The organism is Synechococcus sp. Lug-A, assembly GCF_024345655.1.
Classification (GTDB): Bacteria; Cyanobacteriota; Cyanobacteriia; order PCC-6307; family Cyanobiaceae; genus MW101C3.
In genome coordinates this window covers 54,741-112,411 of sequence record NZ_JAGQBN010000012.1, presented here as the reverse complement: position 1 = coordinate 112,411, position 57,671 = coordinate 54,741, and the positions used below count along the sequence as shown (strand labels likewise).

At 67.6% G+C, this 57,671-nt stretch carries 47 protein-coding genes and 1 pseudogene (2 of these 48 cut by a window edge); 32 read left to right on the top strand and 16 right to left on the bottom strand.

Going from position 1 to position 57,671, the window contains the following annotated elements:
* Positions 1–572 carry the final stretch of a radical SAM protein gene (locus KBY86_RS10510; protein WP_255141051.1) on the top strand. It extends 988 nt beyond the left edge of the window, so 572 of the gene's 1,560 nt are visible here — the last part of the coding sequence; its start codon lies off the left edge, out of view; it ends in the stop codon at positions 570–572.
* A 141-nt stretch (positions 573–713) separates the two neighbouring features.
* Positions 714–2,954 (top strand): S8 family serine peptidase, encoded by a 2,241-nt coding sequence (locus KBY86_RS10505; protein ID WP_255141046.1) that lies wholly within the window; start codon positions 714–716, stop codon positions 2,952–2,954.
* 66 nt (positions 2,955–3,020) lie between these two features.
* Here the strand turns inward: KBY86_RS10505 and KBY86_RS10500 are convergent, their stop codons facing one another.
* Positions 3,021–4,301 (bottom strand): O-antigen ligase, encoded by a 1,281-nt coding sequence (locus tag KBY86_RS10500; RefSeq protein ID WP_255141045.1) that lies wholly within the window; start codon positions 4,299–4,301, stop codon positions 3,021–3,023.
* A 2-nt stretch (positions 4,302–4,303) separates the two neighbouring features.
* Positions 4,304–5,158, bottom strand: a complete 855-nt coding sequence (gene purU / locus KBY86_RS10495; protein WP_094511547.1) for a formyltetrahydrofolate deformylase — start codon at positions 5,156–5,158, stop codon at positions 4,304–4,306.
* A gap of 133 nt (positions 5,159–5,291) precedes the next feature.
* Here purU and psbQ point away from each other — a divergent pair, with 133 nt between their 5' ends.
* The 3 genes from psbQ to pstS all read left to right on the top strand — a co-directional run bounded on the left by psbQ (position 5,292) and on the right by pstS (position 7,995).
* On the top strand, positions 5,292–5,774 hold the full coding sequence (gene psbQ, locus KBY86_RS10490) for a photosystem II protein PsbQ (protein WP_094511216.1): 483 nt from the start codon (positions 5,292–5,294) through the stop codon (positions 5,772–5,774).
* Between the two features lie 64 nt (positions 5,775–5,838).
* The gene (locus KBY86_RS10485) at positions 5,839–6,909 is read left to right on the top strand and encodes an FAD-binding oxidoreductase (protein WP_255141044.1); all 1,071 of its coding nucleotides are present in this window, start codon (positions 5,839–5,841) and stop codon (positions 6,907–6,909) included.
* A 60-nt stretch (positions 6,910–6,969) separates the two neighbouring features.
* Entirely contained in the window at positions 6,970–7,995 is a 1,026-nt protein-coding gene (gene pstS, locus KBY86_RS10480; protein WP_255141043.1) for a phosphate ABC transporter substrate-binding protein PstS, read from the top strand.
* Positions 7,996–8,173: 178 nt separating this feature from the next.
* Here the strand turns inward: pstS and dnaK are convergent, their stop codons facing one another.
* A complete protein-coding gene (gene dnaK, locus KBY86_RS10475) occupies positions 8,174–10,081 on the bottom strand; it encodes a molecular chaperone DnaK (protein ID WP_094511214.1) in 1,908 nt (635 codons plus the stop codon).
* Between the two features lie 243 nt (positions 10,082–10,324).
* Between dnaK and KBY86_RS10470 the strand changes: the two genes are divergently transcribed.
* The 4 genes from KBY86_RS10470 to KBY86_RS10455 all read left to right on the top strand — a co-directional run bounded on the left by KBY86_RS10470 (position 10,325) and on the right by KBY86_RS10455 (position 13,403).
* The gene (locus tag KBY86_RS10470; protein WP_255141042.1) at positions 10,325–11,317 is read left to right on the top strand and encodes a shikimate dehydrogenase; all 993 of its coding nucleotides are present in this window, start codon (positions 10,325–10,327) and stop codon (positions 11,315–11,317) included.
* Positions 11,317–11,781 (top strand): Tic20 family protein, encoded by a 465-nt coding sequence (locus KBY86_RS10465; RefSeq protein WP_094511541.1) that lies wholly within the window; start codon positions 11,317–11,319, stop codon positions 11,779–11,781. The genes KBY86_RS10470 and KBY86_RS10465 overlap by 1 nt, the downstream gene beginning before the upstream one ends.
* Positions 11,782–11,891: 110 nt before the next feature.
* Complete coding sequence (gene rpsF / locus KBY86_RS10460) at positions 11,892–12,260, top strand: 30S ribosomal protein S6 (protein ID WP_094511212.1); 369 nt, start codon at positions 11,892–11,894, stop codon at positions 12,258–12,260.
* 117 nt (positions 12,261–12,377) lie between these two features.
* Positions 12,378–13,403: a RodZ domain-containing protein gene (locus KBY86_RS10455; RefSeq protein WP_255100451.1), complete on the top strand. Its 1,026-nt coding sequence runs from the start codon at positions 12,378–12,380 to the stop codon at positions 13,401–13,403.
* Between the two features lies 1 nt (position 13,404).
* Here KBY86_RS10455 and KBY86_RS10450 read toward each other — a convergent pair whose 3' ends face one another.
* Positions 13,405–14,625, bottom strand: coding sequence for an argininosuccinate synthase (locus KBY86_RS10450; RefSeq protein WP_094511210.1), 1,221 nt, complete (start codon positions 14,623–14,625; stop codon positions 13,405–13,407).
* Positions 14,622–14,846, bottom strand: coding sequence for a hypothetical protein (locus tag KBY86_RS10445; protein WP_144036949.1), 225 nt, complete (start codon positions 14,844–14,846; stop codon positions 14,622–14,624). The genes KBY86_RS10450 and KBY86_RS10445 overlap by 4 nt, the downstream gene beginning before the upstream one ends.
* Positions 14,847–14,941: 95 nt before the next feature.
* Between KBY86_RS10445 and KBY86_RS10440 the strand changes: the two genes are divergently transcribed.
* The 3 genes from KBY86_RS10440 to KBY86_RS10430 all read left to right on the top strand — a co-directional run bounded on the left by KBY86_RS10440 (position 14,942) and on the right by KBY86_RS10430 (position 16,678).
* A complete protein-coding gene (locus KBY86_RS10440) occupies positions 14,942–15,193 on the top strand; it encodes a DUF3134 domain-containing protein (RefSeq protein WP_094511208.1) in 252 nt (83 codons plus the stop codon).
* Between the two features lie 65 nt (positions 15,194–15,258).
* Positions 15,259–16,344, top strand: coding sequence for a phospho-N-acetylmuramoyl-pentapeptide-transferase (gene mraY, locus KBY86_RS10435; RefSeq protein ID WP_255141041.1), 1,086 nt, complete (start codon positions 15,259–15,261; stop codon positions 16,342–16,344).
* Between the two features lie 91 nt (positions 16,345–16,435).
* Positions 16,436–16,678, top strand: a complete 243-nt coding sequence (locus KBY86_RS10430; RefSeq protein ID WP_094511206.1) for a hypothetical protein — start codon at positions 16,436–16,438, stop codon at positions 16,676–16,678.
* A 92-nt stretch (positions 16,679–16,770) separates the two neighbouring features.
* On the opposite strand, the gene KBY86_RS10425 is transcribed toward KBY86_RS10430, so the two are convergent.
* Entirely contained in the window at positions 16,771–16,941 is a 171-nt protein-coding gene (locus KBY86_RS10425) for a cytochrome B6 (RefSeq protein ID WP_255141040.1), read from the bottom strand.
* A gap of 77 nt (positions 16,942–17,018) precedes the next feature.
* Here KBY86_RS10425 and purT point away from each other — a divergent pair, with 77 nt between their 5' ends.
* Positions 17,019–18,215, top strand: coding sequence for a formate-dependent phosphoribosylglycinamide formyltransferase (purT, locus tag KBY86_RS10420; RefSeq protein WP_255141039.1), 1,197 nt, complete (start codon positions 17,019–17,021; stop codon positions 18,213–18,215).
* 50 nt (positions 18,216–18,265) lie between these two features.
* On the top strand, positions 18,266–19,294 hold the full coding sequence (locus tag KBY86_RS10415) for an LCP family protein (protein WP_255141038.1): 1,029 nt from the start codon (positions 18,266–18,268) through the stop codon (positions 19,292–19,294).
* 33 nt (positions 19,295–19,327) lie between these two features.
* Here KBY86_RS10415 and KBY86_RS10410 read toward each other — a convergent pair whose 3' ends face one another.
* The 3 genes from KBY86_RS10410 to recN all read right to left on the bottom strand — a co-directional run bounded on the left by KBY86_RS10410 (position 19,328) and on the right by recN (position 25,802).
* Complete coding sequence (locus KBY86_RS10410; protein ID WP_255141037.1) at positions 19,328–20,881, bottom strand: dienelactone hydrolase; 1,554 nt, start codon at positions 20,879–20,881, stop codon at positions 19,328–19,330.
* Between the two features lie 67 nt (positions 20,882–20,948).
* A complete protein-coding gene (gene uvrA, locus KBY86_RS10405; RefSeq protein WP_233132864.1) occupies positions 20,949–23,987 on the bottom strand; it encodes an excinuclease ABC subunit UvrA in 3,039 nt (1,012 codons plus the stop codon).
* A gap of 87 nt (positions 23,988–24,074) precedes the next feature.
* A complete protein-coding gene (gene recN, locus KBY86_RS10400; RefSeq protein WP_255141036.1) occupies positions 24,075–25,802 on the bottom strand; it encodes a DNA repair protein RecN in 1,728 nt (575 codons plus the stop codon).
* 75 nt (positions 25,803–25,877) lie between these two features.
* Between recN and KBY86_RS10395 the strand changes: the two genes are divergently transcribed.
* The 7 genes from KBY86_RS10395 (at position 25,878) to purF (ending at position 36,369) form a co-directional block, all read left to right on the top strand.
* Positions 25,878–27,806 (top strand): AarF/ABC1/UbiB kinase family protein, encoded by a 1,929-nt coding sequence (locus tag KBY86_RS10395; RefSeq protein WP_255141035.1) that lies wholly within the window; start codon positions 25,878–25,880, stop codon positions 27,804–27,806.
* Between the two features lie 27 nt (positions 27,807–27,833).
* Positions 27,834–28,484, top strand: coding sequence for an alpha/beta hydrolase (locus KBY86_RS10390; RefSeq protein ID WP_255100460.1), 651 nt, complete (start codon positions 27,834–27,836; stop codon positions 28,482–28,484).
* A gap of 97 nt (positions 28,485–28,581) precedes the next feature.
* Positions 28,582–29,685 carry a threonine synthase gene (gene thrC, locus KBY86_RS10385; RefSeq protein WP_255141034.1) on the top strand — a complete coding sequence of 368 codons (1,104 nt, stop codon included), beginning with the start codon at positions 28,582–28,584 and terminating at the stop codon, positions 29,683–29,685.
* A gap of 525 nt (positions 29,686–30,210) precedes the next feature.
* Entirely contained in the window at positions 30,211–31,386 is a 1,176-nt protein-coding gene (gene dnaN, locus KBY86_RS10380; RefSeq protein ID WP_094511200.1) for a DNA polymerase III subunit beta, read from the top strand.
* Positions 31,387–31,390: 4 nt separating this feature from the next.
* Positions 31,391–32,290 carry an RNA methyltransferase gene (locus KBY86_RS10375; RefSeq protein WP_094511199.1) on the top strand — a complete coding sequence of 300 codons (900 nt, stop codon included), beginning with the start codon at positions 31,391–31,393 and terminating at the stop codon, positions 32,288–32,290.
* A 70-nt stretch (positions 32,291–32,360) separates the two neighbouring features.
* A complete protein-coding gene (gene purL / locus KBY86_RS10370; RefSeq protein WP_399221402.1) occupies positions 32,361–34,730 on the top strand; it encodes a phosphoribosylformylglycinamidine synthase subunit PurL in 2,370 nt (789 codons plus the stop codon).
* A 139-nt stretch (positions 34,731–34,869) separates the two neighbouring features.
* On the top strand, positions 34,870–36,369 hold the full coding sequence (purF, locus tag KBY86_RS10365; protein WP_094511198.1) for an amidophosphoribosyltransferase: 1,500 nt from the start codon (positions 34,870–34,872) through the stop codon (positions 36,367–36,369).
* Between the two features lie 51 nt (positions 36,370–36,420).
* Here purF and KBY86_RS10360 read toward each other — a convergent pair whose 3' ends face one another.
* From KBY86_RS10360 to queG, 3 genes are all read right to left on the bottom strand, one after another.
* Positions 36,421–38,880, bottom strand: a complete 2,460-nt coding sequence (locus KBY86_RS10360; RefSeq protein WP_255141033.1) for a DNA topoisomerase (ATP-hydrolyzing) subunit A — start codon at positions 38,878–38,880, stop codon at positions 36,421–36,423.
* A 75-nt stretch (positions 38,881–38,955) separates the two neighbouring features.
* Positions 38,956–39,858: a tetratricopeptide repeat protein gene (locus tag KBY86_RS10355; protein WP_094511196.1), complete on the bottom strand. Its 903-nt coding sequence runs from the start codon at positions 39,856–39,858 to the stop codon at positions 38,956–38,958.
* Between the two features lie 86 nt (positions 39,859–39,944).
* A complete protein-coding gene (gene queG, locus KBY86_RS10350) occupies positions 39,945–40,925 on the bottom strand; it encodes a tRNA epoxyqueuosine(34) reductase QueG (protein ID WP_255141032.1) in 981 nt (326 codons plus the stop codon).
* A gap of 31 nt (positions 40,926–40,956) precedes the next feature.
* Here queG and KBY86_RS10345 point away from each other — a divergent pair, with 31 nt between their 5' ends.
* From KBY86_RS10345 to KBY86_RS10315, 7 genes and pseudogenes are all read left to right on the top strand, one after another.
* A complete protein-coding gene (locus KBY86_RS10345; RefSeq protein WP_255141031.1) occupies positions 40,957–41,607 on the top strand; it encodes an HpsJ family protein in 651 nt (216 codons plus the stop codon).
* Positions 41,608–41,686: 79 nt separating this feature from the next.
* Positions 41,687–42,463 carry a DUF502 domain-containing protein gene (locus KBY86_RS10340; RefSeq protein WP_233132862.1) on the top strand — a complete coding sequence of 259 codons (777 nt, stop codon included), beginning with the start codon at positions 41,687–41,689 and terminating at the stop codon, positions 42,461–42,463.
* Positions 42,464–42,489: 26 nt separating this feature from the next.
* Positions 42,490–43,104, top strand: a complete 615-nt coding sequence (gene nusB, locus KBY86_RS10335) for a transcription antitermination factor NusB (RefSeq protein WP_094511194.1) — start codon at positions 42,490–42,492, stop codon at positions 43,102–43,104.
* Between the two features lie 7 nt (positions 43,105–43,111).
* Positions 43,112–44,845 carry a signal recognition particle-docking protein FtsY gene (gene ftsY / locus KBY86_RS10330; RefSeq protein ID WP_255141030.1) on the top strand — a complete coding sequence of 578 codons (1,734 nt, stop codon included), beginning with the start codon at positions 43,112–43,114 and terminating at the stop codon, positions 44,843–44,845.
* 145 nt (positions 44,846–44,990) lie between these two features.
* A complete protein-coding gene (locus KBY86_RS10325) occupies positions 44,991–46,394 on the top strand; it encodes a PP2C family protein-serine/threonine phosphatase (protein ID WP_255100470.1) in 1,404 nt (467 codons plus the stop codon).
* A gap of 52 nt (positions 46,395–46,446) precedes the next feature.
* Entirely contained in the window at positions 46,447–47,895 is a 1,449-nt protein-coding gene (gene argH, locus KBY86_RS10320) for an argininosuccinate lyase (protein ID WP_255141029.1), read from the top strand.
* Positions 47,896–48,010: 115 nt separating this feature from the next.
* Positions 48,011–48,436 (top strand): annotated as a pseudogene (locus KBY86_RS10315) (RNA recognition motif domain-containing protein); the annotation flags it as partial.
* Positions 48,437–48,554: 118 nt separating this feature from the next.
* Here KBY86_RS10315 and dusA read toward each other — a convergent pair.
* The gene (dusA, locus tag KBY86_RS10310) at positions 48,555–49,502 is read right to left on the bottom strand and encodes a tRNA dihydrouridine(20/20a) synthase DusA (protein WP_255141028.1); all 948 of its coding nucleotides are present in this window, start codon (positions 49,500–49,502) and stop codon (positions 48,555–48,557) included.
* 69 nt (positions 49,503–49,571) lie between these two features.
* Here dusA and KBY86_RS10305 point away from each other — a divergent pair, with 69 nt between their 5' ends.
* Positions 49,572–50,837, top strand: coding sequence for an NAD(P)/FAD-dependent oxidoreductase (locus KBY86_RS10305; protein ID WP_255141049.1), 1,266 nt, complete (start codon positions 49,572–49,574; stop codon positions 50,835–50,837).
* A gap of 118 nt (positions 50,838–50,955) precedes the next feature.
* Here KBY86_RS10305 and KBY86_RS10300 read toward each other — a convergent pair whose 3' ends face one another.
* The 3 genes from KBY86_RS10300 to KBY86_RS10290 all read right to left on the bottom strand — a co-directional run bounded on the left by KBY86_RS10300 (position 50,956) and on the right by KBY86_RS10290 (position 55,413).
* Positions 50,956–52,404, bottom strand: coding sequence for a type II secretion system F family protein (locus KBY86_RS10300; RefSeq protein ID WP_255141027.1), 1,449 nt, complete (start codon positions 52,402–52,404; stop codon positions 50,956–50,958).
* Between the two features lie 10 nt (positions 52,405–52,414).
* Positions 52,415–53,494 carry a type IV pilus twitching motility protein PilT gene (locus KBY86_RS10295; RefSeq protein ID WP_094511187.1) on the bottom strand — a complete coding sequence of 360 codons (1,080 nt, stop codon included), beginning with the start codon at positions 53,492–53,494 and terminating at the stop codon, positions 52,415–52,417.
* A gap of 71 nt (positions 53,495–53,565) precedes the next feature.
* The gene (locus tag KBY86_RS10290; protein ID WP_094511186.1) at positions 53,566–55,413 is read right to left on the bottom strand and encodes a GspE/PulE family protein; all 1,848 of its coding nucleotides are present in this window, start codon (positions 55,411–55,413) and stop codon (positions 53,566–53,568) included.
* Between the two features lie 217 nt (positions 55,414–55,630).
* Between KBY86_RS10290 and grpE the strand changes: the two genes are divergently transcribed.
* The 3 genes in view from grpE to KBY86_RS10275 are tightly spaced (at most 22 nt apart) and all read left to right on the top strand, a layout consistent with a single transcriptional unit that may run on beyond the window.
* Entirely contained in the window at positions 55,631–56,380 is a 750-nt protein-coding gene (gene grpE / locus KBY86_RS10285) for a nucleotide exchange factor GrpE (protein WP_255141026.1), read from the top strand.
* On the top strand, positions 56,380–57,492 hold the full coding sequence (gene dnaJ / locus KBY86_RS10280; RefSeq protein WP_094511184.1) for a molecular chaperone DnaJ: 1,113 nt from the start codon (positions 56,380–56,382) through the stop codon (positions 57,490–57,492). Before grpE ends, dnaJ begins: the two co-directional genes overlap by 1 nt.
* A gap of 22 nt (positions 57,493–57,514) precedes the next feature.
* Positions 57,515–57,671, top strand: partial view of a sulfurtransferase TusA family protein gene (locus KBY86_RS10275; RefSeq protein WP_255100476.1) — the 5' portion only. Its footprint extends 107 nt past the window's final position; only the first 157 of its 264 coding nucleotides appear in the window; the start codon lies at positions 57,515–57,517; its stop codon lies beyond the right edge, outside the window.

Below are 57,671 nucleotides of genomic sequence, written 5' to 3'. Positions count from 1 at the left end.
CCGCCCGCTACGCCAGAGAAGGCGGGCTCAGCGGCCTGAAGCTCTATGGCATGGCCGGCCTGCCCACGGAAGACGACGCCGACATCGAAGCCACCGCCGATCTGCTGCTCGCCATCAAGGCGGCCACGCCGGGCCTGCGGCTCAGCCTCGGCGTCAGCACCTTTGTGCCCAAGGCCCACACCCCCTTCCAGTGGGAAGGGGTGCGGCCGGAAGCGGAGAAGCGGCTCAAGCGGCTGGCCCGCCGCCTTCAGCCCAAGGGCATCGAGCTGCGGCCCGAGAGCTATGGCTGGAGCGTGATCCAGGCGTTGCTGTCCCGCAGCGACCGGCGCCTGGCGCCGGTGATCGCCGCCGTGCGCGGCCGTCATGGGCAACTGGGCGGCTGGAAGGCCGCCTATCGCGACGCGCTGGCCGCCGCACCCGCTGCGCTGCCGTCACCACCGCCCTGGCAGGAGGTGATCCACCAGCGCTGGCCCCATGAAAAGTTGTTGCCTTGGGAACATTTAGAGGGACCGCTCCCAAAGAGCCTCCTGCAGCGGCACCATGATGAAGCTCTTGAACCAGCCAAGGGCTGATCCCCCGGATTTCGAGCGATGGGCCACTCTCAAACGCCCTCTGGCCAAAGCAATCTGAGCCCATCCATCCCACGGGCGGCCTGGGATCTTGAGGCAGACACGACGACCCCGAGCGGACAAGCCGAAGGTCCGGACGGCCCGGTGCAACAACTGCTCGTCCAGTGGCGCCTCAACATCGACGCCGCCAGGCGCACGTCCATCCACCGGGAGCTGGGGGGAACAGTCCTGCGCTCCATCCATACCCTGCCCATGCAACAGGCCGGGGAGGGGGTTCTGGATGTGGTGCGGGCACCCGCGGATGCCCAGGCCAGGGAGCGACTGCTGCGGGGCTACGGCCAGCGATACGAAGTCTTGTTCGCTGAACAGGATGGGCGCGTTGGCATCCAGCAGGTCAGCAACGATCCCTCCCTCAGCACGCTCTGGGGCATGCAGAGCAGTGGCTTCGGCTCTGGCGCAGTCGGTGCCTGGGGGCGGGACATCACCGGGACCACCACCACGGTTGTGGGAATCGTCGACTCCGGCATCGATTACACCCACCCCGACCTCTACCTCAACATCTGGCTGAACCAGGGCGAGATCCAGGGCCTGAGCTTTTTCAGCTCACTGGTCGACACCGATGGCGACCAACTGATCAGTTTCCGCGACCTCAACAACGCCACCAACCGTTCCAATCCCGCCGCCGGGCTCACCGATTGGAATGGCAACGGCTACTTCGATGGCGGGGACATGCTTGACAGCCGCTCAGGCTGGGAAAACGGGGTAGACAACGACAGCAATGGCTACAGGGATGACCTGATCGGTTGGGACTTCGCCAACAACGACAACGACCCCTACGACGACAACAGCCACGGCACCCATGTGGCTGGAACCGTCGGGGCCATGGGCGGCAACGGCCTGGGCGTGGCAGGCGTGAACTGGCAGGTGCAGATGGTGCCTCTGAAGTTCCTCGCCCGCTCAGGCAACGGCAGCCTCAGCGATGCCGTGTTGGCGCTCGACTATTTCACCACCGCCAAGATCCAAGCGGGCCAACGGGGGGAAACAGGCCAGTTCGTGGGCACCAACAACTCATGGGGCGGCGGTGGCTATTCCCGGGCCCTCGAAAACGCGATTGATCGGGCCACCCAACAGGATCTGCTGTTCATCGCGGCAGCCGGTAACGGCGGCCTCGACGGCATCGGCGACGACAACGACCTGAATCCCAGCTACCCCTCCAATTACTCCAGCAGCAACGTGATCGCCGTGGCTGCGATCACCAGCACAGGCGCCCTGGCGAGATACTCGAACTTCGGGTCGGTGTCGGTGGATCTCGGGGCGGCTGGTTCCTCCGTCTTCTCCACCGTGCCCGGGGGGGGCTACGGCAACAAGAGCGGCACCTCGATGGCCTCGCCCCACGTCGCAGGAGCAGCGGCGCTGCTCAAGTCGGCGTTTCCCAGCGCCACCGCCGCCCAGATCAAGCGGGCCTTGCTCGAATCCGCTGCCCCCACAGCCTCTCTGGCCAACAAGACCGTGACCGGCGGCCGGCTCAACATCCCCGCCGCCCTCGACCGGCTGGGCGCGCTGGTGGTGGACCCAACCCTGCCGATGGTGTCGGTGGCAGCCAGCGGTGCTGCAGCGGCGGAAGCAGGCCAAGCGCCCGGCTCTTTCACCCTCACCCGCAGTGGCGGGACCCTCGGCCAGTCCCTGACGGTGAACTTCAGCCTTGGCGGCACGGCCACCGCGGCCGACTACACGCCCAGCCTGGGCAGCACCATCACCTTTGCCAGCAACCAGACGTCCGTCGTCCTCACCATCACGCCAGTGGACGACACGCTGGTGGAGGGGCCTGAAACCCTGGTCCTCAATCTTGCGCCCGGCTCCGCCTACGCGATCGGCACGGGCTCGGCCACCGTCACCATTGCCGACAACGACGCTGCGCCACCGCCCCCAACCAACCAGATCCTCTGGGGCACCACTGGCAACAACACCGTCACCGGCGGCAATGGCGACGATCGGATCGCCGGGGTTCCCTCCAGCGGCACCTCGGCCGCAGCCTTGGGCCGCAACCAGATTGACAGCCTCACCGGCGGCGGCGGCCGGGACACCTTTCTCCTGGCCGACAGCCGCGGCACCTTCTACAACGATGGCTCCCGCCTCTCCCAAGGCACTGAGGACTATGCCCTGATCAAGGACTTCAATGCCGCCGACGACAAGCTGCAGCTGCGCAGCGATTCCCAGTACCTCTACCGCTTCTCGGGAGGATCCACCGAGATCTTTCTGGGCAACGGCGATAACCGCTTCAGCAATGCCGATGAACTGATCGGGAAACTGGAAGGGGTCAATCTCGTACCAGGGACGGGCGCCTACATCCTTGGAACCGGCAACAGCTGGACGACCTTCATCTGACCAGACCTTCATCTGACGATCGGCCTCAACCGGATCGGGCCCGGATCGGGCATGGCGCTGAGGTGATCAGCCCTTGGTCAACGTCTGAGGGTCGGGATGATGCCTTTCGACTGTCCGCAACCCCGCCAGGAGTATCCACCCGGCAATATTGATGCGGCTGTCATACATCGGAATATCGGTGGCGTGAAGGACCACCAGCACCAGGGTTGCCGCCCACCAGGCCCGCTCGAACACCGGCTCCCTGGCAATCCCAAGCCGTGCCGCACGGATCAGAAGCCACAGCACGATCGCCACCACGCCCACGGCAGCCGGCAGGCCGTGGCTGACCGCCAGGTCAATCACCACGTTGTGGGGGTGGCCATGCCACTGGCCCGTACGCAGCGGGTAGATCACGCTGAAGGCCGCCGCGCCCCAGCCTAGCCAAGGCCGCTCGGCGATCAGCATCAGCGCCACGCCCCACTGGCTGAGCCGGGTGCTGGCCAGATTTCGCTCACCGGCGAACTTGACGTCATTCAGGCGGGCCCAGATCGCCTCAGGCACCAACGCGCGGGCGGGGGCCTGCAGCAACGCCGGCACGCCAGGCAGGCTGGCCAGGATGACGGGCAGCAGCAGCAGCAGCAAAAGCGGCAGCAGCCATGGCCAGCTGATCGGCCCGGCCACGATTGGGGCCGCCAGCACCAGGGCCCCCCAGGCATTGCGTGAATCGGTGAGATAGAGGGACGTAGCCAAAAGGGCAGCCAGACCGAGCGCCGCAGCGCGCCACTGCCAGCTCTGGCCTGCCTGCAGCAGTGCCGCCAGCGCGAAGGGCCAGGCCAGCGCCAGCCAGGCACCGGCGATGTTGGCGTAGTCGAACAGGCCGGAAAAACGCCCGTCAGGCGTGCCCCCCTCGCCGATGTGCCAGATGATCGCTCCACCCAGGATCTGGAACGGCCCGGACCAGCCCCACCACAGCTGGCCCAGGCCCGTAACGATCACCGGCACCGTGCCGGCCAGCAGCCAGAGCCCCACGCGGCGGCGGGCAGCGGCGCTGGCCACATACGGCTGAAAGCCCCAGAACGCCCAGAAGAAGGGCAGCCAATTTCCCATCCCCACCCAGGCAAGCCAGCCGCTGGTGGCGCGGAAGCAACCGATCACCATCAAGGCAGCCACCACCAGCAGCACCCGGTTGACCTTGTCCTGAAGGAACCGTCCGCGGCGGCTGGCGGCCACAAGCGCGACCAGCAGCAGCAGGCCAGCGATCAGGGCGCTACTGGGCAGCACGAAGACCCCAAGCTGGAAGCAACGCCAACCCAGGGGTGGCGCCGTCTCGGGACGGCAGCTGTCGAGGCGGCGGATCGGCTCCCGCATGATCAGGAGAACACCGCTGTGCGGCCGCGGTAGACCATCACCTGGCCACGCAGGTGCAGGCGTAACGCCCGGGCCAGCGCCAGCCGTTCAGTGTCGCGGCCTTTACGGATCAGATCGTCCACGTCGTCGCGGTGACTGACGGTGATCGTGGCCTGCTCAATGATCGGGCCGCCATCGAGCTCCTCGGTCACGTAGTGGGCGGTGGCTCCGATCAACTTGACCCCCCGCTCCCAGGCGCGGTGGTAGGGCTGGGCCCCCTGAAAAGCGGGCAGAAACGAATGGTGGATGTTGATCACCGGCGGCGCCCCCAGCAGGAAGGCTGGGCTCAGCACCTGCATGTACTTGGCCAGCACCACCAGGTCGATGTCCAGCTCGCTCAGCAGTTGCCGCTGGGCCTGCTCCACCTGCTCGCGGCTGCCGGCGCTGATCGGCAGATGCACGAAGCGGGCACCGAAATCGGCGGCGAGCAGCTCAAGATCCGGATGGTTTGACACCACCAGCGGCACCTGCATCGGCAGCTCTCCGGCCCGCGTGCGCCAGAGCAGATCCACCAGGCAATGGTCCTGCCGCCCCACGAAGATCGCCACGCGCGGGTGGCCGTCGGAGAAGCGCAGCGTGCCTTCCCCCCCCAGCCGCTCGGCAAGAGCAAGCGCGGCCGGGCCGATCGCCTCCCGCGGCAGGCCGAAGCCCTCCACCTCCCACTCCAGACGGCTGAGGAACAGGCCGGCACCGGCATCGGTGTGGTGATCGGCATGGCGGATGTTGCCGCCATTGGCAGCCACCCAGCCCGAAAGGGTGCTCACCAGCCCAGGACGGTCGGGGCAGATCACCTGAAGGATCGCCGTTGGAAGGGTCATCACCGCCAGGATTGCCAGGGTCATTGTGCCGCCCGCCCTGGAGGGCCGGTCCCACAACCTGGGCGGGTGGTGTTGATCAGAGCCACAGCGCTGCATGAACGGACGTAAAGTCCGCTCGCCTGTTCCCGTCGTCATGGTCGCTCAGCTGGTTTTCGCGCTTCGTTCCGCCCTGAAGCGCTTCGCCGTGCTCAGCCTTTCCGTGGTGCTCTGCCTGGGGCTGGCCGCCTGCGACGGGAATCAGGCCCGCAAGCCTCCCTCGATCAGCCCGGCGGACATGGCCGTGATCCAGCGCCAGGCCGCAGGCTTCCAGGCCGCCAAAGACCGGCTGCCGGAACTGGCGGAGCTGATCAACGAACGCAACTGGGTGTTCACCCGCAACCTGATCCACGGTCCGATGCAGGAAGTGGGTCGCGAGATGCTCTACATCAACCAGCGGCTTCTTCCCGCCGATCGTCCAGCCGCCACCAAGCTCGCCAACCAGCTGAAGGCCGCCCTGGCCGAACTCGATGAAGCCGCCAAACTCCAGGACGGCGAGCGGCTGCGCAAGGGCTACATCAAGGTGGCCAGCGGTTTCGGCGCCTACAGCGACGTGATCCCCGCCGATCCGCTCGGCTGAGCAAACAGCCCCTCTGACGGCTCCTCCGCCCCATCTCCCGCCACCCTCCACGCCCGCGTCCCGGGTGGTGGTGATCGGCGCCGGCATCATCGGCCTGGCTGCCGCCTGGTGGCTCCAACGCCTCGGCCATGCGGTGGTGCTGGTGGATCCAGCCCCCCACGGCCCCCAGCCCGAAGGCAGCGGCAGCAGCGCCGCGCTCGGAGTGCTGATGGGGGAGGTGTTCCACCGCAGCAGCGGCCGGGCCTGGCGGTTGCGGCAGCAATCGTTGCGGCTGTGGGAGCAGTGGCGCGCCGAGCTGGCCCTGGCCGGTCAGCCGGTGCCCCACCGGCCGGGCCTGCTGCTGCTGGCCGCCGACGCTCAGGAGCTGGCGCGCCTCGAAGCCCTCGCCCTGAGCCGCCAGGCCCTGGGCCTGGCCATGGAGCTGTGGCAGCAGCCAGCCCTGGAAGCCCTTCGCCCCGCCCTCCCGCACGGTGCCCTGGCGGGGCTGTTCTCCCCCCGCGACGGGCAGCTCGATCCCCTTGCCGCCATGGCCGCCTTCCGTCACGACGGACAGACGCGTGGCCTGGAGCTGCGGGCGGATCGGGTGGAGGCCCTGGAGCGCCGCAACGACTGCTGGCATGTGTCGCTGCAGGGTGGCGCTGGGCTGGAGGCCCCCTGGGTGCTGGTCGCCGCCGGCCTGGCCAGCCCGGCGCTGCTGGCGCCGCTCGGCCATGAGCGGCCGCTGGAGCCGGTGCTGGGCCAGGCCGCCGAGCTGGAGATCGGCCCTGAGCTCGCCGCTGCCTGGCCGGCGAGCGTGGTGTGGCGGGGCATCAACCTGGTGCCACGCCCGCAGCGGCGGCTATGGCTGGGCGCCACCCTGGAGCCCGGCCTCAGCGCCGATCCAGCCCGCTGGAGCGCCCTGCGCCAGCTGGAAGGCGCAGCACCGGAGTGGCTGGCGCAAGCGCGCGTGCAGCGCCACTGGCAGGGTCTGCGGGCCCGGCCGGCCGGGCGGCCGGCACCGTTGCTCGAGCAGCTGGAGCCGGGGCTGCTGCTGCTGTCCGGTCACTACCGCAATGGCGTGCTGCTGGCGCCAGCCAGCGCCGCCTGGGCTGCTGACGTGATCGCTACCGGAAACGGGAGCCTTACCTGTCGTTAACGTTGGCAACCGTGCCCTTGGATAGCTTCCGGGGGAAGCATTCCGCTCGCCCGTCGTCCCATGGCCTCCCCCACCCGATTGCACCGCCGTCCGTTCGCCCGCCTGGCGCTGCCGCTCGGCCTGGGCGCGGCGATGGCGCTCACGGCCTGCGGCGGCGGTAGCGGGGGCGGCGGGGGCGGCCAGCTCACCGGCACCCTCAACGGCGCCGGCGCCTCCTTTCCCTCCTCCATCTATCAGAGCTGGTTCCAGCAGCTGGCCTCCACCGGCTTGAAGGTGAACTACCAGTCGGTGGGCTCCGGCGCCGGAGTGCGCCAGTTCATCGCCGGCACGGTGGATTTCGGCGCCAGCGATGCGCCGATGGACGCTGAGGACCTCGCCAAGGTGAGCCGCGGCACCGTGCAGGTGCCGATGACGGCCGGCGCCATCGCCGTGGCCTACAACCTGCCCGGCTGCGAGCTCAAGCTCACCCAGGCCCAGGTGGCGGATGTGTTCCTCGGCAAGATCAAGAACTTCAAGGAGCTGGGCTGCGCTGATCAGCAGATCAACGTGGTGTATCGCTCGGACGGCTCCGGCACCACCTACAACTTCACCAACAGCCTGGCCGCCTTCAGCGAGGCCTGGAAGAGCGGCCCTGGAGCTGGCAAAGCGGTGGCCTGGCCGGTGGGCGTCGGCGCCAAGGGCAACGAGGGCGTGGCCGCCAACCTGGGCCAGAACCGCGGCAGCATCGGCTACGTGGAAACCTCTTTTGTGAAGGGCGATCTGCAGGCGGCCGCCGTTCAGAACAAGAACGGCGACTTCGCCAAGCCCGACAGCGAAAACGCCAGCAAGGCGCTGGCCGCCATCGATCTCGGGCCCGACCTGATCGGCAGCGATCCCAACCCCTCTGCCGGCTACCCGATCGTCACCTTCACCTGGATCCTGCTCTACAAAACCGGCAACGACGAGAAGGCCGAGATGCTCAAGAAGGTCTTCAACACCACCTTGTCGGAAGAGTTCCAGAGCAAGGCCCCCACGCTGGGCTACGTGAGCCTGCCGGCTGAGGTGATCACCAAGGCCAAGGCCGCCGTCGACAGCATCGGCAAGTAATCCCCGGCACACCGTCCACGGCCAGCTTCAGGCCCCGGCCTGCGCCAACGGCTTCCCAGCCCGGATTCCTGCCATAACCGGATTCCGGCCCCTGAAGAGCAAAAAAAAGCCCTCCCTGCGGAGGGCTTTTCTGCTGAGACGTGAGGGCCGGCGGCAGGCCCGAAGGCCTGCCCGCCGCTCACTTGCTCTCGGTGAACTCGGCGTCGATCACGTCGTCGGCGGCAGCACCGGAGGCGGAGGCACCATTGCCGGCCGCTCCGTTGGCCGCCGCCGCTTCAGCGGCACCGGCCTGCTGATACACAGAGGCGCCCAGGGCATAGAGCTCCTGTTGCAGCTCTTCGAGCAGGCTCTTCATGGCGGTGAAGTCTTCCTTCTCGACCGCTTCCTTGAGCTGCACCCGCTTGGCTTCCACCTTGTCCTTGGCGTCGGCGGCCACCTTGTCGCCCAGTTCGCCGAGCTGCTTCTCGGCCTGATACACGAGGGTTTCGGCCTGGTTCTTCAGGTCGATGCGCTCGCGCTTCTCCTTGTCGGCCGTGGCATTCAGCTCGGCGTCCTTCACCATCTTCTCCACCTCGTTGTCGCTGAGGGTGGAGGCGCCGGTGATGGAGATGCTCTGCTCCTTGCCGCTGCCCTTGTCCTTGGCGGTCACGCTGAGGATGCCGTTGGCGTCGATGTCGAAGGTGACTTCGATCTGGGGCACGCCGCGGGGGGCCGGAGGAATGCCGTCGAGACGGAAGGTTCCCAGGCTCTTGTTGTCGGACGCGAGCTCGCGCTCACCCTGCAGCACGTGGATCTCCACGTTGGTCTGGCCATCCACCGCGGTGGAATACACCTCCGACTTCTTGGTGGGGATGGTGGTGTTGCGGGTGATCATCTTGGTCATCACGCCGCCCAGGGTTTCCACACCCAGCGACAGCGGGGTGACGTCGAGCAGAAGGATGTCCTTCACTTCACCGGCCAGCACGCCGCCCTGGATGGCGGCGCCCACGGCCACCACTTCGTCGGGGTTCACCGTCTGGTTGGGGTCCTTGCCGGTGACCCGCTTGACCAGTTCCAGCACCGCGGGGATGCGGGTGGAACCCCCCACCATCACCACCTCATCCAGCTCGCTGCTGGCGAGTTTGGCGTCCTTGAGGGCCTGCTCCACCGGCACCCGGCAGCGATCGATCAGCTTGCTGGCCAGCTCCTCGAACTTCGCCCGGGTGAGCGTGACATCCAGGTGCTTGGGGCCTTCCGGCGTGGCCGTGATGAACGGCAGGTTGATCTCGCTCTGGGTGGCGCTGGAGAGCTCGATCTTGGCCTTCTCGGCCGCTTCGGTGAGGCGCTGCAGGGCCTGCTTGTCCTGGCGCAGGTCGATGCCTTCGTTGGCCTTGAAGGAATCCGCCAGGAAGTCGACGATCACCTTGTCGAAGTCGTCGCCACCCAGGTGGGTGTCGCCACTGGTGGAGAGCACCTCAAACACGCCATCGCCCACTTCGAGCACGGACACGTCGAAGGTGCCGCCGCCGAGGTCGAACACCAGGATGCGCTCGTTGCTCTTGCGATCCAGGCCATAGGCCAAGGCCGCCGCGGTGGGCTCGTTGATGATGCGCAGCACTTCGAGGCCGGCGATCTTGCCGGCATCCTTGGTGGCCTGGCGTTGGGAGTCGTTGAAGTAGGCGGGCACCGTGATCACCGCCTGGGTGACGGTTTCACCGAGGTACTTGCCGGCGTCTTCCGCCAGCTTGCGCAGCACCTGGGCCGACACTTCCTCCGGGGCGAACTGCTTGTTCAGCACCGGGCACTTGACCTTCACATTGGCGCCCACCTTTTCGACGCCGTAGCTCACTTCCTTCGATTCTTCGTTCACTTCCTCGACCCGGCGGCCGATGAAGCGCTTGACCGAATAGAAGGTGTTTTCAGGGTTCATCACCGCCTGGCGCTTGGCGATCTGCCCCACCAGCTGGTCCTGGTTCTTCGTGTACGCCACCACCGAAGGCGTGGTGCGGAAGCCTTCAGCGTTGGCAATCACCGTGGGCTTGCCGCCCTCCATGACCGCCACGCAGCTGTTCGTCGTGCCCAGATCAATCCCAACAACCTTGCCCATGGTGTCCCACCTCCTCTGATCGGATCGTGTTCTTACCGCTGCATCCTCAGCAACAGGGGCCTGGCGAGGCGAGGGGTGGTTTCCGAACTGCAGCCGTACCACTGGCTCTTCTGTGGTGCAGCCGGGCCCGTGGGGAGGGCGCAGCTGATGGTGCTTCCCATGGCGCCGCCGCTGGGCCACCGATGATGCCGCAGAGGCCCCGGAGGCCTCCGCTGCCGCTGGTGGCACCGCCGCAAGCCCCCTATGACCCACACCATCACCGGCCAGACCGCCCTGCTGGGCGTGCTCGGCGATCCGGTGCGCCATTCGCTCTCGCCGGTGATGCACAACGCCGCCCTGCGGGCACTCGGCCTTGACTGGATCTATCTGGCCCTGCCGGTGGCTGCCGCCGACCTGGCCACGGTGGTGCGCGGCCTGGAAGCCGTCGACTGCCGCGGCCTCAACGTCACCCTGCCCCACAAGCAGGCCGTGGCCGCCCTGGCGGCGGAACTCAGCCCCCTGGCCCGCCGGGTCGGGGCCGTCAACACCCTGGTGCGCCGCGAGGCGGGCGGCTGGCTGGGCACGAACACCGATGTGGACGGCTTTCTGGCACCCCTGCGACAGGCGGCGGCGGGCGGCAGGGCCGGCGGCTGGAGCGGGCGGCGCGCCGTATTGCTGGGTTGCGGCGGCAGTGCCCGCGCCGTGGTGGCCGGTCTCACCGAGCTGGGTCTGGGGCGCATCACCGTGGCCGCCCGCGACCACGGGCGCCTGGCGGCCTTCCAGGCGAGCTGCGGTGACTGGGCGCCGGCCCTGGACAGCTGGCTCTGGAGCGCACCCGCTGGAGGTGGGGACGGCAACGCCGCCCCTGCTGGCCCCAGCCTGGCGCAACGCCTCAACGAGGCGGATCTGGTGGTGAACAGCACGCCGGTGGGCATGGGCGCGCCCGCCCGCGCTTCGGCAGCCATGGACGCCGCCCGTTCCCCCCTGACGGCAGCCGAGCTGGAAGCACTGCGCCCCGGCACGCTCATCTACGACCTCATCTACACGCCTCGCCCTACCCCGCTGCTGCAGGACGCCGCCGCCCGGGGCTGCCACACCCAAGACGGCCTGGAGATGCTCGTGCAGCAGGGGGCAGCCGCCCTGCTGCTCTGGCTCCAGGCGGCCGGCCAGGCGCTGCCGGTGCCCGTCGACGCCATGCGCGAAGCGGCCACAGCGTGGCTGGCGGCACCTACCGTGGGCGGACCCGGCCCCGGCTGATGGACATCCCCATCTGGCAACGTTTTCTGGCCGTTCTGGCCTACCTGCTGCCCTGGAGCGACGCCCTTCCCTTCGGCAGGGACCTGTTCGGCCTCTTTCCACTGCTGCAGTGGCTGGCCGTTCCGGCGCTGCCGCTGGCCACCCTCCAGCAACTCGTTCCCTTCGGCGGGTTCGTGATCTTCCTGGTGCTGTTTCTGGCGGTGGTGCGCAACCCGCGGGTTCCGTACTTCATCCGCTTCAACGTGCTGCAGGCGATCCTGATCGACATCGTGCTGATCCTGGTCTCGCTCACCTTCCAGATCCTGTTGAGCCCCCTGGCGGGCAGCTTCGCCGTGCGCACCCTCAGCAACACGGTCTTCCTCGGCACGTTGCTGCTGGTGCTGTTCTCCGTGATCCAGTGCGTCCGCGGCAAGGAACCCGACATCCCCACCGTGTCAGAGGCGGTGCGCATCCAGCTCTACTGAGGCGCCGCTGAAGCCCCGGTCAGCCCGGCGGGTAGGGTGGTAAGTCCGTCGCTGGTCGCCAAGAGGCTGCCGGCCTCATCCGAGCCCGTCACGGAGCTTTCACTCCCGCCATGTCGCAGAAGCCTTACTACGAAACGATGTACATCCTTCGTCCGGACATCCCGGAGGAAGAGGTGGAGACGCATGTCAACAAATACCGTGACATCGTCACCGAAGCCGGTGCCGAAGTGCTCGACACCCAGATGCGCGGCAAGCGGCGTCTGGCCTACACGATCGCCAAGCATCGCGAAGGCATCTACGTGCAGCTCAACCACAACGGCGATGGCCAGCAGGTGGCCCTGCTGGAGCGGGCGATGCGTCTCAGCGAAGACGTGATCCGTTACCTCACCGTCAAGCAGGACGGCCCGATGCCAGCCCCCCGCGCCGGTGGCGCAGCGGCGCCCGCCGAAGCCGAGGCTGCCATCGCTGTCGCCTCCTGACCCTGGGCCTTCACCGGCTGCTCCAGATCCGGGGACACAACACCGGGGTCGCAACGACTGCTGCAGTCGCGGCGGTCCCGGATAGCCTGAGTCCCATCTTGTCCCCCGTTCTGGACGTTGCCCGAACACGTCCCCTCCGACCGGTTCGGGTCTGACGACCCGACTGCCCCTCAGGCCAATGGCAGTGATCCGGAAACCCTTGAGGTTGATCTTCAAGCCACGCGGCTTGAGTTGCAGTCCAGCCAGATGCAGCTCCAGTCGGCCCACCTGCGTCTGAGCCGTACCCAGCAGGAGCTGGAGCAGGCGCGCCGTCACCAAGCGGAACTGGAATCTCTGGTTTCCGAGTTGCCTGAGATCTTCGAGCGCAAGTTCAAGGAACGCTGCGAGCCGATCCTGGAGCGCCAGAGGTTGCTGACGGAGGAGAACCAGTCGTTGCGGCAAACGCTCCAGCACGCGCTGCCTGGCCTCAACCCCCAGCAACGCATCTTGATGCCCGCTCCCGCGCCTGCCGCCGCACCGGGTCCGCCACCACCACCCACACCACCGTCCAGGGAGCGGCCCACCCAGCCGCGCACGCCGCTGCAGCCGCTGCACTGGTTGAAGAGCTCCCTGAGCGCCGCACCCCGTCTGCCGCAAACCCGGCACCAACTGCTGCTGATCGCCGGCGCGGTGGGCCTGCTCTCGCTCGGAGGCACCCTCGGATGGCATCAACTGCGGCAATCCCCCGCTTCCGCTCCCTCGGTGAACACCACTGCGTCAGTGGCGGAAGCGCAAGGGCAGGCCAAGAGCGGCAATGGCACCAGTGCCGCCACCCCCAATCCCGACGCTGTCGGGCCCAACGAAGTGGCCCTGCGCAGCAACGAGGACAACTGGGTGGAGGTGCGCAACGGCGCCGGTACCTACCTATTCGCGGGCTTGCTGAAAGGGGAGAAGCGATTTGCGCTCAGTGAGGGGCTGCAGGTGTTCGCCGGCCGTCCCGACCTGCTCACGATTCGACGCGCTGATGGCCCAGCCCGCCTGCTGGGGCGCATCAGTGACGTCGCCTGGGTCACCATCCAGCCTGGAGCCAGCGGCCGTGGCTCCGGGCCTGAAGCCGAAGCAACCCCCACCACGTCTCCGGCCATCGCGACTCCCAGCCCCTGAACTAACGCCGCCTCGCGGCGGCCCACAGGCGCGTGGGCAGGCCCCACATGTAGATGAACCCCTCAGCCGCCCGGTGATCGAAGCGATCGTCGGCACCGTAGGTGGCCATGTCGGGCATGTAGAGGCTTTCGCTGGAGGAGCGGCCGATCACGGTGGCATTCCCCTTGTGGAGCCGGATCCGCACCGTGCCGCTGACGGTCAGCTGGGTGCGGTCGAGGAAGCCGTCGAGCGCCTCCTTGAGCGGGCCGAACCAGAGGCCCTGGTACACAAGATCAGACCAGCTGGTTTCGATCTGGCGCTTGTAGCGCAGCACATCGGCGGCCAGGGTGAGGCTTTCGAGTTCCTGGTGGGCCTTGATCAGCAGCAGCAGGCCGGGGGTTTCATAGATCTCCCGCGACTTGATCCCCACCACCCGGTTCTCGATCATGTCGAGACGGCCGAAGCCATGGCTGCCGGCAAGGGCGTTGGCGCGGCGCACCAGCGCCACCGGATCAAGCCGTTCGCCGTTGATCGCCACCGGATTGCCCTGCTCGAAGCTGATCTCCACCACCTCGGGCTGCTCCGGCGCTGCGCTCACCGAGCAGGTCATGGCGTAAATCTCTTCGGGGGGCTCAACCCAGGGATCCTCCAGCGGGCCGGCCTCGATGCTGCGGCCCAGCAGGTTCAGGTCGATCGAAAAAGGTGAGGCCTTGCTCACCGGCACCGGGATGCCGCAACGCTCCCCATAGGCGATCGTTTCTTCGCGGCTCATGCCCCACTCGCGCGCCGGAGCGAGCACCTTGAGCTCGGGCGCCAGGGCCCCGATCGCCACGTCGAAACGCACCTGGTCGTTGCCCTTGCCAGTGCAGCCATGGGCCACGGCATCGGCGCCCACCTCACGGGCTACCTCCACCAGGCGACGGGCGATCAGCGGGCGGGCCAGGGCGGTGGAGAGGGGATAGCGGCCTTCGTAGAGGGCGTTGGCGCGGATGGCGGGAAAGGCGAAGTCGGTGATGAACGGCTCGATCAGATCACCCACGATCGACTGGCTGGCGCCGGAGTCGAGCGCCTTGCGGCGGATCGGCTCGAGCTCATCGCCCTGGCCGAGATCGGCCGCGAAGGTGATCACCTCCTCCACGCCGAATTCGTTCAGGAGATAAGGAATGCAGACGCTCGTATCCACCCCGCCGGAGTAGGCGAGCACCACCCGTTTCGCCCGGGACGTCCGTTCCTCCTGTGTCATTCGCTCAGTGCCTCGCTCGGATCCGGTTGCTGGATTCTCCCCCAGCGGCGGGCGATCCAGAACCCCATCAGCAGCGGGGGCAGCAGCAGCAGAGCCCAGACGATCGCCGGCGTGGGCGTCAGCGCCACCGGCCAGCGGCGGCCGGCGGCCACCAGCAGGCCACTGAGCAGCAGGGCAACGGCCCATACCCGCAGAATCCCGACCGCCTTGGATGCCGACAAGAAAACGGGGCAGAGGCCTGATCTATGGTGGTGGATCGGCGAACCGGGCGCAGCGTTGGCTTTCCCAGCCTGAACATCCCCGCTGATCAGCATTCATGAGCACCCTCGACAGCGTCAATCCCTCCCTCACCCGCTACGGGCGGGAAGAGCCGGCACCGGTGCTCCCCCTGCGGGACGAACCGGACCTGCTGAGCTGGCTGGAAACCAGCGGCCGGCTGGTGGTGGATGAGGAAACCGCCGCTCCTGATGTGAGCACGGTGGAAGAGGAGGAGCTTTCCGCCCTGATGGGCGAGAAAGAGGATTACAGCCCCGCCGACGAAGCGAGCGACGAAAGCTGGGAAGACTGACCCTTCCCCTCCCATCCGTCCGGTTACGAGGAACGGGCCTGAACGGCCGCCATCGCCCCTGATCCTTGGCCTCCACCTCCCCGCTCTCCGCTCCCGGCCGGCTGCGTTCTCCCGCCAGCGCCCTCACCCTGCTGCTCGTGGCGGCGGCCTTGGGCTGCGATCTCTGGTTCCGGGTGTCCCAGCTCACGCTGCCGCTGCTGCTGGCGGCGCTGGTGAGCTGGGCGCTGTGTGTGTGGGGGGTGCCGCGGCTGCGGGCCCTGAAAGTCGGCCAGGTGATCCGGGAAGACGGCCCCCAAGGCCACCTCAGCAAGGCCGGCACCCCCACGATGGGCGGTCTGCTGGTGGTGCCGGTGGGGGTGATCGTGGGCGGGCTGATCGCTCCGACCGATGAGCGCCTGCTGGCGGTGGCCGCCATCACCCTCGCCTTCCTGGCGATCGGCGGCTTCGACGACTGGCGCAGCCTCACCCGCCGCACCAACACCGGCCTGACCCCGAAGGGGAAGCTGGTGCTGCAGGCGCTGGCGGCGCTGCTGTTCCTGGCCTGGGGCAGCTGGCGTGGCTGGTTCGGCGGCGATGTGGGCCTGCCGTTCGGCTGGGTGCTGCCGCTGGGCCTGCTGCTGCTGCCGCTGGGTCTGTTCGTGTTCCTGGCCGAAAGCAACGCCACCAACCTCACCGATGGCCTCGACGGCCTGGCGGCAGGCTGCGGCGCCGTGGTGTTCACCGGCTTCGCCCTGGAGCTGATGCTGCGTGGCCACAGCGGCGACCCCGCCATGGCCGGATTCTGCGCGGCGATGGCGGGCGCCTGGCTGGGCTTCCTGGGCCACAACCGCCACCCCGCCCGGGTGTTCATGGGCGACACCGGCTCACTGGCGATGGGGGCGGCGCTCACGGCGGTGGCCCTGCTCACCGACAGCCTCTGGCCCCTGCTGGTGATGGGCGGGGTGTTCGTGGCCGAGTCCCTGTCGGTGATCCTGCAGGTGTGGGTGTTCAAAGCCACCAAGGGGCCTGATGGGCAGGGCAGGCGGCTGTTCCGCATGGCGCCGCTGCACCACCATTTCGAGCTGGCGGGCAACCCGGAACAGCGGGTCGTGGTGGGGTTCTGGCTCGCGAGCGTGGCCTTGGTGCTGCTCGGCCTGCTGCTGCTGCCCTGAGCCTCGAGCGCTGCGGCGCAGGGCGGAGCTGAGCAGAATCGAGAGGGTGGCTCCCACCCCCGCGTCCATTTCCCGCACTGCGAGCGTCGCCTTGGCTTACTTCACCTGGAAGGAAACGGGCCTGACGGCCGATTGCGCCAGCCTCGAGGCGATGGCAGCCCGCTTTGAGGAGGCCGCCGGCCTGATGCGGCGCATGGCGCAGGAGGGCTTCCAACTGGAGCGCCACAGCGACGGCCAGCACATCACCCACGCCGATGCACAGGTGTTCGAGGCCTATGGCTTCGTGAGCGAGGAGCCTCCGGTGCGCCAGCTCGACCTGATCGCCGATTCCTGACCGGGCCGGGCTGATGGCGGCGTTTTGATCGGGGCGCTCCGTCGGGGGCCTGCTGGCTGAAGCAGTGGGTCGCGGCGGGGAGGTCGCGGCGCTCAGGAGCGCCGCAGGAAGCCCACCAGCCACACGATCACGAACGCCAGCGAAGAGAGGCCGAGATAGATCAGCACACCGTTCTGCAGGCCGTCGATGGTCCATCCGAACGGCAGCCCATCGACGCCGTCACCGGTGGACGCGAAGGCCAGAACGGCGGACGAAACGATCAAGGCAGGCGGGGCCGACACACTGCTCTTCTAGCAGGGCCAAGCGGGGGAGCAGGATCAAGGGCACCTGCCCCCCCGTGATGACGGCGCCCACCTTCCCTCGCACCCTGATGCTGCTGGGCAGCGGCGAGCTGGGCAAAGAAGTGGCCATCGCCGCCCAGCGCCTCGGTTGCCGCGTGATCGCCGTCGACCGCTATGCCGGTGCGCCCGCCATGCAGGTGGCCGATGCGGCGGAGGTGATCCCGATGACCGATGCGGCGGCGCTGCTGGCCGTGGTGCGGCGCCACCGGCCGGATCTGGTGATCCCGGAGATCGAGGCCCTGGCCGTGGATGCCCTGGCTGAACTGGAGGCGGAAGGCGTCACCGTGATTCCCACGGCACAGGCCACAGCCGTGACCATGAACCGTGATCGCATCCGGGATCTGGCCTCCGGCACCCTGGGCCTGCGCACCGCCCGCTTCGCCTATGCCAGCAGCGCCGAGGAACTGGCCGCCGCCGCCGCGCCGCTCGGTTGGCCCGTGGTGGTGAAGCCGGTGATGAGCTCCTCGGGCAAGGGGCAGAGCGTGGTACAGGGCCCCGAAGGCATCGCAGCGGCCTGGGATGCGGCGCTGGCGGGCGCGCGCGGGGCCGGCGCGCGGGTGATCGTGGAGGAGTTCCTGCAGTTCGAGCAGGAGATCACCCTGCTCACAGTGCGGCAGTGGAACGGCCCCACGCTGTTCTGCCCGCCGATCGGCCACGTGCAGGAACGGGGCGACTACCAATGCAGCTGGCAGCCCGCCTGCCTCGCACCGACTCAGCTGGAGGCAGCCCAGGCCATGGCCTTGAAGGTCACCGATCACCTGGGCGGTGCCGGACTGTTCGGCGTGGAGTTCTTCCTCACCGGTGCTGCCGGCTCCACGGACCCCGGTGCGGTGGTGTTCTCGGAACTCTCGCCCCGGCCGCACGACACGGGCCTGGTGACGCTGGCCGGCCAGAACCTCAGCGAGTTCGAGCTGCACCTGCGCGCCGTGCTGGGGCTGCCGATCCCCGCCATCCAATCCACCGGTCCCGCTGCCAGCCGGGTGATCCTGGCCGGCCAGCAGCTCAACAGCGTGGCCTACACCGGCGTGGCGGCAGCCCTGGCCGAACCCGACACCACCGTGCTGCTGTTCGGCAAGCCGGAGGCACGGCCCCACCGGCGCATGGGTGTGGCCCTGGCGCGCGGCACCGATCTGGCTGAGGCAAGGGAGCGGGCCGATCGCGCCGCCGCCCGGGTGGAGGTGGTGGCAGGTCCCTGACCTGGCCAGCCAGGGGAATGGGTTTTATGGTGCGGCCATCGGAAACCTCAATGCCCAAGGCCCAGTCGCGTCGTAGCCCTCTCTCCGTCACGGCCCGGGTGCAAGACCTTGGGTCGACGGCTGACCCTGGCGCTGGCCTTCAAGATGGCGCGCCGGCGGAAGGTGCACAGCGCCGGGGCAATGGTGGCAAGAGCCCCCGTCGCCGTCTGCATCGCCCCTCTGCGCTGCTGGGTCTGGCCTGTGGAGTGGGCCTGAGCCTGCTCGTCACCGGGCCCCTTCCCCAGCTGCTGAGCTCCTTGATGGCCGGGCTGATGAGAGCGGCCCCCTCGGTGAGCAGCCTGGTGGCGCCCCTCGGCCTCGACCAGCACCGCATCGTGGTGCTGGGCACCGATCACGTGGCCGCCAATACCGATGTGATGTTCACCGTGGAGGTGCAGGACGGCATCACCCGGCTGACCCAGGTGCCGCGGGACACCTTCATCGAATCCGACCAGCACGGCGTGCTGAAGGCCAATGCCCTCTATGCCATGGGTGGTGTGGAGGAAGTGAAGGCACAGCTCACCAGCTTGCTTGGCACTCCGGTGGACCGGTACGTGCTGGTCAACCTCGATGCCGTGCAGAAGCTGGCCGATGCCCTGGGCGGTGTGGAGGTGGATGTGCCCAAGCGGATGTACTACACCGACAGCCGCCAGGACCTTTACATCGACCTCTACCCGGGCGTGCAGCTGCTCAAGGGTGAAGCCCTTGAAGGCTTCCTGCGCTACCGCAACGATGAACTGGGCGATCTCGGCCGCATGGAGCGTCAGCAGATGGTGCTGCGGGAAGTGTTCAGCAAGCTGGCCCAGCCCGGCACGGTGGCCCAGTATCCGGCGCTGATCAAGCTGGCCGGCGAGAACGTAAAAACCGATCTCACGCCGATGGAGCTGGGCGCCCTGCTCTCCACCATGGGCTCCACCAAGCTCAGCACCAACCGCCTGCCGGGGCGGCTCTTCTGGCAGGACGACCTGAGTTACTGGATGCCGGACGCCAACACCAACCATCCGGCCAGCAGCGACAGCGAAGAACCGCCGGCTTTCTGAGCGCACCGGCTGCCGGCCCGCTCCAGTTCAGCCTCAGGGGGTGCGCTCACGCAGGGCGCCGGTCACGTCCACCAGGGGAATGGTGGTGTCGCCCCAACCATTGGCTGGCAGCAGTTGCGGGACACCCGAGCGCGGGGCGACCGCAGGCCCGGCCGCATAGGCAGCGTTGGTCCAGGCCAGGAGCAAGCCGCGCAGCACCCCACCACCCACCTCGTAGGTGGAACCGAGATTGAAGTGATCGCCGCCTTTGGCCAGCACGAGGCTGTGCCCACCGCCGGCATTGCGCGCCTCCAGGGACATGGGCGTGATCGCCTCAGGCCCGGCGGGCACCACCCAGTCACGGCTGCCGCTCACCAGCAGCACGCGGCTGGAGATGGACTGGGCCGCACCGGAGGCGAACAGCAGCGACATGGGCGGACTGACCGCGACCACCGCCTTGATGCGGGGATCCGCCAGCGCGGCGGTGTTGGCGGAGGTGAGGAAGCTGCACTGCAGGATCCAGCTGAGATTTCTGGAGGGATCGAAGGGGTCGTTGCAGAACTCGGTCAGGCGGGTGTCGCTGGGCCTGGCACCGGCCAGCTGCAGCACGGTTGTGGCGCCCCACGACTGGCCCATGGCCACCACGGAGTCGGTGCGGATGCCGGGCGGCAGGCCCAGGCCACCGGCGGCGACGGCATCGATCACGGCGCTCACATCCAGGGGCCGCATCCGCAGCTCCTCCGGGCCCGGAGGCGGCACCTTGCCGGAGAGCATGGCGCTCTGCTGCTGCCGGTCGCTGCCGGGGTGGCGGGGCAGGAGCACGGTGTAGCCATGGCTGGCGAGATGGCGCCCCCAGCCCTCAAAGCTTTCCGGGCTGTCCCACAGACCGTGGGAGATCACCACCAGACGGTTGTTGGCGCCTGTGGTCGGGCGGACCACCACCACGGACAATGGCTGGGGCCGGTAGGCCACGGGGATCGTCAGCTCAGCGCGTTGCGTGGCCAGTGGACCCGCTGAGCGCAGGGCCGGATCTTCCGCCGCCGCCGGCTGCGCGGCCAGCAGGGTATCGGCCGGCTGCTGCTGCCGCGCCAGCCGCTGCACGGCGAACAGGGCGCGGCTCAGATCGAGCGTGGCCGTTTTCCCGGGCAGGGCCCGCAGCACGGTGAGCATGGTGAGCGGACCCTTGGCCGCCGCCTGGTCGAGCACCCTGGAGAGGTCTTCGCCGGTGAACGGCTCCGGCAGCCCGTCGATGCCGCCGAGCGCTGACACCAGCAGCAGGGCCTGGTTCAGCAGGGGCGAGGTCGCGGAGGTATCGACCACAGCCGTCACCTGCAGCGGCAGCGGGGCATTGAAGAGGTCAACGAACTTGCGGCCCACCGCTCCATCGGTGGCCCGGTCCAGCTCGGCCAGGTCGCTGTTGCCGGCCAACAGGCTGGCAGGGCTGCTGAGCTCGCTGAGCTCCACCGTGAAGTCGGTTTCCAGCAGCGGCAGCCGCATCTGCACCCGCTCCAGCGCCTGGGCGCGGGAAGGCGCCAGGGCGAGGCCCCCCACCAGCCCGGCAACGGTCAGCAGGGCGGTTGCCGCCGGCTTGAATCGACGCTGGGCCACGACGTTGGAGCGGTGATGCCTCCATGATCCCCTCCCGCTGGCCGTGGCTCGGTTGGTGGTGATGGCTTCAGGCCGAAAGGGCCTCCGGTGGATGCTGAGCCAGCACCTGCTGGAGGTAGCGACCCGTGTGGCTGGTGGGATGCTCCGCCACCTGCTCCGGCGTGCCGGCCACCACGATCTGCCCCCCCTTGTTGCCGCCTTCGGGGCCCAGATCCACCAGCCAGTCGGCACAACGGATCACATCGAGGTTGTGTTCGATCACCACGATCGAGTTGCCCTTGTCCACCAGCCGCTGCATCACATCCATCAGCTTGTGGACGTCGTAGAAGCTCAGGCCGGTGGTCGGTTCATCGATCAGGTAGAGGGTTTTGCCGGTGGCCCGCTTGGAGAGTTCGGTGGCCAGCTTCACCCGTTGGGCTTCACCGCCGGAGAGGGTGGGAGCGGGTTGTCCCAGCTTGATGTAGCCCAGCCCCACATCCACCAGGGTGCGCAGCCGGTCGGCCGCCTGGGGAATGGCGCTGAACACGTCGGCTGCCTGTTCCACCGTCATCTGCAGAACGTCGGCGATCGTGTGGCCTTTGTAGGTCACCTGAAGCGTTTCACGGTTGTAACGCGCCCCCTTGCAGACATCGCACTGCACATACACATCGGGCAGGAAATTCATCTCGATCACATTCACGCCCTGGCCACTGCAGGCCTCGCAGCGCCCACCTTTCACGTTGAAGCTGAACTGGCCCACCTGATAGCCGCGGGCCTTGGCCTCCACCGTGGCGGCGAACACCTGGCGGATCGGATCGAAGGCACCCGTGTAGGTGGCGGGGTTGGAACGGGGCGTGCGGCCGATCGGGCTCTGGTCGATCACGATCACCTTGTCGATCGACTGAATGCCTCGCAATTCATCGAGACCGGACGGGAACGGCACCTTCAGGCCCAGCTTGTGCTCGAGCGCCGGGTGGAGGAGTTCGTTGATCAAGGTGCTCTTGCCGCTGCCGCTCACCCCGGTGATCGCCACCAGGCGGCCGAGCGGGATGTCGACATCGAGCCCCTGCAGGTTGTTGCGAGAGCAATTGAGCAGCGAGAGCTTGCGGCTGCTGCTGGTGCGCCGCTCGGGCGGGGTCGGAATCGAGCGCCGCCCACTCAGGTAGGCCCCCGTGAGTGAGTCCTCCTCCGCCAGCAGGTTCTCGAGCGTGCCCTCGGCCACGATGCGGCCGCCGTGCACGCCCGCGCCCGGGCCGATGTCCACCAGGTGGTCGGCAGCGCGGATCGTGTCCTCGTCGTGTTCCACCACGATCAAGGTGTTGCCCAGGTCGCGGAGCCGGAAGAGGGTGTTGAGCAGGCGGTCGTTGTCGCGCTGGTGCAGGCCAATGCTGGGTTCATCCAGCACGTAGAGCACGCCGGTGAGCCCGGCGCCGATCTGGGTGGCGAGGCGGATGCGCTGGGCCTCTCCGCCGGAGAGGGTCATGGCCGGGCGGTCGAGGCTGAGGTAATCGAGGCCCACATCCAGCAGGAAGCGCAGGCGCATGCGGATCTCACGCAGCACCAGATCACCGATCTGGATCTGGCGGGGATTGAGCAGGGGGTCCGCCCCTTCCGCCTCCCCGACCCCCATCAATGACTCGATCCGCTGCAGCGTGTCGGCGACGCTCACATTGGTGAGATCGGTGATCGCATACGGCCCCACCTTCACCGCCAGCGCCTCAGGACGGAGCCGCAGGCCATGGCAGGTGCCGCAGGGAACCAGATCCAGATACTTCTCCAGCTTCTGGCGGATCGCCTCGCCGCTGGCGTCGCGCAGCTGCCGCTCCAGGATCGGCAGGATGCCTTCGAACGGGCGCAGGTAGCCCTGGCTCTTGGTGTAGCGGCTGTCGGTCTTGATGGCGATCGGCTCAGGGCTGCCGTGCAGCAGCAGTTGCTGCTGGTCTTTGGTGAGTTGGTTCCAGGGCTGCTTGATCTCGAAACCGAAGGCTTCCCCCACGCTGAACAGCAAGGAAAAGTAGTAGCTGTTGTCCTTTTCACTCCAAGGCGCCACCGCCGCATACACCGGCAGGGCGGGATCGGGCACCACCCGTTCCTCGGTGAACTTGCGCAGATGGCCGAGGCCATGGCAATCGGGGCAGGCGCCGTAGGGGCTGTTGAACGAGAACAGCCGGGGGGAGAGCTCTTCGATCACAGCGCCGTGCACGGGGCAGGCGAAGTTCTCGGAATAGAGCCGCTCACGCTCCACCCCTTCCGGCAGCTGCTCGCCGGTCTTGGGGACCACCTCCACCAGCGCCAGGCCGTCGCCGCGCTTGAGGCAGGTGCGCAGGGAGTCGGTGAGCCGTTCGTTGATGCCCTCACGCGCCACCAGCCGGTCGACGACCACCTCGATGTTGTGTGCGTGGTTCTTGTCGAGCTCGATGTTGTCGGAGAGTTCGCGCACCTCGCCGTTGATGCGCACACGGGCGAATCCTTCGGCCACCAGGCCGCTGAGCAGCTTGGTGTGGGTGCCCTTCTTGCCCCGCACCACCGGCGCCAGCAGCTGGTAGCGAGTGCCCTCCGGCAGGGAGGAGATCCGGTCGACCATCTCGTCGATGCTCTCGGGCCGGATCGAGCGGTCGCACTGAGGGCAGTGGGGTTCGCCGGCGCGCCCGAACAGCAGGCGGAGATAGTCCTGAATCTCCGTGACCGTGCCGACGGTGGAGCGAGGGTTGTGGCTGGTGGACTTCTGGTCGATCGAGATCGCCGGGGAAAGCCCCTCGATCGCATCCACATCGGGCTTGTCCACCTGACCGAGGAACTGGCGCGCGTAGGCGGAAAGGCTCTCGACGTAGCGGCGCTGCCCTTCGGCGAAGATCGTGTCGAAGGCCAGCGAGCTCTTGCCGCTGCCGCTCACACCGGTGAACACCACCAGCCGGTTGCGCGGGATGGTGAGATCCACGTCCTTGAGGTTGTGCTGGCGGGCGCCACGCACACGGATCACGTCCTCGAGGGCGCCGCCGTTGAGGGAGCGCAGCTTCGCCGCCTCTTCCTTGTCAAGGGCCGGGACCGTGGTGCTGGCTGTGGTCGACGTGGCGTCAGGCTCAGACGATGTGCCCTTGGGCCCAGAAACGATGCTCGCGCGGGGCATCCGGCCTCGTCTAGAGCGTCTGAGTCTACGGGTGTCTCCTGATGGGCAGGGTGGCGCCCCTCGACGGCAACGGAAACGGCGCTCCGCTCAGCTTCGCTCCAGCAGCCCGGCCGCGTAGCGATGGGCCTCACCGAAGTCGCCCCCGGCCAGTTCCGCCAGCTCCTGCTGACGTGCCTGGGTGTCCCGCAGCGGGCGCACCCGGGTGAGGGTGCGGCCCGCCTCCACCGCCTTGCTCACCTGGAAATGGTGATCGGCAGCGGCGGCCACCAGCGGCTGATGGGTCACACAGAACACCTGGCGCTGGGCAGCCAGCTGGCGCAGCAGCGCGGCGATGGCGCCACTCACGCGGCCGCTCACGCCGCTGTCGATTTCATCGAACAGCAGGGTGACGCCCGGATCCGCCGCCGCCAGACAGGTTTTCAGCGCCAGCAGGAAGCGGCTCATCTCGCCACCGGAGGCCACTTCCCGCAGGGGAGCCAGCGGCTGGCCAGGGTTGGCGGAGAACAGAAAGGTGACCGCATCGGCCCCCTCCTCCGCCGGGGGCGTCGGCTCGATCGCCACCGAAAAGCGCACATCGGCCAGGCCCATCGGCCGCAGCGAGGCCGTCAGCTGCTCCTCCAGCTGCCGCGCCGCCCGCTGCCGCTGGGCGCTGAGCTGGCTGCAGGCCTGATCCCGCAGCAGGCGGGCCTGCTGCTCCTCGGCCTCAAGAGCTTCGAGGGCGGCGGCAGCCCCACCACTGAGGCGCATGCGTAGCTGGTCGCGTTGCTCGATCAGCCCCGCCAGATCGCGGCCGTGGCGGCGCTCCAATCCCTTGAGCAGGGCCAGCCGCTCCTGCACTGCTTCCAGACTGGAGGGATCGCTGTCGAGGGCACCGCCATAGCGCTCCAGGTCGCGGGCCAGGTCCTGCACGTGCTGCAGCGCTTCGCCGCAGCGTTCCACCAGGGGCCCGAGGCTGGCGTCGAAGCCGGCCAGCTGTTGCAGCACCTGTTCGCAGGCGGCCAGATGGTCGAGCGCTGCCGGGGCCTCTTCAGCCCCTTCCACCAGCCGGCCCAGCAGCAGCATCACGCCTTCCTGCAGCCGCACCGCATGGGCGAGGCGGTCCTGGTCCTGCTGCAGCCGCAGGCGTTCGTTGGGGTCGTCGAGGGCGGCAGCCTCCAGCGCCTCGAGCTGCTGGCAGGCCTCCTGCCGTTCCCGCTCCAGCCGGTCGCGGTCCGCCCGAGCCTGCTCCAGCCGAGCGGCCGCCTGGCGCCAGCTGCGCACCGCCTGCCGCACCGGCCCCAGGCAGGTGGCCAGCGCGTCACCACCGCAGCGGTCCAGCCATTGACGCTGCTGGCCGGGACGGGCCAGTTCCTGGGTCTGACCCTGCACGGTGAGGTCCAGCAGCAGGGGCCGCAGCTCCAACAGCTGCTGGCGGTTCACCACCACGCCGTTGATGCGACTGCGGCTCTGGATGCGCTCGACGTTGCTGCGCCATTCGCGGCTGAGCACCAGGTCCACCGGTGGGTCGGCAGGTTCGTCTCCGTTCTGATCGAGGCCATCGGATCCGGCACCGGCAAGCTGCTGATCCAGCTGCTGCTGCTGCAGCCAGGCCTGCACCGGCGCGGTGGTGGTGAACTGGGCTTCGATCAGGCTCCGCTCGGTGCCCTTGCGCAGCAGGCGCATGCCGGAGCCGCCGCCCAGCAGGGCATCGAGGGCATCGAGCAGCAATGACTTGCCGGCACCGGTTTCACCGGTAAGCACGGTGAAACCCGTGGAGAACTCCAGCTCCAGGCTCTCCACCAGCGCGATGTTCTCGAGGCGCAGTCCCGTGAGCACCCGGTGCCTCAGCCGTCTGCCCGACCGTAGCGACGCTGAGATTCGTTTAGAAGGGGTTGATCGATCTGCCCCGTGATGGTTCGCTCCGACCATGTGAGCACCCCTGCGGAGCTCAGCGACTTCATCGAAGCCGCCGGCCTGCTCAGCTACGACCCGGCGGCGATCACCCGCCTCTACGCCGGTCACCCCCGGCGTCTGCTGCTGCGGCTCTGGCAGACCCTGATGCCTATCAGTCTGTTCCTGGTGGGTGTGGCCGTCGATCGCTTCACCGGTCTGCTCAGCAACCCCGACCGGGCCCGGGAGCGGGCGCGCGAATGCGCCCAGCTGCTGGTGGCGCTCGGTCCCGCCTTCATCAAGGCCGGCCAGGCCCTCTCCACCCGGCCCGACATCGTGCCGCCGGTGCTGCTGGAGGAGCTGGCCCAGCTGCAGGATCAATTGCCCGGTTTCGACGGTGCACTGGCCATGGCCTGCATCGAAGAAGATCTGGGTGCGCCCGTCTCCGAGATCTACGCCCAGCTCGATCGCGAGCCGATCTCCGCCGCTTCACTCGGCCAGGTGCATAGGGGCACGCTCAAGGACGGCCAGGCGGTGGCGGTGAAGGTGCAGCGCCCTGGTCTGCGCGAGCAGATCACGCTCGATCTCTACATCGTGCGCAACATCGCCGCCTGGATCAACCGGAATGTAGGCCTGGTGCGCAGCGATCTGGTGGCCCTGATCGATGAACTGGGCAAGCGGGTATTCGAGGAGATGGATTATCTCAACGAAGCCAGAAACGCCGAAACCTTTGCCAGGCTCCACCAGCACAACCCGAACATCGCCGTACCGGCCATCTATCACGAGGCCACCAGCCGCCGCGTGCTCACGATGGAGTGGATCGATGGGGTGAAACTCACCAATCTGGAGGCGGTGCGCTCGCTCGGCATCGACCCCGACCACATGGTGCAGATCGGCGTGAACTGCAGCCTGCAGCAACTGCTGGAGCACGGCTTTTTCCACGCCGATCCCCACCCCGGCAATCTGCTGGCCCTGCCGGATGGCCGCCTGGCTTACCTGGATTTCGGCATGATGAGCGAGGTGAGCCGCGAATCGCGCACCGGGCTGATCCAGGCGGTGGTGCACCTGGTGAACCGCAACTTCTCAGCCCTCTCCACCGATTTCGTGCAGCTCGGTTTTCTGGGCGAAGAGGTGAATCTGGAGCCGATTGTGCCGGCGTTCGAATCGGTGTTCGGCCAGGCCCTGGAGATGGGAGTGAGCCGGATGGATTTCAAGGCGGTCACCGACGATCTCTCCGGGGTGATGTACCGCTTCCCCTTTCAGGTGCCGCCGTACTACGCCCTGATCATCCGCTCGCTGGTCACGCTCGAAGGCATTGCTCTGAGCGTGGATCCGGAGTTCAAGATTCTCGGTGCGGCCTACCCTTACTTCGCCCGCCGGCTGATGGAGGATCCGGATCCGGATCTGCGCCGCAGCCTGCGCGAGATGCTCTTCGATGGTGAGGAGTTCCGTTGGCAGCGGCTGGAAAATCTGATCAGCAGCGCCTCCCTCCAGGATCAGCTGGATGTGGAGGGTCTGCTGGATCAGGTGCTCGATTTCCTCTTCTCGCCCAAGGGAGGCATGCTGCGCCAGCAGCTGGTCGATGCGATGGTCGACCGGCTCGATGCGCTTGGCTGGCGGGCCGTGCAGGCGATGGGGCGGCGGCTGCCGAAACGGCTCCAGCCACCGGGCCTGCGGGGCATGGAGCGAATGAGTGTGATCGACGCCCAGTTGCTGGATCTTGAACCCGTGCAGCAACTCCTGGTGGTGCTGCGCGATGTGCCGGGCTTCGAACCCCGTCTGCTGCTGCGCCGGCTGCCACGGTTGCTGGCGGAACCCGACCTGCGCCGCATGGGGCTGCAGCTGGCCCAGGGGTTGGCGGAGCGGGGGGTGGTGCGCCTGCTGCGCGACGTGCTGGTGTCGCCGGAAACCCGTCGAGCCGCTGGAATGGCACCGGTCGGCAGCTTCTAGGATCAGCGTCCAGCCAGGGAGTTTCAGTTGCGCATCCGCCCCAACGTCCTGGGGGTCCTGCTCGGGCTCTCGCTGAGCACGGCCGCTCCGAGTCTTCAGGCGGCCGAGCAACTGGTTTTCGTCAGCGGCGCCTTCCGGCGCTCGATCCCGGTCGCTGATCTCGACCATCTGGCCGCCACCGGCCAGGCACGCGGCCTGCTGGCCGACGTGCTCAAGATCGGCCGCCAGAACCCGGAAGATGTGGCACGGCTGCTGAACCAGAAGATCACCCTGCCGCTGGTGCTCACCAGCCGTCTGCTGTCCACCCGCATCGGCGAGGCGATTCTGCAGCGCCTGGCGGGCATCTTCGCGCCGTTGCGGGCACCGGGCACCGGCGTTCCGGCGCTCCGCTCCGCCCTGATCATCGGCATCAGCAACGGCAACGGCACCCTCACCCCCACAGGCTTTCTGAGGGCCTACCCCGCCAACGAGCTGGCGATCAACATCCCGGCCCTGCTCAGCCTGGTGGGCAAAACCAATTCGATCACCGATCTGGTGCGGTTCTTCTCCGAATCCCCGCTTGACGGCCTGCGGGAGGGCAATGAACGGCCCTCCGGCCCCCCGGCGCCGTCCACCAGCCCTCCAGCCAGCGCCCCAGGCCAACCGCCCGCCAGCGCACCCGATGCCAAGGGCTCCTGAATCGCTCCAGGACCCAAGGCCAGCTCTCAGGGCGTGAAGCCCTCTCGGCGCTTCTTAACCGCCGCGTAGATTCGCCACAGCCTGCTCCGTCGCGCCCGTGCCGCTGCTCTCTGCCCTCAGGCGCCTGGGCGCGAAGCCCACGCTTCAGGACTGGCCGGGGCTGATCGAGGCCTACCGCCCCTGGCTGCCGGTCAGCGACCGCACGCCGGTGATCACGCTGCGCGAAGGCGCCACCCCGCTGATCCCCGCCCCGGCGATTGCGGCGCGCGTGGGCCGCGGCGTGAAGGTGTTCCTCAAGTACGACGGCCTCAACCCCACCGGCAGCTTCAAGGACCGGGGGATGACGATGGCGGTGAGCAAGGCGCGCGAAGCCGGCGCTGAAGCGGTGATCTGCGCGAGCACCGGCAACACCTCCGCCGCGGCCGCGGCCTATGCCAAGCGCGGTGGCATGCGCGCCTTCGTGCTCATCCCCGATGGCTACGTGGCCCAGGGAAAGCTGGCCCAGGCGCTGATGTACGGCGCCGAGGTGCTGGCGGTGAAGGGCAACTTCGACCGGGCGCTGGCGATCGTGCGCGAGGTGGCCGACAGCTACCCCGTCACCCTGGTCAATTCCCTCAACCCCTTCCGGCTGCAGGGCCAGAAGACGGCCGCCTTCGAGGTGGTCGATGCGCTTGGCGATGCCCCCGACTGGCTGTGCATCCCGATGGGCAATGCCGGCAACATCAGCGCCTACTGGATGGGCTTCCAGGAGTACCGGCAGGCCGGGCACAGCCAGCGGCTGCCCCGGATGATGGGCTTCCAGGCCAGCGGCTCCGCCCCCCTGGTACTGGGCCACACGGTGGAGCAACCGGACACCATCGCCACGGCGATCCGCATCGGCAACCCGGCCAACCGCGAGAAGGCCCTGGCGGTGCGTGAGCAGAGCAACGGGGCCTTCCATGCGGTCACCGATCAGGAGATCCTGGAGGCGTACAAGCTGCTGGGCCGGGAGGAAGGGGTGTTCTGCGAACCCGCCAGCGCCGCTTCGGTGGCCGGCCTGCTGCAGCGGGCAGCGGAGGTGCCGGCAGGAGCCACGGTGGTCTGTGTGCTCACCGGCAACGGCTTGAAGGATCCCGGCACCGCGATCGATCACAGCGACGGCGCCTTCCATGCCGGCCTGGCGCCGGAGGTGGACGTGGTCGCCAAGGTGATGGGCTTCTGAGACCAGGGCTGAAGCCCATCTGATCAACCAGGAGCCCCCGCCCACGGCCTTTCGTGGGCGGGGGTTTTTGGCGTTCGGGCACGGACAGCGCCGCTGGAGAGCCCTGAAGCGGCCGGAAGCGTGGCGTTTTGATATCGGCCGGTGAACAGACCGTCCCAGGGAAAAACGGGGGGCCAGCGGTGGAAAAGTGCGGCTGAATCTGGGCCCCGAACAGAGCGTCGGTTTTCCTCAGGCAGGGAAAACGTGGAAAAGGGGAAAACGTGCGGTTTCCGTCAGCGGTTCTCCCCATGCCTGTTGAGCCAGATCCCTTGCTGCAACTAGCATTTTGGGTTTCTCCCCGATTTCCACACCCCCTACGACTACGGCTGTTTTTCTCTTTTTTCTGAAAGAGAGAACTTCCGTAGAAGGATCGCGGAAAACGGGCGTGGAAAAGGGCGCTGACGGTCGTCCGCCGTTGCGGATCGCCCCGGCTTGTGGAAGCGTGGTGGGGCCCGAAAAGGGCATCCCACCCGGAGTCTCGAAACGATGAAGCTGGTCTGCTCCCAGGCGGAACTGAGCGCCAGCCTTCAGTTGGTCAGCCGCGCGGTGGCGGCCCGCCCGACCCATCCGGTGCTGGCCAACGTGCTGCTCACCGCCGATGCCGGCACCGGCCGGTTGAGCCTTACCGGCTTCGATCTCAATCTCGGCATCCAGACGAGCCTGCCTGCGGCGGTGGAAACCAGCGGCGCGATCACGCTGCCGTCCCGCCTGTTCGGCGAGATCGTTTCCCGGCTCTCCGCCGACAGTCCGATCACCCTGGAGTGCCCCGAAGGCCAGGAGCAGGTGGAGCTCACCAGCTTCTCCGGCAGCTACCAGATGCGCGGGCTGTCGGCGGAGGATTTTCCCGACCTCCCACTGGTGCAGACCGGCGCTCCGATCCGGCTGGAAGCGGACGCGCTGATCAAGGGCCTGCGCGCCACCCTGTTCGCCAGCAGCCCGGATGAGGCGAAGCAGTTGCTCACCGGCGTGCATCTCGGCCTGGAGCACGACGGTCTCGAATGCGCCGCCACCGACGGCCACCGCCTCTCGGTGCTGCGTCTCGACAATGCGGCGGCCGCTGCTGCCGGTGCGGGCCCCGGTAACGGCGCAACGGATGCGGAAGAGGCGCCGAGCTTTGCGGTCACGGTGCCGGCCCGCTCCCTGCGCGAACTGGAGCGCCTGCTGTCCTCCCGCCAGTCGCAGGAGCCGGTGAGCCTGTTCAGCGAACGCGGGCAGGTGGTGTTCGTCTGGGCGGATCAGGTGCTCACCAGCCGCAGCCTCGACGGCACCTATCCCAACTACGGCCAGCTGATTCCCGCCTCCTTCAGCCGCACGCTCGAGCTCGACCGCCGCGCCTTCGTCAACGCCCTGGAGCGGGTGGCCGTGGTGGCCGATCAGCACAACAACGTGGTGAAGCTGAGCAGCGACCCATCCGCCGACATCCTGCGCATCAGTGCCGACGCCCAGGATGTGGGCAGCGGCTCGGAATCCTTGCCGGCGCTGGTGAAGGGGGACGCGATCGAGATCGCTTTCAATGTGCGCTACGTGCTCGATGGCCTCAAAGCGATGACCGCCGACCGGGTCGAGCTGCGCTGCAATGCCCCCACCACGCCCGCCGTGCTGGCGCCGCTGGAGGATCCGAGCTTCACCTACCTGGTGATGCCCGTGCAGATCCGCAGCTGATGCCGTGAGCCTTCCCGCTCAGCTGCTGCTCTCCGACCTGCTGCGCCTGCGGGTGCGCTGCGATCAGGGCCTCGACCACGGCCCCGGACTGATGGGCTGGATGCACCCGCCGGTGCACCGCCTGCTCGGCTGGGCCAGCAAGCCCTCCGCCTTCGGCACCCGCCGGCTGGTCTGGCGCCTCGACCAGCTGCGCGGCCTCGGTGAACTGGAGGCATTGGTGCTGGGCGAACCGGCCGTCACCGATCCGGCCACGCTCGAACGCCTGCCCACGCTGTTCGATGCCGCCTTGACCGGCGCTGGGGGTTCCGTGCTGGGCACGGTGGCGGATGCGGCCGTGGAGCTGCGCAGTGGGCGCATCCTGCACTACCTGGTGTCGCGCAGCGATCCGCGTCTGCCGGGCACCAGCCGCTGGCGCCTCACTCCCGATCGGATCGTCGATCAGCAGCCCGGCCAGGTGCTCACCGGCCTCGGCGGCCTCGACGACCTGCCGCTGGCCAAGGCCAGTGTGCGGCAGGAGTTTCTGCGCCGCTCACGCCGCTGGCGGGATCAGGTGGGTCAGGAGACCACCCGGATCAGGGATCAGTTCCAGGAGGTGGGCGGACGCTTCGAGGAACGGCTGGAAGGCTGGCTGGAGGAACCCCCCTGGCAGGAGCCGCAGCGGGACGGTCCGCCCTGGCAGGACGCCGATTCCGGCCGCCGTCAACCGGACGGCGACCCGCTGGACGACTGGGACGACGACGATCGTCTGGAGGATCGCGACGACGGGCCCAGGGCCTGGGACTCGCCTGAGGACGATCCGGAGCTCGAACCGGACACGGACCGCTACCGTCGGACCCAGCCTGTCAGCGAGGGACCGTCCCGGCGGGGCAGCCGCTACGACAGCGACACGGATCCCTGGGTCTGAACCTGCCGATCCCCCGGCGGCCGTGGGCGCTCGCTCGGCCAGACTGCGCTTTCCTGCCTGCGGCCGCCTGGTGTCCTCCCCCTCCTTTCCGCTTGCCGAAGCTCTGCGCAAGGAGGGCCTCAGCCAGGCGGACTACGACGAGATCGTGCGGCGGCTGGGCCGGGCACCGAACCGCGCCGAGCTGGGCATGTTCGGGGTGATGTGGTCGGAGCACTGCTGTTACCGCAACTCCCGCCCCCTGCTCGGCCAGTTCCCCACCACCGGGCCGCGCATCCTGGTGGGGCCCGGTGAGAACGCCGGCGTCGTCGACCTGGGCGAGGGTCAGCATCTGGCCTTCAAGATCGAAAGCCATAACCACCCTTCGGCCGTGGAGCCCTTCCAGGGCGCGGCCACCGGTGTGGGCGGCATCCTGCGCGACATCTTCACCATGGGCGCGCGCCCGATCGCGCTGCTCAATGCCCTGCGCTTCGGTCCGCTGGAGGATCCCCGCAATGTGGGGCTGATGGAAGGCGTGGTGGCCGGCATCGCCCATTACGGCAACTGCGTCGGTGTGCCGACGGTGGGAGGGGAGGTGGCCTTCGATCCCAGCTACAGCGGCAACCCGCTGGTCAACGCCATGGCCCTGGGGCTGATGGAAACCGAGGAGATTGTGCGTTCGGGTGCGGCGGGCGTGGGCAATCCGGTGGTCTACGTGGGCAGCACCACCGGCCGGGATGGCATGGGCGGGGCCAGTTTTGCCTCCGCCGAGCTCACCGAAGCCTCCCTCGATGACCGCCCGGCGGTGCAGGTGGGGGATCCCTTCCTGGAGAAGGGGCTGATCGAGGCCTGCCTGGAAGCCTTCCAGAGCGGCGATGTGGTGGCCGCCCAGGACATGGGCGCCGCCGGCCTCACCTGCAGCTGCTCGGAGATGGCTGCCAAGGGGGGCGTGGGTGTGGAGCTCGATCTCGACCGCGTGCCGGCCCGCGAAGACGGCATGACTGCCTACGAGTTCCTGCTGTCGGAATCGCAGGAGCGCATGTTGTTCGTGGTGCGCGAGGGCCGCGAGCAGCCGCTGATGGAGCGCTTCCGCCGCTGGGGCCTGCAGGCCGCGGTGGTGGGCCGCGTGGTGGCCGAGAACGTGGTGCGGGTGCTGCAGCACGGCGCGGTGGCCGCCGAAGTGCCGGCCAATGCCCTGGCCGACGACACCCCGATCAACCACCACGAGCTGCTCGCTGCCCCGCCCGCCGAGATCCAGGCCCACTGGCAGTGGAGCGAGGCCCAGCTGCCGCCCGCCGACACCGCCGGTATCACCCCGGCGGGCCAGTCACCGCTCAGCTGGAACCAGGTGCTGCTGGCCCTGCTCGACACGCCCACGATCGCGAGCAAGCGCTGGGTGTACCGCCAGTACGACCACCAGGTGCAGGGCAATACCGTGATGCCCCCCGGCGGCGCCGACGCGGCCGTGGTGCGGCTCCGGCCTCAGCAGGGGCCTGGCTCGTTGCTGCCGGCCCAGCGCGGCGTGGCGGCGGTGGTGGATTGCCCCAACCGCTGGGTGGCCCTCGATCCGCAGCGGGGCGCGATGGCGGCGGTGGCCGAAGCGGCCCGCAACCTCAGCTGCGTGGGGGCCGAGCCGTTGGCCGTGACCGACAACCTCAATTTCCCTTCCCCCGACCACCCCACCGGCTACTGGCAGCTGGCGATGGCCTGCCGCGGCCTGTCGGAGGCCTGCGCCGCGCTCGGTACACCGGTCACCGGCGGCAACGTCTCCCTCTACAACGAGACCCGCCTGCCCGACGGGCGCCTGCAGCCGATCCATCCCACCCCCGTGGTGGGGATGGTGGGTCTGGTGCCCGATCTTGCCCGTGTCACCGGCCAGGCCTGGCGCGCGGCCGGTGATGCCATCTGGCTGCTGGGTGTGCCGCTGGCGGGCGACGATGACGCCGACGAGCGGTTCGGGCTGGCGGCCAGCGGCTACCTGGAGTGGATCCACGGGCTCAGCACCGGCCGGCCGCCGCGCACCGACCTGGCGCTGGAGCTGGCGGTGCAGGCTCTGCTGCGGCAGGCGATCGCCCAGGGGGTGGTGACTGCCGCCCACGATCTCAGCGACGGCGGCCTGGCGGTGGCGGCGGCCGAATGCTGTCTCGCCTCGGGTCTGGGCGCGCAGCTGGAGTTGCCGGCGGGCACGGCCCGGGCCGACCGGCTGCTGTTCGCCGAGGGCGGCGCCAGGGTGCTGGTGAGCGTGCCGCCGGCCCAGGCCCAGGCCTGGCAGGCGTTGGTGGAGCAGGCGCCGCGGAGCGGTGCCGCCGGCTCGCCGCCAGCCTGCCAGCGGTTGGGCCAGGTGCAGGCTGAGGCGCTGCTGAGCATCGAGCGGGGCGGCACGACGTTGCTGGCGCAGCCGCTCGATGTGTTGGGGCTGGCTTACGAGCAAGGGATTCCCCGCCGCTTGGCCGGCGGGGCCTGAGGCAGACTGTCAACGCAGTCGGTCAGTGGTCAGGCCTGTGGTTCGCGCGCACCCCAGGCAGCACCCCTCCCCGTCACCGTCCGGCCCCCATGGCGCCAGCTCGCCTGCGCTGGGTGACGGGTCCAAACACGCACAAGCCATGACCGCTCCTGCCGTGGCTGCTGAACCCGGTGCAGCAGCAGCGGCGGCAGAGCGTCCCGATCGCATGGAGGAGGCCTGCGGCGTGTTCGCCGTCTATGCCACCGGCCAGCCGGTGGCGAACCTCACCTACTTCGGCCTCTACGCGCTGCAGCACCGGGGGCAGGAGTCGGCTGGGATCGCCGTGTTCAACGGCGCCAAGATCCGGCTCCACAAAGACATGGGCCTGGTCAGCCAGGTGTTCGATCAGGACGTGCTGGAGCGCATGCCAGGCGACCTGGCGATCGGCCACAACCGCTATTCCACCACCGGCAGCAGCCGGGTCTGCAACGCCCAGCCGGTGGTGCTGATGACCCGCCTCGGGCCCTTCGGCCTGGCGCACAACGGCAATCTGGTCAACGCCAACGAGTTGCGCGAGGCCCTCGACCATCTCGCCGGTGAATTCACCTCCACCACCGATTCGGAGTTGATCGCCTTCGCGCTTCAGGAGGCCGTGGATGGAGGTCTGGGCTGGAGCGCCGCGATCCGTCAGGCCGCCGGCCGCTGCCGCGGCGCCTTCAGCCTGGCGATCGGCACCCCGGACGGTCTGTTCGCCCTGCGCGATGGCTATGGCGTGCGCCCGCTGGTGTTCGGCCATATGGGCGACAAGCACCAGGGGCAATGGGTGCTCAGCAGCGAAACCTGCGGCCTCGACATCATCGGCGCCTCCTACGACGGCGATGTGGGCCCCGGCGAACTGATTCACTTCCGGGCGGGCGAGCCGGTGCCTGAGCGGGTGCGCTGGATCGAGGAGCCGGCGAAGCTGTGCGTCTTCGAGATGATCTACTTCGCCCGGCCCGACAGCCGCTTCTTCGGCGAATCCCTCTATAGCTACCGCCATCGCATCGGTGAGATGCTGGCGCGCGAATCCGCCGTGGAGGCGGACATTGTGATCGGCGTGCCCGATTCCGGTATCCCTGCTGCCATCGGCTTCTCCAAAGGCAGTGGCATCCCCTTCGCCGATGGGCTGATCAAGAACCGCTATGTGGGCCGCACCTTCATCCAGCCCACCCAGGCGATGCGGGAGGCGGGCATCCGCGTCAAGCTCAATCCCCTGCCGGATGTGCTCTCCGGCAAGCGGGTGATCGTGATCGACGACTCAATCGTGCGCGGCACCACCAGCCGCAAGCTGGTGATGGCGCTGCGGGATGCGGGCGCCACCGAAGTGCACATGCGCATCAGTTCGCCGCCGGTCACCCATCCCTGCTTCTACGGCATCGACACCGACAACCAGGAGCAGCTGATCGCTGCCCGGCTCACCCTTGAAGAGATCACAGCCCACCTCGGCGTCGATTCGCTCGCCTATCTCAGCCAGGAGGGAATGCTGGAGGCCGCCCACGACCATTCCTCCCATTTCTGCACCGCCTGCTTCGATGGCAACTACCCGATTCCCATGGACGACGCCGTCCGCTCCAGCAAGCTGATGCTGGAGCCCTCAGGCCTGGCGGCCACCAAGCCCTGAGCCTTGCTGCCGGGGCCCTGAGGATCAGCAGGTCAGCTCAGCCCTCGGAAATCAGTTGATCAGCGGCACCAGGGCCTGCACGCTGTCGCCGGCCGCCAGTGGCTGCGGCAGTTCGCCGGGTTCGTCGGGGTTCTGGGCCGAAAGGGTGGCTGGATCGAGGCGGAAGCTGCGGGTCGGGCTCAGCACCACCCCCAGGGTGGACGTTCCGCACACCTGCAGGTCCACCAGGGCGTCGCTGCGATCGAGGAAACGCAGGCCGATCTGGCCCAGCTCGCCCCGCTGGCACCGCCGCAGACTCTCCAGCCGCAGGCGCTTGATCCGTCCCAGGCGGCTGGCCAGCACCACGTCCTGATCCGAGCGGGGGGCGCAGGCACCGGCAATCGTCTCGCCGGGCAGCAGCCGCAGCAGCAGGGGGCCCTGGGCCGCCCGCCCCATCAGCGGCACGTCGGCGTCCGTCAGCTGCAGGCGCAGCAGGCGCCCGGAGCTGCTGCCCACCACCAGGTCCTGGCCGTCGCCGCAGGGCACCACGCGGCGCAGCACCACGCCGTCCTTCAGCTTGAGCACGGTGGCGGCACGGCCGGACAGCTCGAGAAACGCGTCGATCGGCAGCCGCTTGAAACGGCCGTCGCTGCTCAGCAGGCCCAGGCTACCCTCGGGTTGTGCCGGGAGTGGCAACACCTGAATGATCGGGTCATCGAGCAGGCTCTCGGGCAGGAACTTCTCCAGGCCGCCCTGCTGCTGTCCGGCATACTCCCAGCGCAGCAGGGCCACCCGCCCACCGGCGCTGAAGGCCAGCACGGCCGGTTTATCGCTCACCGCCAGGATCAGCCGCGCCGGGGACGGGTGCTCACCCAGCGGGGCGGCCTCCTCCAGATGCAGGCGGCCGAGCAGCTGGGGGCCCACGATCCGCACCTGGCCATCGGCCTGGATCAGCAGGCGACCATCGCCGGGCAGGGCGTCGAGCGCCTGCTGCCGCTGCAGCTCGGTGGTGGGTCGGGTGGCAGCGGCACGCTGTGCCACCAGGGCATCGCCGCCGGCCACCAGACGCGTGCGCCGGGGCGTGGCATAGCGCTTCTTCAGGCTTTTCAGTTCAGTCACCATGGCGTCGAGCAGGGCCTGGCGGTCGTCGAGCAGGTGCCGCAGCCGCTCCCGTTCCTGTGCCAGCTCAGCGGCCTCCTGCCGCAGGCCGTCCTGCTCCAGGCTGGTGAGGCGCCGCAGCGGCATGGCCAGCACCGCCTCGGCCTGCCGTTCGCTCAGATCGAAGTGGACCTGCAGGCTCGCCTTGGCCGTGGCGGCATCCTTGGCCGCCTGGATCCGGGCAATCACCTCCTGCAGGGCATCGAGCGCCCGGATCAGACCCTCCACCACCTCCAGCCGGTCTTCAGTACGGCGCAGGGCGTGGTTGGTGCGCCGGATCAGGGTGTGTTCCCGGTACTCCAGAAAATGGTTGAGGATCTGCCGCAGGCTCAGCTGCAGCGGCTGGCCGTGGACGAGCGCCAGCATGATCGCCCCGAAATTGCTCTGCAGGGCCGTGCGGCGTTGCAGTTCGGCCAACACCTTGGCGGGCTCCCCGTCGCGGCGCACCTCCACCACCACCCGCATGCCATCGCGGTCGCTCTCGTCGCGGATGTCGGCGATGCCACCGATCTTGCCGTCGTTGACCTGCTCCGCCAGCTTCTCGATCCAGCCCGCCTTGCTCAGCTGGTAGGGGAGTTCGGTGATCACCACGGCGCCGCGGCGGTGGCGCCCCTTGCCGGGCTGCACCTCCTCGATGTGGGCCACCCCCCGCATCGGGATGCTGCCGCGGCCGTTCAGGTAGGTGTCGCGCACGCCGCTGCCGGTGAGCACTTCGCCGCCGGTCGGAAAGTCGGGGCCGGGGACCAGTTCGAGCAGTTTGTCGTCGCTGAGATCGGGCTTGCGGATCAGCGCGATCAGGGCGTCCACCACTTCGCCCAGGTTGTGGGGCGGAATGCTGGTGGCCATGCCCACGGCGATGCCGGAGCAGCCGTTCAGCAGCAGGAAGGGCAGCTGCGCGGGCAGCACGGTCGGTTCCTGCTGGGAGGAATCGAAGTTGGGGGCGAAATCAACCGTGTCGTTGCCGATTTCATCGAGCAACCCCTGATTGGCGATCGGTGCCAGGCGCGTTTCCGTGTAGCGCATCGCCGCTGGCGGGTCGTCGTCGACCGAGCCGAAGTTGCCATGGCCATCGAGCAGCGGATGGCGGCTGGCGAAGGTCTGCACGAGGCGTACCAGCGCGTCGTACACGGCCTGGTCGCCATGCGGGTGGTACTTGCCGAGCACATCACCGACCACCCGGGCGCATTTTCGGTAGGGCCGGTCTGGAGTGAGACCCAGCTCGTGCATGGCGAACAGGATGCGCCGCTGCACGGGCTTGAGGCCATCGCGCACATCCGGCAGGGCCCGGCCCACGATCACGCTCATCGCGTATTCGAGGTACGACCGCTGCATCTCCTGATGCAGGGAGATCGGTTGGACGCGCTCCTCTGCCATCCGGTTCGGGGGTCTGGGGGCGGAAGGGGCTCAGCCTACAGATGCTGCCTGGCGGGCCCAGCTGCTGGTGGCTGCTCAGGTGGAGGGTTCTTCTTCCGTCTCCATGGTGCCTGAGGCATTGGCATTGGCCCTGTCCACAGCGGCCTTCAGGTCGGGATGGCTGAGCAGGGTCTTGGTGCTGGCACGCAGGCGGGGCCCCCAGAGTTGTTCTTTCTGATAGGCGTCAAGCACGTAGTTGGGTTCGATCGCCAGGGCCTCGCTGGCGAGCCTCCGCGCTTCGCTCTGTCCGTCCGGGGCGGCGGAGAGGCCGGCTGCCAGCGCCAGCATCGGTTCCGCCGCCTTGGCGTTGATCTGCAGGGCCTGGCGCCAGCGTTCGATCGCCTCGCCGCGGCGGCCCAGCTCATAGAGCACCAGCCCCTGGTTGTTGATCGCCTCCCAGAAGCCCTTGCGCAGCCCGGAGGCACGCTCAAAGGCCAGCAGGGCCCCCTGGGGGTTGTTGAGCAGCAGCTGGGCGTTGCCGAGATCGAAGTGGGCGCCTGCGTTGCGCCCATCCAGCCGCAGGCCCTGCTCCAGCAGCCCCACCGCCTGCTGCGGCTGACCATCGCGCAGGGCCAGGGAGCCTTCGGCGAACCAGATGCCGGGGTTGCGTGGATCGAGCTGCTTGGCCCGCGCCAACGAAGCCGATGCCTGCTTGCTCTGGTTGCTGCGCAGCTGGGCTTCCGCCAGCAGCACCCAACCGCGCGGGTCGCCAGGCAGCAGCTGCACGGTGAGGGCCGCCAGACGGGCCGCATCCTCCGCTTGGCCCAGGCGCAGCAGGCGGCTGGCCGCCTGGGCGATGCCCAGCCCTGCCGCTTCCAGCTCCGCGGTCTGCGGCACATAGGCGTAAGGGACCAGCGCGAAGGCCGGCGGCACCGACCCTGCCAGAACGGAAAACGTGAACGGTGCTGCCGTAAGACTCGCCAACCAGCGCGGGGCCATGCCGGGCGTTCCATTCCAGAACTCACCCTAGAGCGGCGGTTCTTGACTTCTGCAGGCGAATGGCCTCTCTTTTCAGGCGGGCACTGTCAGCTGGCAGGGCCGGGCGTGCCCAGCCTCAGCATCGCCCGCAGGTTGCGCCGCCACATCCACGGCTTGATGCGGCGCAGGGCCGAGGCCCGCAGCCGCTCATCCCAGTCGTCGTCACTCCACTGCAGCGCCTCCTCCGGCTGCAGGTTGAGCATCCAGGCGCGCGGCTGCAGGTCGGGATCGCTGGACACGGGCAGGTCCTGGTCGTTCCAGGGGCAGACGTCCTGGCAGATGTCGCAGCCGGCCACCCAGGGAGCCATGGCGGCGCTGATCGCCGGCGGCAGCTGCGGCTCGCGGCTTTCGATCGTGTGGAAGGCGATGCAGCGCCGCGCGTCCACCACGAACGGCTCGGTGATGGCGCCGGTGGGGCAGGCGTCGATGCAGCGGCTGCAGCGCCCGCATAGTGGCTCGGCCGGAGCATCCGCAGGCAGCTCCAGCGTGGTGAGCAGATGGCCGATCAGGAACCAGGAGCCCCGGCGGGGGTGGATCAGGTTGGCGTGTTTGCCGATCCAACCCAGGCCGGCCTGCTCGGCCCAGGCCTTGTCCAGCAGGGGAGCGCTGTCGACACAGGCCCGCCAGCGCACCTCCGGCGCCTGTTGCTCCAGCCAGCGGCCCAACTGGCGCAGGCGGCTGTCGATCACCCGGTGGTAGTCGCGACCCCAGCCGTAGCGGGCGATCGCCGGCCGGCCGGGGGTGCGGATCGCGGCCACGTTGTAGTTGAGCCCCACCGCCAGCAGGCTGCGAACCCCAGGCAGCAGCCGCTGGATTTCCGCCCGGCGCGGATCGGCCATCCAGTCCATCGAGGCGTGGTGGCCTGCGGCCAGCCAGCGCTGCAGGGCTGCCGTGCGCAGCTGCATCCGTTCATCCGGCTCGGCGACGCCCAGCCCAACGGGGGCGAATCCCAGCAGCTGGGCCTGCTGTTTGAGGGCTGCGGCCAGGGCTGCGGGAGACAGGCGTTCCTGGTCGGGCTTAGATCCCACCCGTACAGTTGCGCATCACCGTCATTCTGCTGTGATCTCCGCCTCTTCCGGACGTTTCGGCGTGCTGCTGCGCTGGCTCGGTCTCACCCTGGTGGTGCTGCTGGCCCTGCAGCTCACCTCCGTGATCCTGATCGGCAGCTGGGAGGATCCCACCTTCCAGCAGCTGCTGGTGGAACGGCTGATCAGCCAGGCACCGATGGCGCTGGTGGGCCTGCTGCTGATCCTGCTGGGCTGCCGCCTTGATGTGTCCCACGAGGGCCGCACCCCCCTGCGCTGGGTGGTCACCGTCGTGGCAGCGGTGCTGGCGATCGGCCTGGCTGTGGCAGTGCCGGTCACGGTGAGCGCCGATGGCTCGATCACCGCCCAGACTGAGCAGAGCCTGGCCACCAAGCGGGGCCAGCTGGAGATGGCCAAGCAGCAGAGCACCAATCCCCAGGTGATTGAGCAACTGGTGCGTCAGGCCGAGCAGGCGGGCCAGGTGCCGCCCCAGGCCACGCCTGAGCAGAAGCAGCAGGCGGCGCGCGGCTTCATCGACCGCCAGTTGCAGCAGATGCAGGACCAGCTGAAGCAGGAGGAACGCTCCAGCGTGCTGGCTCTCAACCAGCGCCGTTTCAACGGCACCGCTTCAGCGGTGGTGCTGGCCGTGGCGTTCACGTTGGTGGCACTCGCCGCGGTGCTCTGAGCCTCGGAAGTTCTGTGGCGAGATGGGCCGCCGCTTAACGGCGTCCCTGGTGGCTGGCTAGGTTGAAGTCTACTTTTTGATGTCCGGTCGTTCCGGCCCGCTCTTGGTGCAATCGAATCCCCGCACTGATGAACCCCTGGGGAACCGTCTTCGCCAGGACCTCAAGAACGACCTGATCGCCGGTCTGCTGGTGGTCATTCCACTCGCCACCACGATCTGGCTGGCCACCACGGTGAGCCGCTTCGTGCTCGCCTTTCTCACCACGATCCCGAAGCAATTCAATCCCTTCAATACGCTGAGTCCGCTCCTGCAGGAGTTGATCAATCTCGGCGTGGGTCTGTTGGTGCCGTTGCTCGGCATCCTGCTGATCGGCCTGATGGCCCGCAACATCGTGGGCCGCTGGTTGCTCGATTTCGGCGAAGGCACCCTGCAGCGCATCCCCTTGGCGGGTTCGGTCTACAAAACGCTCAAGCAGCTGCTGGAAACCGTGTTCCGCAGCAACTCCACCCGCTTTCGCCGGGTGGTGCTGGTCGAGTACCCCAGCAAGGGCCTTTTCGCCGTCGGTTTCGTCACCGGTGTACTCGGAGCCGCCATGCAGAGCACGTCCGATCAACCGATGCTGAGCGTGTTCATCCCCACGGCGCCCAACCCCACCACCGGTTGGTATGCCGTGGTGCCCGAGCAATCCGTCCGCGACCTCGACCTCTCGGTGGAAGATGCCTTCCGCACGATCATTTCGGCGGGGATCGTCAGCCCCGATGATGAGCGCGGTGGTCAGGGCAACCGCAGCTTCTCCAGCCTGCTGGCCCAGCTGCGGGCCCCTGTGTTCACCGCCCCCTCCTCCACCAAGGCCTGAGGGGGTTCACCCCTTCTGACGATCCGATGCAGAGTCGCTCCGTTTCCAGAGAACTGGCTTTGCTGATGCTGGGCCAGGTGAGCGATCGCGTTCCCGCCGCCGACCTTTCGCTTGAAGGCCTGTTGCACCAGGCCCTCGCCAGCCTCAGCCAGTGCGTGCGGGAAGCCCTCGACAATGCCGCGCTCGACCTGGAGCAGGCGCAGCAGCAACTGCTCGACAGCGAACTGGTCGATGCCGCCGATCAGGTGGTGCGCGTGCGCGGGCACCTGCAGCGCGGTCTGGCTCACGCCGAGCAGGCGATCAACCGCCTGTCAGCGGGCCTTGAACTGCCGCGCCTGCTGATGCTGGCCGATCAGGAAGATGTGCGCCGCGGCGCGGTGGAGCGGGCCCGGGCTGTGCTCGATCACCGCGAAGACCTCGATCGCCGCCTCGATGAGGTGATGGAGGGCTGGCGGCTGAAGCGCCTGCCGCGCATCGACCGCGACATCCTGCGACTGGCCGCCGTCGACCTCGACACCTTCGGCACGCCGGCGGCCGTGGCCTGCAACGAGGCCGTCGATCTGGCCAACCGCTACAGCGACGAGCAGGGACGGCGGATGATCAACGGCGTTCTGCGGCGGTTCACCACCGCGGCCCCCTGAGGCAGGCATGGTTTTCGACTGGTTCCGGCGCCAATCCGCCCCCCAGCCCGTGGCGGCTCCTGCCCCGTCTGCGGCTGAAGCTGAATCCGCTGTACCGACGACGGCCGCTCCCGCTCAGGACGAACGACCCGCCGGTGATTCATCCACCACTCCTACCCCCACCCCTGAGCCTTCTGAGGGCGGGCCATCCCGCAGCCAGGAGAGCTCCGGTTCGTCTTCTGAAGTTGCTGAGGCTGGCTCCGCTTCTGCTGCTCCAGCCCCTGCCCCTTCTGCCCCGGCCCAAACCGGCGCCCCTGCAGCACCCGCCGTCGATCAGGACGCTCTTGCCTGGGCGCGCGAGGCCTATGCCCGGCTGAAGGCCCAGCAGGATGCGGCCAGGCAACAGGAGCCCCCCGCCGAGCTGCAGGCGGTTGCGGCCGAGCAAGGGTCTGGGGCTCTACCCTCCGCTGCCCCGCCTGCGCAGGAGGAACCCGCGCCCGCTCCTGAAGCGGTGCCCCCTGAGCCTCAACCTGAGGCCAGGCTCCAGGCCCCGGCCCCGCCCGCAGCCCCTGCCGCTCCACAGCCGGCGCCCGCACTGTCGCTGCTTGAGCAGGCTGCGGCCCAGCGCCGCGAGCGCCAGCAGGAGTTGCTGGAACGGCCGGAGCCGGAGAGTGCCACCGCCGCCTCCACCGGCGCCACGGTTGCCAGCGCCGCTGCTGCCCCGGCTGCCGACACCGCCGCTCCCCAGCTGGGAGCGTTCGATGAAGCCTTCACCTGGTCGGTGGAGGTGCTGGCGGCCCAGGGCGTGCGCGCCGATCAGGTGTCGCTCGAGGAGATCGACTGGCTGGGCCGGCTGCGGCGCGGTCTGGAGAAGACCCGCCAGGGCTTTGTCAGCCAGATGCTGGAAACCCTCGGGGATGATCCGCTCACCCCGGAGGTGCTTGAGCAGCTCGAAACCCTGCTGCTGCGTGCCGATGTGGGGGTGAAGGCCACCGATCAGGTGCTCGAGGCCCTGCGGCAGCGTCTCAACCAGGAGGTGGTGGATCCGGGCGAGGGGCTGCGCTTTCTCAAGGAACAGCTGCGGGGGGTGCTGGAGGCACCGATCCAGGCCAGCGGCACGGCGTTGCTGGCCCCGCAGCGCGATCGCCTGAACGTGTGGTTGCTGGTGGGAGTCAACGGCGTCGGCAAGACCACCACCCTCGGCAAGCTGGCCAACCTGGCGGTGCGCAGTGGCTACAGCTGCCTGATCGCCGCGGCCGACACCTTCCGGGCCGCTGCCGTGCAGCAGGTCACGGTGTGGGGGGAACGCAGCGGGGTTCCAGTGATCGCCAACCCGAGCGCCAACGCCGATCCGGCAGCCGTGGTGTTCGATGCCATCGGTGCCGCCAGTGCCAAGGGCACCGAACTGGTGCTGGTCGACACCGCCGGTCGCCTGCAGACCAAGCACAACCTCATGGAGGAACTCAGCAAGGTGCGCCGCATCGTCGATCGCCTGGCGCCCCAGGCCAGCGTGGAATCGCTGCTGGTGCTCGATGCCAGCCAGGGCCAGAACGGCCTGCGGCAGGCCATGGCCTTCGCCAGTGCCGCCGGCCTCACCGGCGTGGTGCTCACCAAGCTCGACGGCAGTTCCCGCGGGGGCGTGGCCCTGGCGGTGGCCTCCGAGGCCGGCTTGCCGATCCGCTTCGTGGGTGCGGGCGAGGGCATCCGCGACCTCAGGCCGTTCAACAGCTTCGAGTTCGTCGAGGCGCTGCTGGCTGTCTGAGCCGGAGGTGGCGGTGACTGCCCCTCCGCTCGGGGGCGGCTTCTCTGCGCTTCAACCGGTGATGCCAGCCACCCGGTTAGACGCATCACGAGCGCTCAGCGATTAACGCGCACCACTGCTACTCTTCGTTCCCCCGGCCGCTCCCGTGAGCAGTACGCCGCCCTCCCGTGTGCCTCCGCCCCCTCCGCGGGCCCATGGCACCCTGTCGGCATCCGCTTCGCTGAGGCAGCTGCTCGACAGCCTCAGCCGGGAGCAGCGGCGCAACCAGGAGCTGCTGGCGTCGCTGGCTTTTGCCCTGCGCAGTTTTACCAATTTCAACCGCTTTCTGGAGCTGGTGCCCCTGGTCTGCTCCCGGCTGGTGGAGGCGGAGGGCAGCCTGTTGGTGGTGTTTCACGCCGATGGCCGCCTCTGGCGCGAGCAACTGCATGCCTCGCCACCGGAGCGCTGCCGGCATCTGGTGAGCCATCTGGCCGGGCTCAGCGATCAGGATCTGGCCGCCGGCGCCGGCGATGACGCGGTGGTGGCCCAGCTGGATCTGGAGATGCGCCGTCTGCTGGGCCAGGTGCCGATGTTCGGCACTTCGGTGGTGGCCCGCAACCATCAGCGCGGCCGGCTTTATGTGTTCGGCTCCAGTCAGGGCGATGGGCCCAGCTGGAGCGATGTGCACCGGCGCCATGTGCAGCTGGTGGCCGATCTCACCGGCGTCGCGGTTGAAAACGAGGTGCTGCAGGAGGACATGCGCCTGCATGAGCGCCTTGATCGCCAGCTCAGCACCGGCGCCGAGATCCAGTCCCAGCTGCTGCCCGATCAGTGCCCCGTGATCGAAGGGGTGGACCTGGCAGCCCGCTGCCGGCCGGCCTTCCGCGTCGGCGGCGACTACTACGACTTCATCCCCACCCGCCCCGAGCTGGTGGGACGGCGCCGTGAAACCGAGCGCTGGGCGCTGGTGATGGGCGATGTGATGGGCAAGGGGATCCCGGCCGGCCTGCTGATGACCCTGCTGAGGGGCATGCTGCGGTCGGAGGTGCTGAGCGGCCACGCGCCGGACCGGATCCTGCGGGATCTCAACCAGCTGGCGCAGGAAGACCTGGCCCATTCGCACCGGTTCGTGACGCTCTTCTATTCCGACTACGACCCCCGCACCCACGTGCTGCGCTACGCCAATGCGGCGCACAACCCGCCGCTGATCTGGCGCCGCCAGGGCCACACGCTCGAACGCCTCGATGCCCCTGGCCTGCTGATCGGCCTGCAGCCCGAGGCCGAATACGGCTGCGAGCGCCTGGTGCTGGAGCCGGGCGACGTGCTCCTGTATTACACCGATGGCGTTACCGAGGCGGCGGGAGTCGGCAATGAACGTTTCGACGAAACCCGGCTGATGCGGGCCTTCGATCGCTCCTGCCGCTCCGGGTTGGGAGCGCAGGGGATTCTCGATCAGCTGTTCACCCGTCTGGATCGTTTTGTGGGCTCCGATCGTCAGCTCCAGGACGACGCCTCGATGGTGGTGCTGAAGGTGCGCGATGAGGTGATGCTGCCGGCACTGCCGGGCTGAAGCCCCCGGCCGCCGGGTGCAAAGCTTTGCCTGACGACAAACCTCGGCGGACATGGCCACAGAGTCTTCCCCTTCAGCGCGCGGTCGGGGGGTGTCCGGCGGTGCCGACGGCAGCTGGAGCGACCGTTTCGAGGAGGGCCTGCACCCGTCGATCGAGCGCTTCAACGCCTCGATCGGCTTTGATATCGCGCTGCTGCCGCAGGATCTGGACGGTTCGGTGGCCCATGCCCGCATGCTCGGTCGCTGCGGCGTGATCACCACGGCGGAGGCGGAGCGGCTGATCGAGGGGTTGGAACTGGTGCGGGCGGAAGCGGCCGCGGGCGGCTTCAATCCCGGCCTGGAGGCGGAGGATGTCCACTTCGCCGTCGAGCGCCGGCTGATCGCCCTGATCGGTCCGCTCGGCAAGAAGCTGCACACCGGCCGCAGCCGCAACGATCAAGTGGGCACCGATCTGCGGCTCTGGTTGCGGCAGAAGATCGACGGGCTCGATCGGGCTCTGCTGCGGTTCCAGCATGCGCTGCTGGCCCAGGCGGAGCAGCACGTTGACACGCTCATCCCCGGCTACACCCACCTGCAGCGGGCCCAGCCGCTCTCCCTCGCTCACCATCTGCTCGCCTACGTGGAGATGGCGGCGCGTGACCGGCAACGCCTGGGAGATGTGCGGCGTCGGGTGAACATCTGCCCGCTGGGGGCGGCGGCCCTGGCGGGCACCCCCGTGCCGATCGATCGCCGCCAGACGGCCGCAGAGCTGGGCTTTGAGGCGATCTATGCCAACAGCCTCGATGCCGTCAGCGACCGCGACTTCGCCGTGGAATTCAGTGCGGCGGCCAGCCTGATCCTGGCCCACCTCAGCCGCCTGGCGGAGGAGGTGATTCTCTGGGCCAGCGAGGAATTCGGCTTCGTGGCCCTCACCGACCGCTGTGCCACCGGCAGCAGCCTCATGCCTCAGAAGAAGAATCCGGATGTACCGGAACTGGTGCGGGGCAAGGCGGGCCGCGTGTTCGGCCATCTTCAGGCCCTGCTCACGATGATCAAAGGATTGCCCCTGGCCTACAACAAAGACTTTCAGGAAGACAAGGAAGCGCTCTTCGATGTGGTGCGCACCACCGAAGACTGCCTCGAGGCGATGGCGATCCTGCTGGAGGAAGGCATCCGGTTTCGCCCGGAGCGCTTGGAGCAGGCAGTGGCCGCTGATTTTTCCAACGCCACCGATGTGGCCGACTATCTGGTGGCTCGCGATGTTCCCTTCCGCGAGGCTTACCAGCTGGTGGGCGGGTTGGTGAAGCGCTGCCTTGCGGAAGGCCTGCTGCTGCGAGAGCTGCCGCTGGAGCGCTGGCAGGCGTTGCATCCCGCCTTTGAGGCGGATGTGTATGCCGCGATCGAGCCGCGGCAGGTGGTGCGCGCACGTCGCAGCGAAGGGGGCACGGGCTTCGATCGGGTGCGTGAACAACTCGCCCTGATGCGCCAGCGGCTCGATCCGATTCCAGCGGAAAACCCTTGAAGCAGAGAATGGCGGTCCTAGGGTTGGGCTGTCACCTCCGATGGGTTCTTTCCGAGGCCGTCGAGGTTGATGCCATCAAGGCCCCTGTTCTCGGTCCAATCGGTTTCTACGGTCAGTGAGCATTTTCGTCGGCAACCTCCCCTTCCGCGCTGAGCAGGAAGATGTGGCTGAATTGTTTGCGCCTTTCGGCGAAGTCGTGAGCTGTTCTCTCCCCCTCGAGCGGGACACAGGACGTAAACGCGGCTTTGCCTTTGTGGAGATGGCCGATGAGGCCACGGAAAGCAAGGCCATCGACGGCCTGCAGAACGTGGAGCTCATGGGCCGCCCGTTGCGCATCAACAAGGCCGAGCCCCGCGGCAGCGGCGGGCCGCGTCGCAGCGGCGGCTATGCCGGTGGCGGTGGTGGTGGTGGATATGGCGGTGGCGGCTATGGAGGGGGGGGCTACGGCGATCGGGGCGGCTCTGACCGGGGTTCCTCCGACCGCGGCAGCTCCGACCGTGGCGCTTCAGAGCGTGGCAGCCGTGGCTGGGAAGATCGCAGCCGCTTTCAATAAGCGCCCGTGCCCTGCCTGAACCCCAGCGCGCGATAGCGCAGCGCCTGGAGCCTCAGCCCCTGGAACTGCAACGCCTCACGCCGGACCGTCGGGGAGACAGGAGCCCTCAGAGCCCCTGATCCTCCAGTTCGCGGCAGGCCTGCTCCAGCACCTCGGCCCCGGCAGTGGCCTGGCCGGCGGCTTCCCCCAGCCGCCGGCGCCAGTGCCTGGCCCCTGGAACGCCCTCCACCAGGTGCACCAGGTGCCGGGCGATCGGCCATAGGCGGCCACCGCCGGTGCACCACCGCTCTGCATAGGGAACCAGACCGCGCACCACGCTTGAGGACGTGGCGATCGGCGCTGTGCCGTCGGCAAACAGATCCGCGTCGACCCGGGTCCAGCGCAGCGGATGCTCATAGGCCGCCCGCCCCACCATCACGCCGTCGAGGTGCTGGAGGTGGGTCCGGCATGCCTCCAGATCCTGCAGCCCTCCATTGAGCTCGATCGTCAGGTCGGGCCGTTCCTGCTTGAGCTGGTGCACCCGGTCGTAGCGCAGGGGCGGCACGGTGCGGTTCTGCTTGGGGTCGAGCCCCGTCAGCCAGGCCTTGCGGGCATGCACGGAAAACCGGGCGGCGCCGGCCCCGGCCAGCTGCTCCACAAAGGCCAGCAGCTCCGCGTAGCTGTCGCGCTCATCGATGCCGATCCGGTGCTTCACCGTGACGGGCAAGGGGCTGGCCGCGGCCATCGCCTCCACACAACGGGCCACCTGCTCAGGGTCCGCCATCAGACAGGCCCCGAAGCGGCCTTTCTGCACCTTCTCGCTGGGGCAGCCCACATTCAGATTGATCTCGTCGTAGCCCCAGGCGGCGGCCAGGCCGGCGGCCTCCGCCAGCAGCGTGGGGTCATCCCCGCCCACCTGCAGGGCCAGCGGCTTTTCGCTGGGGTCGAAATCCAGCAGCCGTTCCCGCCGGCCATGGTGGAGCGCCTGGGCGACCACCATCTCGGTGTAGAGCAGGCTGCAGCGGGTGATCTGCCGCATCAGCACCCGGAAGTGCCGGTCGGTGCAGTCCATCATCGGCGCCACACTGAACCGGTGCGCGGGCAGCTTCCGCCCCACCTGCAACTCACCCTCTGCCATCTCCCCATGCTGCCTTCTGAGTGCCCCCTGGTGGTGGCCGGTGGTGGCCCGGCCGGCTACATGGCCGCGATCACGGCCGCGGAGGCCGGACTGGCCGGGGTGCTGCTGCTGGAGGCCACCGATCAACCCCTCGGCAAGGTGCTGATCAGCGGCGGCGGCCGCTGCAATGTCACCCATGCCTGCTGGGATCCGCGCGCCCTGGTGGGTCACTACCCCCGCGGGGCGCGGGCGCTGCTGGGGCCCTTCAGCCGCTTCGCCACCGGTGACACGCTGCGCTGGTTCTCAGACCATGGCCTTGAGCTGGTGGAGGAGCCCGATGGGCGGCTGTTTCCCCGCAGCAACCGCTCCAGCTCCGTGGTCAGAACCCTGGAAACGGCGGCGGCGGCGGCCGGTGTCACGGTCTGGCGTGGCGCCGCGCTGCGGGGGGCTGAGGCCTCAGCGGCGGGCGGCTTCGCCCTGCAGGTGCGCCACCGCGAGCAGCCCTTGCGGTGCCAGAGGTTGCTGCTGGCCACCGGCGGCCACCCCAGCGGACGCCAGCTGGCCGCCGGGCTTGGCCATCAATTGGTGCCCCCGGTGCCCTCGCTGTTCACCCTCGCGCTGGAGGCCAATCCCCTGGCGGCGCTCAGTGGCGTGGTGATGGATCCGGTGGAACTGGAGCTGGACGTGCCGGGAGGGGAACGCTTTCGCCAGGGCGGCATCGTGCTGCTCACGCACTGGGGGCTCAGCGGCCCTGCCACCCTGCGCCTCACCGCCTTTGCGGCCCGTGCCCTCAAGGACCATCGCTACCAGGCCAGCTTGACGGTGAACTGGTGCGGAGGCCGCTCCGCCGCGGATGTGGAGGCGCTGCGGGCGGCCTGCCGCCGGGACCAGCCCCGCCGGCAGCTGGCGGCCTGCAGACCCTGGCCGGAGTTGAGCCGGCGCCTGTGGCTGCATCTGCTTGAGCGGCATGGGGTGGACGGGCAGAAGCGCTGGGCGGATTTCGGCAAGGCCGACCAGCGCCGGCTGCTGGAGGGGCTGCGGGCCAGTCGGTATGCGGTCAGTGGCCGGGGCCCGTTCGGTGAAGAGTTCGTCACCGCAGGCGGAGTGGCCCTGGGCGAGGTGAACCTTGCCACGATGGAGAGCCGTAAGCAGCCAGGCCTGTTCCTTGCCGGCGAACTGCTGGATGTGGATGGGGTGACCGGCGGTTTCAACTTCCAGCACTGCTGGACATCCGGTTGGCTGGCGGGACAGGCGATCGCCCAGCAGGCGAAGCTTGCGACAGCTGCGAACTAGGCGTTGATCATCCAGCGTTCCTAGCTAGGGCCGCTTCTTCTGAATGAGAAACATTGAGAGAGCCTGCAATCAGCTTGCCACCCCTATGGCAAATAGCTGATATTCTTCTTGTAATGATCTATCTGATCTTTTCAAAAATGGAGAACATTGGCAGATACATGGCCAGCAGAATCGAAGCCACGATGATGCCAACAAGCACGATCATGGCGGGCTCTAGTAGGGAGGTGAGCGCCTTTACGGCAGCTGAAACCTCATCTTCATAGAAGTCAGCTACTTTGGAGAGCATGGAATCCATCTCACCAGTTTCTTCTCCCACCACCAGCATGCTCAACGCCATTTCGGGGAAGACGCGCTTGCGGGAGAGGGCGGTACTCAGCAGGACGCCGTTCTGAAGCTCCCCGCGGCAGTTGTCAATAGCGTCAGAGAGAATGCTGTTCCCCACGGTGTCGCGCACGATTTCAAGTGACTGGAGGATGGGAACTCCGGCACGGCTGAGGGAGCTGAAGGTGCGGCAAAATTGCGCCGTTGACGTTTTTTGGATGAGATCACCAAACAGGGGAATCTTCAGAATGGCTGCATCTACTTGCCGTCTGCCTAGCGGAGTTGTGTAGTATTTGCTAAAAAGGATGACAGCAAGAATGATGATTCCCGTCAAGTAAATCGAGAAAGGCGAGCGTAGTAAAGCGCTGAGGTCCACCATGAATTGGGTGAATGGCGGTAAATCGGCACCCAGCTGATCGAAGATGCCCGCAAAGGTTGGGATTAAGAAGATAGTCATCCCCAGAAAAACAGCTATAGCGATCACCAGCACCGCAACTGGGTATCCCAGGGCCCCCTTCACCTGGTTCTGGAGTCTGGAGGTCTGCTCAAGCAAGAGTGACAATCGCTTCAGTGATTCATCAAGCACTCCCCCGACCTCACCCGCTTCGATCAAGGCAATGCTCAAACGATCGAACACCTTTGGCCATTTGCGCATGGAGCTGCCCAGGGTTTCACCTTGACTGACTTCGACACTGATGGCCTGTAGAGCGCGCTTGAAGATTGGATTCTTCTGCTGAGCAGCGAGCAGAGTCAGGCTGCGCACAATCGGAACGCCGGAATCCACCAAGGCCGCGAGCTTGCTTGCGAACAGGGCCTTGTCCTTGACTCCGGGTGACTGTTCAAACAGCGGCCCTAGGTTGATTTCCTTGTTCAGCAAGCTGCCGTCCTGCTGTTTCTCGCCTCCCTGGCTAGCCGCTCTTGCGAAATCCTGGACAAGCTTGGTTGTTGTGATCCCGCGACGCCTCAACTCACTGCGCGCTGCTGTCATATCGACTGCGGCCAGTTTTAGTTTCTTGGGCTTGCCATCTCTACCGCTATAGGTGGCGATGAACTGGACTTTTGGTGTTGATCGAGTCTTTGCCTTTGCGAGCGGAGATGGGCTGGAGCTGCCCACAGCCTGGAGGGTGGTCGGGAGGATGCCGCGCTTCCTCAGGTCACGCCGTGCGGTTGCCAGATCCACTGCGCTGACGCGAAGCTCCTTGGTGTTCCCTCGGCTGGTGGTGTAAGTGGCGAGAAACGAGGCCATTCGGGAACGATTAGGAAAGGGTGCTGAGCAGGCGGTTGAGCTCCTCTGGTTTGACGGATTTTGAGCGGGCTTCTTCTAGGCTGATCTCTCCGTGCATGACAAGCTCGCTGAGTGCTTTTTCCATGGTCTGCATGCTCAGTTGAGCCCCGGTCTGAATCTGGGAGTAAACCTGCGCCGTTTTTCCCTCCCGAATCAGATTGGCGATGGCTGGGGTGTTGATCATGATTTCTTGCGCCATCACTCGGCCCCAGGAGTGCTGGTCAGGATTCAATCGCTTGCACAGAGTCTGAGCAAAGATGGCAGCAAGACTGCCGCTGAGCTGCGCGCGGACCTGAGTCTGCTGGTTGGCGGGAAACACATCCACCATCCGATCGACTGTTTGAGCGGCGGAGCTCGTATGCAGGGTGGCAAAAACCAGATGGCCGGTTTCTGCGGCCGTGATCGCCAGCTGGATCGTTTCCAGGTCGCGCATCTCACCAACCAGAATCACATCAGGGTCTTCTCGCAGAGCGGCACGTAGGGCGTTGCTGAAGCTCTTGGTGTCGTCGTTCAGCTGGCGCTGATGCACCAGGCTGAGATTGTTTCGATAGGTAAACTCAATTGGATCTTCAATCGTGATCACATGCAAGGCCTTGGTGCGATTGATGTGATCCAGGAGGCTGGCCAGGGTGGTGCTTTTGCCGGATCCGGTAGGTCCCGTCACTAGCACGAGCCCTGAGGGCCTGTCCGTAATGTCCACAACCACCTCGGGCAGGCGGAGGTCCTCAGGGGTGGGTATCTTGCTGCTGAGTGCTCGTAGGCAGGCCGCGTAGGTGCCACGTTGGCTGTAGACATTCACACGAAAACGGGCCAGACCTCGTAGCGCATAGGAGCAATCAAGTTCCCAGGTTTGCTCCAGATGTTTCCTCTGGGCATTGTTCAGGATCGAGAAGATCAGCCGGTTGCACGTTTCTTCCGTGAGAATTTCTTCATGCATCGGTCGCAGTTCGCCGTTGAACCGTCCATAGGGACGTTGTCCGGCGGCCAGGTGCAAGTCGCTGCCGCGTGCTTCCACCAGCTCGCGCATGAAATCTTCAATCACGAGTTCCATGGGCTTCGCGGCGTTGAGCAAGCTTCGTGACGTTGCGCAATTCTGCACGGCTTGAGGGAGAGCATCAAGGGTCAGGCCCTCTCTGTCAGGCAGTAGGGGCATTCCAGCCATTCATCCTTGAGCCCGGCCCCGCAGCCGCTGCAGCTCAAGGTGGTGAGGGCTCTGGCACGGCGTTCCGATTCAAGCTCCGTGTCGGTGAGCAGCATGCGCTCCACCTCCTCCAGTGTGGTGTGCCCCTCCCGCACCAGATCCAGGCCGTAGCCGAGCAGGGTTTTCATCCCAGCTTCCAGGGCCAGCTTGCGGATCACATCGGTGCTCGCCCCCTGTGCCACAGCTGAAGCGATGGTTTCATTGAACTGGAGCACCTCGTAAACGCCGATGCGGCCTTTGTAGCCCCTTCCCTGGCAGGTGCTGCAGACGTGGGTGGCATCAGGTTCAGGCCGAAAGGCTTTGTAGAAAGTGACCTTTGTATCAGGGCTGGATAGGAGGCCAAAGTGGCCGAGCTCTTCAGGGCCGGGGTGATAGCCCACCCGGCACTTCGTGCAAACGTGTCGCAGCAAACGCTGCGACACGATTCCCAACAGGGAGGCACTGATCAGAAAGGGCTCCACGCCCATTTCGTTGAGGCGGGCGATCGCACTGGGGGCATCGTTGCAATGGAGGGTGGTGAGCACGAGGTGTCCGGTCAAGGCGGCCTCAATCGCAGTCTTGGCCGTTTCTCCGTCGCGGGTTTCACCTACCAGCAGAACGTCGGGGTCCTGCCGCATGAAGGCCCGCAGGGCATTGCTGAAGTCGTAGCCCTTGTCGCGGTTCACCTGGGTCTGGGTGATGCCCTTGAGCATGTATTCAATCGGGTCTTCAACTGTGGAGATGTTGATGCCCGGGACGTTACGCTCCGACAGCAGGGAGTAAAGCGTGGTGGATTTGCCGGATCCGGTAGGTCCGGTAACCAGGATCATCCCGAAGGGGCGTGACCCCAGCGTGCGCACCAGATTGAGGATCGCTGGAGAGCTGATCAGCTTGTCAAGACCAAGCTTTGTGGCGGAGCTGTCCAGCAGCCGCATCACCACCTTTTCACCCCAGCGGCTGGGCAGGGTGCTTACTCTCAGTTCAATTGTCCGCCCGTTATAAACCCGTCGAATGCGGCCGTCCTGCGGCATCCTCCGCTCGGAGATGTCCAGATCGGCCATGATCTTCAGCCGTGAGGTGATTGCAGGGATGAGGCTTCTTGGCAGGAGTTCCAGAGGTTGCAGCACGCCGTCCTGGCGGAAGCGGATCTGCAGGCCCTCTTCCTGAGGTTCAACGTGCACATCGCTGGAGTCACTGTCGATCGCCTTGATCAGAATCCGATTCACAAGACTCACCACCGGCGAAGCACTCGAGGCGGCAATGCCCTCATCAAGATTCATATAGGCATCGTCTTCGGCTGGCGCTTCGTCGAGCTGCCGTTCGAGGCTCAAGTTCTCCAGCAAAGAGACCCGCTCCACACGGGCCTCCTGCTGCGTCTCTTCGGGGTTCGGCAAGGAATCACCTGAGCCGTCACCATCACGAGCGACAGCAGCATCTAGCTCCTCAAGCCTCGCCTTGAGCACAACCTCGATTTCGCCCTTTAGAGCAAGACGCAAATCGGGTTCCAATCCGTCGCCAGCGATCGTCTCCATCAGCTCGTGACGCTGGTCCGATCCCCAGAAGGTGGGCACGGCCAACACGAGCCGGTTCCCAATGCGCCGAATCGGCAAGCTCGCCAAGCCGCGCCACCTCTCACTGCCGATCGAAGGGCAGGCCTCAAACGCTTTTGGATCCGCCTGCTCCAGCTCCTGCGGACGGAGCACACGTTCCCCAAGCAACAACTCCACCTCCAAGCGCTGCTGGGTGGGGGTGATGGCATCCGGCACCGGACGGGTTGCCGAAAGGGTCATGGCAGGAAGCGGCTCTAGGGGGAAATGCCTATGTGGGGCTGAGATTTCACGCACCCAAGGCCCCTTTCTAGACCAGATCCACGCTGAAGGGCTGCTTGTTTGCCGCGATCATGGCGCACCTGGTGAGTGACGGATGCCGAGGTGCGGGCTTCCGCCGCTTGTGGGAGGCACGCGTCACCCTCCAACATGTTGGTGTCAGATCTGCGATCCAGCCGGCATGAGTGGCGAAGCCTCTTCCTTCTCCCAGGATTCTGAGGCCCCTGCGGAGGCACCTCAAGCGGCCTCCACGGAGGCCAATGTCGAGGGTCTTGCCAGCGAGGCGAATGAATTGATCACGCAGCTCGAAGCCTCCGCGGCCTCGGCCGACGCCTCCGCCCAGGCCGATGCCATCGGTTCGGAGGCCGGTGGTCCCGAGCAGCGGATTCAGGAACTGGAGGCGACGCTCTGCAGCCTCCAGGCCGAGCACGAGGGCGTGCGCAGCCAATACATGCGCATCGCCGCCGACTTCGATAACTTCCGCAAGCGCCAGAGCCGCGATCAGGACGAGCTGCGCCTGAAGATCACCTGCTCCACGCTCGCGGAGATCCTGCCGGTGGTCGACAATTTCGACCGGGCGCGCCAGCAGCTGGACCCCCAGAACCCCGAAGCCCAGGACGTGCATCGCAGCTACCAGGGGCTCTACAAACAGCTGGTCGATGTGTTCAAGAATCTGGGCGTCTCGCCGATGCGCGTGGAGGGGGAGCCGTTCGACCCCAACCTGCACGAAGCCGTGCTGCGGGAGCCCAGCGACGAGGTGATGGAGGACGTGGTGATCGCCGAACTGCAGCGCGGTTACCAGCTGGAAGGCCGGGTGATCCGTCATGCTCTCGTGAAGGTGTCGATGGGCCCCGGTCCTGCCGGTGGGCCCAACGCCGCTAACGCCCCGCACGGGGACACTGAACCCATGGCCGGCGCGGATCCGAGTTGATGGCCGATTACTACGACCTTCTGGGTGTCAGCCGTGATGCCGACGCCGACACCCTCAAACGTTCCTACCGCCGGCTGGCGCGGCAGTTCCACCCGGACATCAACAAGGATCCCGGCGCCGAGGAGCGCTTCAAGGAGATCGGGCGCGCCTATGAGGTTCTGAGCGACCCCCAGACCCGCGCTCGCTACGACCAGTTTGGTGAAGCGGGTGTGTCCGGCGCCAGCGGCGGCCCCGACATGACGGATATGGGCGGCTTCGCCGACCTGTTCGAGACCTTCTTCAGCGGTTTCGGAGGGGCTGGCGGTGCCAGTGGCCCACGCCGCCGTGGCCCGCGCCAAGGCGATGATCTGCGCCTTGATCTCACGATCGGTTTCAGCGAGGCCGTGTTCGGGCAGGAGCGCGATGTCCAGATCCGCCACCTGGAAACCTGCGCCACCTGCGAGGGCAGCGGCGCCAAGCGGGGCAGCGGGCCCACCACCTGCGGCACCTGCTCCGGATCCGGCCAGGTGCGCCGTGCCACCCGCACCCCATTCGGCAGTTTCACGCAGGTGGCGCCATGCCCCACCTGCGAAGGCACCGGCCAGGTGATCGCCGATCCCTGCGGCGATTGCGGCGGCCAGGGGGTGCAGCAGGTGCGGAAGAAGCTGCGCATCACCATTCCAGCCGGCGTCGATTCAGGCACCCGGCTACGGGTGACGGGCGAGGGCAACGCGGGCCAGCGGGGCGGTCCGGCCGGTGACCTTTACGTCTACCTGTTCGTTCAGGCCCACGACCACCTGCGCCGTGAAGGCATCCACATCCAATCGGATGTCACGATCAGCTATCTCCAGGCGATCCTCGGGGACAAGATCGAAGTCGACACCGTTGATGGTCCGGAAACCCTGGAGATTCCTGCTGGCACCCAGCCCGGTGCCACGCTCACGCTCAACAACAAAGGGGTGCCGCGGCTGGGCAATCCCGTGGCCAGGGGCAACCATCACGTCACCGTGAAGGTGCATATTCCCACCAAGCTCTCCAGCCACGAGCGGGAGTTGCTCGATCAGCTCGCCGGTCACCATTCCGGCAAGGAACACCCGCACAAGAGCGGTCTTTTCGGGGGACTGTTCGGGTGAGGGCCGCCGCCTGCCCATCACCATGAAGCCCGCTGATGCCTCCACTGCTCCCGCGCCGGCCCAGTGCCTTGACCTGCGCGGCACACCTTGCCCCGTCAATTTCGTGCGCACGAGGCTGGCGCTTGAAAAGCTGCCGCCCGGTGCCTGGCTTCAGGTCGATCTTGACGCAGGCGCCCCTG

What these genes read in the sequence shown, in the direction of transcription:
- KBY86_RS10440 (WP_094511208.1), top strand. Translation starts at nt 14,942, where the DNA reads ATGAGCACCCTCGACAGCGTCAATCCCTCCCTCACCCGCTACGGGCGG.
- nusB (WP_094511194.1), top strand. Translation starts at nt 42,490, where the DNA reads ATGCAGAGTCGCTCCGTTTCCAGAGAACTGGCTTTGCTGATGCTGGGC.
- KBY86_RS10470 (WP_255141042.1), top strand. Translation starts at nt 10,325, where the DNA reads ATGACCCACACCATCACCGGCCAGACCGCCCTGCTGGGCGTGCTCGGC.
- purT (WP_255141039.1), top strand. Translation starts at nt 17,019, where the DNA reads ATGACGGCGCCCACCTTCCCTCGCACCCTGATGCTGCTGGGCAGCGGC.
- KBY86_RS10395 (WP_255141035.1), top strand. Translation starts at nt 25,878, where the DNA reads ATGGTTCGCTCCGACCATGTGAGCACCCCTGCGGAGCTCAGCGACTTC.
- KBY86_RS10500 (WP_255141045.1), bottom strand. Translation starts at nt 4,301, where the DNA reads ATGCGGGAGCCGATCCGCCGCCTCGACAGCTGCCGTCCCGAGACGGCG.
- KBY86_RS10450 (WP_094511210.1), bottom strand. Translation starts at nt 14,625, where the DNA reads ATGACACAGGAGGAACGGACGTCCCGGGCGAAACGGGTGGTGCTCGCC.
- KBY86_RS10290 (WP_094511186.1), bottom strand. Translation starts at nt 55,413, where the DNA reads ATGACCCTTTCGGCAACCCGTCCGGTGCCGGATGCCATCACCCCCACC.
- uvrA (WP_233132864.1), bottom strand. Translation starts at nt 23,987, where the DNA reads ATGCCCCGCGCGAGCATCGTTTCTGGGCCCAAGGGCACATCGTCTGAG.
- purU (WP_094511547.1), bottom strand. Translation starts at nt 5,158, where the DNA reads ATGACCCTTCCAACGGCGATCCTTCAGGTGATCTGCCCCGACCGTCCT.
- KBY86_RS10300 (WP_255141027.1), bottom strand. Translation starts at nt 52,404, where the DNA reads ATGGCCTCGTTTCTCGCCACTTACACCACCAGCCGAGGGAACACCAAG.
- dusA (WP_255141028.1), bottom strand. Translation starts at nt 49,502, where the DNA reads ATGATGGACTGCACCGACCGGCACTTCCGGGTGCTGATGCGGCAGATC.
- KBY86_RS10465 (WP_094511541.1), top strand. Translation starts at nt 11,317, where the DNA reads ATGGACATCCCCATCTGGCAACGTTTTCTGGCCGTTCTGGCCTACCTG.
- argH (WP_255141029.1), top strand. Translation starts at nt 46,447, where the DNA reads ATGGCCACAGAGTCTTCCCCTTCAGCGCGCGGTCGGGGGGTGTCCGGC.
- KBY86_RS10360 (WP_255141033.1), bottom strand. Translation starts at nt 38,880, where the DNA reads ATGGCAGAGGAGCGCGTCCAACCGATCTCCCTGCATCAGGAGATGCAG.
- dnaN (WP_094511200.1), top strand. Translation starts at nt 30,211, where the DNA reads ATGAAGCTGGTCTGCTCCCAGGCGGAACTGAGCGCCAGCCTTCAGTTG.
- grpE (WP_255141026.1), top strand. Translation starts at nt 55,631, where the DNA reads ATGAGTGGCGAAGCCTCTTCCTTCTCCCAGGATTCTGAGGCCCCTGCG.
- KBY86_RS10295 (WP_094511187.1), bottom strand. Translation starts at nt 53,494, where the DNA reads ATGGAACTCGTGATTGAAGATTTCATGCGCGAGCTGGTGGAAGCACGC.
- KBY86_RS10415 (WP_255141038.1), top strand. Translation starts at nt 18,266, where the DNA reads ATGCCCAAGGCCCAGTCGCGTCGTAGCCCTCTCTCCGTCACGGCCCGG.
- KBY86_RS10355 (WP_094511196.1), bottom strand. Translation starts at nt 39,858, where the DNA reads ATGGCCCCGCGCTGGTTGGCGAGTCTTACGGCAGCACCGTTCACGTTT.
- dnaK (WP_094511214.1), bottom strand. Translation starts at nt 10,081, where the DNA reads ATGGGCAAGGTTGTTGGGATTGATCTGGGCACGACGAACAGCTGCGTG.
- rpsF (WP_094511212.1), top strand. Translation starts at nt 11,892, where the DNA reads ATGTCGCAGAAGCCTTACTACGAAACGATGTACATCCTTCGTCCGGAC.
- KBY86_RS10340 (WP_233132862.1), top strand. Translation starts at nt 41,687, where the DNA reads ATGTCCGGTCGTTCCGGCCCGCTCTTGGTGCAATCGAATCCCCGCACT.
- pstS (WP_255141043.1), top strand. Translation starts at nt 6,970, where the DNA reads ATGGCCTCCCCCACCCGATTGCACCGCCGTCCGTTCGCCCGCCTGGCG.
- ftsY (WP_255141030.1), top strand. Translation starts at nt 43,112, where the DNA reads ATGGTTTTCGACTGGTTCCGGCGCCAATCCGCCCCCCAGCCCGTGGCG.
- dnaJ (WP_094511184.1), top strand. Translation starts at nt 56,380, where the DNA reads ATGGCCGATTACTACGACCTTCTGGGTGTCAGCCGTGATGCCGACGCC.
- psbQ (WP_094511216.1), top strand. Translation starts at nt 5,292, where the DNA reads ATGGTCGCTCAGCTGGTTTTCGCGCTTCGTTCCGCCCTGAAGCGCTTC.
- KBY86_RS10305 (WP_255141049.1), top strand. Translation starts at nt 49,572, where the DNA reads ATGCTGCCTTCTGAGTGCCCCCTGGTGGTGGCCGGTGGTGGCCCGGCC.
- purF (WP_094511198.1), top strand. Translation starts at nt 34,870, where the DNA reads ATGACCGCTCCTGCCGTGGCTGCTGAACCCGGTGCAGCAGCAGCGGCG.